The sequence below is a fragment of the Rhodococcus shunpengi genome (genome assembly GCF_048381395.1).
In the GTDB taxonomy this organism is placed as follows: domain Bacteria; phylum Actinomycetota; class Actinomycetes; order Mycobacteriales; family Mycobacteriaceae; genus Rhodococcus.
The window spans coordinates 695,293-752,963 of sequence record NZ_JBLWIU010000034.1 but is presented as its reverse complement, the minus strand read 5'-3'; the positions used below and the strand labels follow the sequence as shown (position 1 = coordinate 752,963).

The 57,671-nt window shown below is 67.8% G+C and carries 47 protein-coding genes (2 of these 47 only partly in view); 29 read left to right on the top strand and 18 right to left on the bottom strand.

Annotated elements, in window-relative coordinates:
* The 3 genes from ACNJ7K_RS23695 to ACNJ7K_RS23685 form a co-directional block, all read left to right on the top strand.
* Positions 1-1,256, top strand: the 3' portion of a protein-coding gene (locus ACNJ7K_RS23695; protein WP_120282575.1) for an aldehyde dehydrogenase family protein. The gene continues 223 nt to the left of window position 1, outside the view; only the last 1,256 of its 1,479 coding nucleotides appear in the window; the start codon falls outside the window, past its left edge; its stop codon occupies positions 1,254-1,256.
* Between the two features lie 386 nt (positions 1,257-1,642).
* Entirely contained in the window at positions 1,643-4,648 is a 3,006-nt protein-coding gene (locus tag ACNJ7K_RS23690) for an FAD-binding and (Fe-S)-binding domain-containing protein (RefSeq protein ID WP_487042269.1), read from the top strand.
* Entirely contained in the window at positions 4,645-6,132 is a 1,488-nt protein-coding gene (locus ACNJ7K_RS23685) for an NAD-dependent succinate-semialdehyde dehydrogenase (RefSeq protein ID WP_487042268.1), read from the top strand. The genes ACNJ7K_RS23690 and ACNJ7K_RS23685 overlap by 4 nt, the downstream gene beginning before the upstream one ends.
* A 128-nt stretch (positions 6,133-6,260) precedes the next feature.
* On the opposite strand, the gene ACNJ7K_RS23680 is transcribed toward ACNJ7K_RS23685, so the two are convergent.
* From ACNJ7K_RS23680 to ACNJ7K_RS23655, 6 genes are all read right to left on the bottom strand, one after another.
* The gene (locus ACNJ7K_RS23680) at positions 6,261-7,730 is read right to left on the bottom strand and encodes an FAD-dependent monooxygenase (RefSeq protein WP_487042267.1); all 1,470 of its coding nucleotides are present in this window, start codon (positions 7,728-7,730) and stop codon (positions 6,261-6,263) included.
* Positions 7,731-7,870: 140 nt separating this feature from the next.
* Positions 7,871-8,347, bottom strand: coding sequence for an SRPBCC family protein (locus ACNJ7K_RS23675; protein WP_159419227.1), 477 nt, complete (start codon positions 8,345-8,347; stop codon positions 7,871-7,873).
* Positions 8,348-8,398: 51 nt separating this feature from the next.
* Complete coding sequence (locus tag ACNJ7K_RS23670) at positions 8,399-9,055, bottom strand: GntR family transcriptional regulator (protein ID WP_487042266.1); 657 nt, start codon at positions 9,053-9,055, stop codon at positions 8,399-8,401.
* A 101-nt stretch (positions 9,056-9,156) separates the two neighbouring features.
* Complete coding sequence (locus ACNJ7K_RS23665; protein ID WP_487042265.1) at positions 9,157-10,146, bottom strand: transketolase family protein; 990 nt, start codon at positions 10,144-10,146, stop codon at positions 9,157-9,159.
* Positions 10,143-11,036: a transketolase gene (locus ACNJ7K_RS23660; RefSeq protein WP_159418344.1), complete on the bottom strand. Its 894-nt coding sequence runs from the start codon at positions 11,034-11,036 to the stop codon at positions 10,143-10,145. The genes ACNJ7K_RS23665 and ACNJ7K_RS23660 overlap by 4 nt, the downstream gene beginning before the upstream one ends.
* Positions 11,033-12,433, bottom strand: a complete 1,401-nt coding sequence (locus ACNJ7K_RS23655; RefSeq protein ID WP_487042264.1) for an MFS transporter — start codon at positions 12,431-12,433, stop codon at positions 11,033-11,035. The genes ACNJ7K_RS23660 and ACNJ7K_RS23655 overlap by 4 nt, the downstream gene beginning before the upstream one ends.
* Before the next feature lie 152 nt (positions 12,434-12,585).
* On the opposite strand from ACNJ7K_RS23655, the gene ACNJ7K_RS23650 reads away from it, so the two are divergent.
* The 4 genes from ACNJ7K_RS23650 (at position 12,586) to ACNJ7K_RS23635 (ending at position 15,020) form a co-directional block, all read left to right on the top strand.
* Entirely contained in the window at positions 12,586-13,440 is an 855-nt protein-coding gene (locus ACNJ7K_RS23650) for a sugar phosphate isomerase/epimerase family protein (protein WP_487042263.1), read from the top strand.
* Between the two features lie 23 nt (positions 13,441-13,463).
* Complete coding sequence (locus tag ACNJ7K_RS23645; protein WP_230791676.1) at positions 13,464-14,237, top strand: SDR family NAD(P)-dependent oxidoreductase; 774 nt, start codon at positions 13,464-13,466, stop codon at positions 14,235-14,237.
* 84 nt (positions 14,238-14,321) lie between these two features.
* Positions 14,322-14,648 carry a WhiB family transcriptional regulator gene (locus ACNJ7K_RS23640; RefSeq protein ID WP_159418347.1) on the top strand — a complete coding sequence of 109 codons (327 nt, stop codon included), beginning with the start codon at positions 14,322-14,324 and terminating at the stop codon, positions 14,646-14,648.
* 108 nt (positions 14,649-14,756) lie between these two features.
* A complete protein-coding gene (locus ACNJ7K_RS23635; RefSeq protein ID WP_120282569.1) occupies positions 14,757-15,020 on the top strand; it encodes a GlsB/YeaQ/YmgE family stress response membrane protein in 264 nt (87 codons plus the stop codon).
* 44 nt (positions 15,021-15,064) lie between these two features.
* On the opposite strand, the gene ACNJ7K_RS23630 is transcribed toward ACNJ7K_RS23635, so the two are convergent.
* The gene (locus ACNJ7K_RS23630; RefSeq protein WP_487042262.1) at positions 15,065-15,436 is read right to left on the bottom strand and encodes a winged helix-turn-helix transcriptional regulator; all 372 of its coding nucleotides are present in this window, start codon (positions 15,434-15,436) and stop codon (positions 15,065-15,067) included.
* An 80-nt stretch (positions 15,437-15,516) separates the two neighbouring features.
* Here ACNJ7K_RS23630 and ACNJ7K_RS23625 point away from each other — a divergent pair, with 80 nt between their 5' ends.
* On the top strand, positions 15,517-15,927 hold the full coding sequence (locus ACNJ7K_RS23625; RefSeq protein ID WP_487042261.1) for a RidA family protein: 411 nt from the start codon (positions 15,517-15,519) through the stop codon (positions 15,925-15,927).
* 10 nt (positions 15,928-15,937) lie between these two features.
* Here the strand turns inward: ACNJ7K_RS23625 and ACNJ7K_RS23620 are convergent, their stop codons facing one another.
* Complete coding sequence (locus ACNJ7K_RS23620) at positions 15,938-16,291, bottom strand: Zn-ribbon domain-containing OB-fold protein (RefSeq protein ID WP_487042260.1); 354 nt, start codon at positions 16,289-16,291, stop codon at positions 15,938-15,940.
* A 510-nt stretch (positions 16,292-16,801) separates the two neighbouring features.
* On the opposite strand from ACNJ7K_RS23620, the gene ACNJ7K_RS23615 reads away from it, so the two are divergent.
* Positions 16,802-17,824 (top strand): alpha/beta hydrolase, encoded by a 1,023-nt coding sequence (locus ACNJ7K_RS23615; RefSeq protein ID WP_487042259.1) that lies wholly within the window; start codon positions 16,802-16,804, stop codon positions 17,822-17,824.
* Between the two features lie 7 nt (positions 17,825-17,831).
* Here the strand turns inward: ACNJ7K_RS23615 and ACNJ7K_RS23610 are convergent, their stop codons facing one another.
* On the bottom strand, positions 17,832-19,160 hold the full coding sequence (locus tag ACNJ7K_RS23610; RefSeq protein ID WP_487042258.1) for a PucR family transcriptional regulator: 1,329 nt from the start codon (positions 19,158-19,160) through the stop codon (positions 17,832-17,834).
* Positions 19,161-19,379: 219 nt separating this feature from the next.
* On the opposite strand from ACNJ7K_RS23610, the gene ACNJ7K_RS23605 reads away from it, so the two are divergent.
* From ACNJ7K_RS23605 to ACNJ7K_RS23590, 4 genes are all read left to right on the top strand, one after another.
* On the top strand, positions 19,380-20,870 hold the full coding sequence (locus ACNJ7K_RS23605) for a TIGR02677 family protein (protein ID WP_487042297.1): 1,491 nt from the start codon (positions 19,380-19,382) through the stop codon (positions 20,868-20,870).
* Positions 20,867-22,261, top strand: a complete 1,395-nt coding sequence (locus ACNJ7K_RS23600) for a TIGR02678 family protein (RefSeq protein WP_487042257.1) — start codon at positions 20,867-20,869, stop codon at positions 22,259-22,261. The genes ACNJ7K_RS23605 and ACNJ7K_RS23600 overlap by 4 nt, the downstream gene beginning before the upstream one ends.
* On the top strand, positions 22,258-26,418 hold the full coding sequence (locus ACNJ7K_RS23595; RefSeq protein WP_487042256.1) for a TIGR02680 family protein: 4,161 nt from the start codon (positions 22,258-22,260) through the stop codon (positions 26,416-26,418). Before ACNJ7K_RS23600 ends, ACNJ7K_RS23595 begins: the two co-directional genes overlap by 4 nt.
* A 75-nt stretch (positions 26,419-26,493) precedes the next feature.
* Positions 26,494-27,642 carry a glycoside hydrolase 5 family protein gene (locus tag ACNJ7K_RS23590; RefSeq protein WP_487042255.1) on the top strand — a complete coding sequence of 383 codons (1,149 nt, stop codon included), beginning with the start codon at positions 26,494-26,496 and terminating at the stop codon, positions 27,640-27,642.
* A gap of 9 nt (positions 27,643-27,651) precedes the next feature.
* On the opposite strand, the gene ACNJ7K_RS23585 is transcribed toward ACNJ7K_RS23590, so the two are convergent.
* Together ACNJ7K_RS23585 and ACNJ7K_RS23580 are read right to left on the bottom strand one after the other, a co-directional pair.
* Positions 27,652-27,990 carry a tautomerase family protein gene (locus ACNJ7K_RS23585; RefSeq protein ID WP_268655692.1) on the bottom strand — a complete coding sequence of 113 codons (339 nt, stop codon included), beginning with the start codon at positions 27,988-27,990 and terminating at the stop codon, positions 27,652-27,654.
* 108 nt (positions 27,991-28,098) lie between these two features.
* On the bottom strand, positions 28,099-29,502 hold the full coding sequence (locus ACNJ7K_RS23580) for an FAD-dependent oxidoreductase (RefSeq protein ID WP_487042254.1): 1,404 nt from the start codon (positions 29,500-29,502) through the stop codon (positions 28,099-28,101).
* 146 nt (positions 29,503-29,648) lie between these two features.
* Between ACNJ7K_RS23580 and ACNJ7K_RS23575 the strand changes: the two genes are divergently transcribed.
* Complete coding sequence (locus tag ACNJ7K_RS23575; protein WP_487042253.1) at positions 29,649-30,053, top strand: pyridoxamine 5'-phosphate oxidase family protein; 405 nt, start codon at positions 29,649-29,651, stop codon at positions 30,051-30,053.
* Positions 30,054-30,185: 132 nt separating this feature from the next.
* Positions 30,186-30,491, top strand: coding sequence for a type II toxin-antitoxin system Phd/YefM family antitoxin (locus ACNJ7K_RS23570; RefSeq protein WP_159418357.1), 306 nt, complete (start codon positions 30,186-30,188; stop codon positions 30,489-30,491).
* A 22-nt stretch (positions 30,492-30,513) separates the two neighbouring features.
* Here ACNJ7K_RS23570 and ACNJ7K_RS23565 read toward each other — a convergent pair whose 3' ends face one another.
* The gene (locus ACNJ7K_RS23565; RefSeq protein ID WP_487042252.1) at positions 30,514-31,989 is read right to left on the bottom strand and encodes an ABC transporter substrate-binding protein; all 1,476 of its coding nucleotides are present in this window, start codon (positions 31,987-31,989) and stop codon (positions 30,514-30,516) included.
* A gap of 253 nt (positions 31,990-32,242) precedes the next feature.
* On the opposite strand from ACNJ7K_RS23565, the gene ACNJ7K_RS23560 reads away from it, so the two are divergent.
* The 13 genes from ACNJ7K_RS23560 to ACNJ7K_RS23500 all read left to right on the top strand — a co-directional run bounded on the left by ACNJ7K_RS23560 (position 32,243) and on the right by ACNJ7K_RS23500 (position 48,315).
* Positions 32,243-33,832 (top strand): acyl-CoA synthetase, encoded by a 1,590-nt coding sequence (locus tag ACNJ7K_RS23560; protein ID WP_487042251.1) that lies wholly within the window; start codon positions 32,243-32,245, stop codon positions 33,830-33,832.
* A 205-nt stretch (positions 33,833-34,037) separates the two neighbouring features.
* A complete protein-coding gene (locus tag ACNJ7K_RS23555; protein ID WP_455408769.1) occupies positions 34,038-34,790 on the top strand; it encodes an SDR family NAD(P)-dependent oxidoreductase in 753 nt (250 codons plus the stop codon).
* Between the two features lie 119 nt (positions 34,791-34,909).
* Complete coding sequence (locus ACNJ7K_RS23550) at positions 34,910-35,950, top strand: LLM class flavin-dependent oxidoreductase (protein ID WP_487042250.1); 1,041 nt, start codon at positions 34,910-34,912, stop codon at positions 35,948-35,950.
* Positions 35,947-37,584, top strand: coding sequence for a long-chain-fatty-acid--CoA ligase (locus tag ACNJ7K_RS23545; RefSeq protein ID WP_487042249.1), 1,638 nt, complete (start codon positions 35,947-35,949; stop codon positions 37,582-37,584). Before ACNJ7K_RS23550 ends, ACNJ7K_RS23545 begins: the two co-directional genes overlap by 4 nt.
* A 74-nt stretch (positions 37,585-37,658) precedes the next feature.
* Positions 37,659-39,632: an LLM class flavin-dependent oxidoreductase gene (locus ACNJ7K_RS23540; RefSeq protein WP_159418362.1), complete on the top strand. Its 1,974-nt coding sequence runs from the start codon at positions 37,659-37,661 to the stop codon at positions 39,630-39,632.
* Positions 39,629-40,354 (top strand): SDR family NAD(P)-dependent oxidoreductase, encoded by a 726-nt coding sequence (locus tag ACNJ7K_RS23535; RefSeq protein ID WP_120282556.1) that lies wholly within the window; start codon positions 39,629-39,631, stop codon positions 40,352-40,354. The genes ACNJ7K_RS23540 and ACNJ7K_RS23535 overlap by 4 nt, the downstream gene beginning before the upstream one ends.
* A 145-nt stretch (positions 40,355-40,499) precedes the next feature.
* Positions 40,500-40,925 (top strand): nuclear transport factor 2 family protein, encoded by a 426-nt coding sequence (locus tag ACNJ7K_RS23530; protein WP_120282555.1) that lies wholly within the window; start codon positions 40,500-40,502, stop codon positions 40,923-40,925.
* A 54-nt stretch (positions 40,926-40,979) separates the two neighbouring features.
* Entirely contained in the window at positions 40,980-42,077 is a 1,098-nt protein-coding gene (locus ACNJ7K_RS23525) for an LLM class flavin-dependent oxidoreductase (protein ID WP_487042248.1), read from the top strand.
* A 64-nt stretch (positions 42,078-42,141) separates the two neighbouring features.
* Positions 42,142-42,636 (top strand): flavin reductase family protein, encoded by a 495-nt coding sequence (locus tag ACNJ7K_RS23520; RefSeq protein WP_120282553.1) that lies wholly within the window; start codon positions 42,142-42,144, stop codon positions 42,634-42,636.
* A 5-nt stretch (positions 42,637-42,641) separates the two neighbouring features.
* Complete coding sequence (locus tag ACNJ7K_RS23515) at positions 42,642-43,886, top strand: bifunctional 3,4-dihydroxy-2-butanone-4-phosphate synthase/GTP cyclohydrolase II (protein WP_487042247.1); 1,245 nt, start codon at positions 42,642-42,644, stop codon at positions 43,884-43,886.
* Positions 43,887-43,967: 81 nt separating this feature from the next.
* Positions 43,968-45,839 carry a helix-turn-helix domain-containing protein gene (locus ACNJ7K_RS23510; RefSeq protein ID WP_120282551.1) on the top strand — a complete coding sequence of 624 codons (1,872 nt, stop codon included), beginning with the start codon at positions 43,968-43,970 and terminating at the stop codon, positions 45,837-45,839.
* A gap of 97 nt (positions 45,840-45,936) precedes the next feature.
* A complete protein-coding gene (locus tag ACNJ7K_RS23505; RefSeq protein WP_120282550.1) occupies positions 45,937-46,989 on the top strand; it encodes a phosphotransferase family protein in 1,053 nt (350 codons plus the stop codon).
* Between the two features lie 30 nt (positions 46,990-47,019).
* A complete protein-coding gene (locus ACNJ7K_RS23500; protein ID WP_268655689.1) occupies positions 47,020-48,315 on the top strand; it encodes an acyl-CoA dehydrogenase family protein in 1,296 nt (431 codons plus the stop codon).
* A gap of 78 nt (positions 48,316-48,393) precedes the next feature.
* Here ACNJ7K_RS23500 and ACNJ7K_RS23495 read toward each other — a convergent pair whose 3' ends face one another.
* From ACNJ7K_RS23495 to ACNJ7K_RS23480, 4 genes are all read right to left on the bottom strand, one after another.
* Positions 48,394-49,125 (bottom strand): ABC transporter ATP-binding protein, encoded by a 732-nt coding sequence (locus ACNJ7K_RS23495; protein ID WP_487042246.1) that lies wholly within the window; start codon positions 49,123-49,125, stop codon positions 48,394-48,396.
* Positions 49,122-51,938 carry an ABC transporter permease subunit gene (locus ACNJ7K_RS23490; protein WP_487042245.1) on the bottom strand — a complete coding sequence of 939 codons (2,817 nt, stop codon included), beginning with the start codon at positions 51,936-51,938 and terminating at the stop codon, positions 49,122-49,124. The genes ACNJ7K_RS23495 and ACNJ7K_RS23490 overlap by 4 nt, the downstream gene beginning before the upstream one ends.
* Positions 51,939-51,972: 34 nt before the next feature.
* Entirely contained in the window at positions 51,973-53,211 is a 1,239-nt protein-coding gene (locus ACNJ7K_RS23485) for an ABC transporter substrate-binding protein (protein WP_487042296.1), read from the bottom strand.
* A gap of 253 nt (positions 53,212-53,464) precedes the next feature.
* Complete coding sequence (locus tag ACNJ7K_RS23480; protein WP_159418368.1) at positions 53,465-54,973, bottom strand: protein adenylyltransferase SelO; 1,509 nt, start codon at positions 54,971-54,973, stop codon at positions 53,465-53,467.
* Positions 54,974-55,083: 110 nt separating this feature from the next.
* Here ACNJ7K_RS23480 and ACNJ7K_RS23475 point away from each other — a divergent pair, with 110 nt between their 5' ends.
* Positions 55,084-56,619 (top strand): Mur ligase family protein, encoded by a 1,536-nt coding sequence (locus ACNJ7K_RS23475; RefSeq protein ID WP_487042244.1) that lies wholly within the window; start codon positions 55,084-55,086, stop codon positions 56,617-56,619.
* A gap of 57 nt (positions 56,620-56,676) precedes the next feature.
* Here ACNJ7K_RS23475 and ACNJ7K_RS23470 read toward each other — a convergent pair whose 3' ends face one another.
* The gene (locus tag ACNJ7K_RS23470; RefSeq protein WP_120282546.1) at positions 56,677-57,471 is read right to left on the bottom strand and encodes an inositol monophosphatase family protein; all 795 of its coding nucleotides are present in this window, start codon (positions 57,469-57,471) and stop codon (positions 56,677-56,679) included.
* A 28-nt stretch (positions 57,472-57,499) separates the two neighbouring features.
* Positions 57,500-57,671 carry the end of a phosphonate ABC transporter, permease protein PhnE gene (phnE, locus tag ACNJ7K_RS23465; protein ID WP_159418369.1) on the bottom strand. Its footprint extends 1,559 nt past the window's final position, so 172 of the gene's 1,731 nt are visible here — the last part of the coding sequence; the start codon falls outside the window, past its right edge; the stop codon is at positions 57,500-57,502.

Below are 57,671 nucleotides of genomic sequence, written 5' to 3'. Positions count from 1 at the left end.
GTCCCGCCGACCGCGCCGCGGTCCTGCGTCGCGCCGCGCAGATTCTCGAACAACGACGAGCCGAGATCATCGACTGGCTGGTCGCCGAGTCCGGCTCGACGCGGATCAAGGCCGATACCGAAGTCTCCCTGGCCATCGGCATCACTCAGGAGGCGGCATCGTTCCCGTCCCGGGTCCACGGATCGATCTTCGATTCGAACACCCCGAACCGTGAGATGCGGGTGTACCGCAAGCCCATCGGAGTGGTCGGGGTGATCAGCCCGTGGAATTTCCCGCTGCACCTGTCGCAGCGATCGGTGGCACCGGCGTTGGCGTTGGGCAATGCCGTGGTGATCAAGCCGGCCTCGGACACTCCGGTGACCGGCGGTCTGTTGATCGCTCGGATCTTCGAGGAAGCAGGCCTACCGGCGGGGGTGTTGTCGGTCGTGATCGGCTCCGGTTCGGAGATCGGCGACGCTTTCGTCGAGCATCCCGTCCCGCGGTTGATCTCCTTCACCGGCTCGACACCGGTCGGCAAGCAGGTCGGTGCGGTCGCCACCGGTGGTGAGCACCTCAAGAAGGTGGCACTCGAATTGGGCGGCAACGCACCCCTCGTGGTCCTCGACGACGCCGACCTCGACGCGGCCGTCGAGGCAGCGGTGACCGGGTCGTTCCTGCATTCCGGACAGATCTGCATGGCTGTGAACCGCATCATCGTGCAGGCGCCGGTGTACGACGATTTCGTCGAACGGTTCACCCGAGCCGCGCAAGCCGTGCCCTACGGCGATCCCTCCGCAGATGGCACTTTGGTCGGGCCCGTCGTCAACGATTCGCAGTTGAAGGGCCTCGAGGAGAAGATCGAGCAGGCCCGGAACGCCGGAGCACGCGTTGCGCTCGGTGGGGAGATCGACGGCCGGGTCGTGCCTCCGCACGTGTTCGTCGACGTCACGCCCGACATGGAGATCGCCCGCGAGGAGATCTTCGGCCCGATGGTCGCGGTCCTGCGCGCCGATGACGAAGCACACGCCCTCGAACTGGCCAACGACCACGAATTCGGTCTGTCCAGCGCGGTCTTCACGCAGAACATCGACCGCGGACTGCAATTCGCGCATCGGGTCGAGGCAGGCATGACGTTCATCAACGAGATGACCGTTCAGGACGAGGCGCACGTGGCATTCGGTGGCGAACGCAACTCCGGTCTCGGACGATTCAACGGCGAGTGGGCGATCGAGGAGTTCACCACCGATCACACCATCGGCGTGACTCGGCTGGTGTAGACACGCGTCAGTGCCTCCGCCACGCCGACAGCGTCGACGATCGTCGCGGCCGTACGGCGTAACTCGACCGCACGCAGTCGGCATTCACGGCCGCGTCACAGCTACCGACCGACGTCGATACGGAAGACTGCCGTCTGCACCCTGCGCAGACTCGGGGTGCAGACGGCAGACGTCATAGGGCGATCAGACCGAGTGAGGGGGCGAACATCCTCCGTCGCCGGTGAGAACGCCGGCCCGGCCTGCGTTGCGTTCACCGTCTCCGCTTTGTACGCTCCGTGCGTGGCAGGATTGTCGACAATCCTACAAACTGGGAGGTGGCCGATGGTGTTCCTTGAACCGACGCGCCCATATTCTCTGCGGTCTCCGTTCCCGACGCGGCGCACGCGATGAACGACGACCATCTCACCATAGGACAGCGCCCCAGCGTCTCCTCCACGGACGAGGACGTCCGGATCCGACTCCTTGCCGACCGACTCCAGGCGCTGGGCATCCCGATCGATAGCTCCCCACGTCGACGGGCCGAGTACTCCTACGACGCCTCCAACTACCGGGTGCCACCGGCGGCCGTGGTCTTTCCTCGGTCGGTGGACGACGTCGTGGCGGTGGTGAGTGCCTGCGGCGAGACCGGGATCCCGCTGGTCAGCAGAGGGGGCGGGACGTCGATGGCGGGTAACGCCGTCGGCCCCGGTGTCGTCGTCGACTTCTCCCGGCACATGAACCGCATCCTCGCCATCGACGAGACGTCCGGTGTCGCCGACGTCGAACCGGGCGTCGTGCTCGCGACCCTCACACGGGCGGCCGAGGACGCGTCCTCCGGCCGGGTGACCTTCGCCCCCGATCCCTCGTCGAAGAACCGGGCCACGGTCGGTGGCGCGCTGGGCAACGACGCCTGCGGAAACCACTCGGTGCGCTACGGCCGCATGTCCGATCACGTCCACGAGATCGACCTCGTCACCGCCGACGGGTTCCGGCTCACCGCTGCGCAGCGAGGCCTACGTGCCACCGATCCCGACGACGCGGCCGCTGCGGCTCGCGCGGAACAGCTCGACGCCGAGCTCACCGCGCTGGCGGCGGAGCACCTGTTCGAGTTCCGCACCGAACTCGGGAGGATCCAACGGCAGGTCTCGGGCTACCACCTCGACAATCTGTTGCCGGAGAAGCGGTTCGACGTCGCCCGTGCGCTTGTCGGATCCGAGGGAACGTGCGCGGTGATCGTCGGGGCCCGCGTCAAGCTGGTTCCCCGCCCGTCCAGCGCGTTGCTGGTCTGCCTCGGCTACGACGACGTGGTCGACGCGGCCCGCGACATCGGAACCATCCTGGAATTCTCCCCTGCGGCAGTCGAGGGTGTCGACGCGGCGATCGTCGAGACCATGCGGTTCCGCCGGGGCGAGAACTCCGTCCTCGGCCTGCCCGCGGGAAACGCGTGGCTCTACGTCGACTTGGACGGTAACGACCCGGACTCGGTGACCACCGCCGCTGACGCACTGCTCGACAAACTTCGCCGGAACGGCCGTCTCGTCGACAGCCGCATCGCGGCCGACACCACCGAGCGCGCTTCCCTGTGGCGGGTGCGCGAGGACGGCGCCGGACTCTCGTCCCGCCTGGCATCCGGCGGTGAATCCTGGCCGGGCTGGGAGGATTCCGCCGTCGCGCCGGAGAACCTCGCCGATTACCTGCAGGACTTTCGCGCACTGCTCGACCGGCACGGTCTGCAGGGCGTGATGTACGGGCACTTCGGCGCCGGCTGCATGCACATCCGCATCACCTACGACCTGCGCACCGAGGAGGGCCGGCAGGTCTTCCGCGAGTTCACCTTCGAGGCCGCACATCTGGTGGTCCGTCACGGCGGATCGCTCTCCGGAGAACACGGCGACGGCCGTGCCCGCTCGGAACTGCTGCCGGTGATGTACTCCCCGCGGATGATGAGCGCATTCCGCGCGTTTCGCTCGATCTGGGACCCGAAGGGCATCCTGAATCCGGGATCGCTGACCGACCCGGCGCGGATCGATGCCGATCTGGCGTTGGCGGGCGTTCCCGAACGCACCTGGCGTACCCACTACGACCTGTACCCGATCGAGGCCGTCCGCCCCGACGGCGCGCGGCCGCAACACACCCCCGACCCGTGGATACACGCCGTCCAGGGCTGCATCGGCGTCGGACGATGCCGATCCGACTCCGGTGGCGTGATGTGCCCGAGCTACCGCGCGACCCGCGACGAGAAGGACTCCACTCGCGGCCGGGCCCGGGTCCTGCAGGAGATGGTGCGCGGCGCCCGCACGCTCGAACAAGGGTGGAAATCCGAGGAGGTGCGTGAGGCACTCGATCTGTGCCTGTCGTGCAAGGCCTGCTCGACCGACTGCCCGGCCGGCGTCGACATGGCCACCTACAAATCCGAGTTCTTCTCGCACTACTACGACGGCACACGACGACCGGTATCGCACTATTCGCTGGGTTGGCTGCCACGCTGGCTCCGCGTCACGGGTTTGGCAGCACCGCTGGTCAACGCGGTCCTGCGCACTTCTCTCGCGAAGCGCGCCGCCGCACTCGGCGGCATCTCCCCCGACCGGGTACTTCCGCCCTTCGCCCCCCGGCGAGCCTGGAAGAAGGCCGTGAGCGACGCGCTGAGCGGCCGGTCCGGTTCGACGCCCGTGGTGCTGTTCGTCGACACCTTCACTCGGGGGTTGCGGCCGGAGGTCGCCGGTGCCGCCGCCCGCGTGCTCGCCTCGGCGGATCAGCAGGTGAGCTGCTCCGCGGACGCGTGCTGTGGACTGACGTGGATTTCCACCGGTCAGCTCGACACCGCGAAGAAGAAACTCTCCCACGCCGCCCGCACACTCGACGACGGCACCGACCGGCCGATCGTCGTCATCGAGCCGAGTTGCGCGGCCGCACTGCGCAAGGACCTGCCCGAGCTGGTGCCTACCGAGGCTGCGCGTCGCGTCGCCGCACGGGTCCACAGCTTCGCGTCCTACGTGGACACCTTGGTGCGCAACGGTTGGACACCCGCCCCTGTACCGCCGCTGCCGAACGAGATGGTGCTGCAGACGCACTGCCACGAGTACTCCGTGTTCGGCGCCGGAAGCCATCGCCGGATCCTGACCGCAGCGGGAGTCGACGACGTCCGCGACGCAGTCGGATGCTGCGGCGTGGCAGGCAACTTCGGATTCGAGAAACAACACCACGACATCAGCATGAAGGTCGCCGAGACCTCCCTCGCGCCGGCACTGCGCGCGGCCGGCGACGATTCCGCGGTGGTCACGGACGGCTTTTCGTGCGCGATGCAGGTCGCGCAGATCGGTTTATCCGCCCCGGGGCAACATCTCGCAGAACTGCTCGATCCCGGGCCGCGAATGTCGATGAACAACACCATCTCCGAGGAGGAAAGCGCATGACCGACGCAACGATTGCCGGGACACGGGTGGGCGTCTCCGACGCAGTGTCCCGAGTCAGCACTGGATTGTTCATCGACGGTGAGTGGGTCGAATCGACCACCGGCGAACGATTCGACGTCGTCGCCCCGGCGACCGAGGAGGTCGTCGCGACCGTCGCGAACGGCAACGCCGACGACGCCCGGCGTGCCATCGAGACCTGCGCTCGCGTGCAGAAACAGTGGGCGAAGACCGCTCCGCGCGAACGCAGCGTCATCCTTCGCCGGGCCTACGAGCTCATCCTGGACCGGCAGGACGAGTTCGCGACCATCATGACCACCGAGATGGGAAAGCCCTTCGCCGAGGCGAAGGGCGAGGTCGCCTACGCTGCAGAGTTCTTCCGGTGGTTCTCCGAGGAAGCCGTCCGCATCGGCGGTGATGTGACCAGCACCGGCGACGGCGCTACCCGCATTCTGGTGTCCAAGGAACCGGTGGGACCCTGTGTCCTCGTCACGCCGTGGAACTTCCCGCTCGCCATGGGCACTCGCAAGATCGGACCCGCGATCGCGGCCGGGTGCACCATCGTCTTCAAACCCTCGGAGCTGACGCCGTTGACCTCGCTGGCCCTGGTCGACGTGCTCATCGAGGCCGGTGTGCCGAAGGGTGTGCTGAACGTCGTGCCCACCACCGCACCCGGGGAGGTCGTCTCCACCTGGATGTCCAGCGGCATCGCACGCAAGATCAGTTTCACCGGTTCGACCGCGGTGGGCATCCGATTGCTCGAACAGGCATCCCAGCACGTCATGCGCAGCTCGATGGAACTGGGAGGGAATGCCCCGTTCGTCGTGTTCGAGGACGCGGATCTCGACCGGGCCGTCGATGGCGCGCTCGTCGCGAAGATGCGCAACATGGGTGAGGCGTGCACCGCGGCGAACCGCATCTTCGTGCAGCGCGCGGTCGCCGATCGGTTCGCCGAGAAGCTCGCTGCCCGTATGGATGCCCTCGCCGTCGGGGACGGCCTGGTCGAGGGCACCCAGGTCGGTCCGCTGGTCGAGGAGAAGGCCCTGGCGAAGGTGGAACGTCTCGTCGCCGATGCCGTGGAACGCGGAGCGCGCGTCGTGTGCGGCGGTAGCCGGTCCGAGGGACCCGGCTACTTCTACCCACCCACCGTCCTCGCCGACGTGTCGAAGGACTCCGCATTGATGAGCGAGGAGATCTTCGGGCCGGTCGCACCCATCGTCGTCTTCGATACCGAGGACGAGGTCGTCGAGATCGCCAACAACACGCCCTGGGGATTGGCCGGATACATCTTCACCCAGGACGTCGACCGCAGTTTCCGTGTCAGCGAAGCGCTCGAGGTCGGCATGGTCGGGCTGAACACCGGCATCGTGTCCAACCCCGCGGCACCGTTCGGCGGCATCAAGGCATCGGGTCTCGGACGTGAGGGGAGCACCATCGGTATCGACGAGTTCCTCGAGGTCAAGTACGTCGCTGTCCCTCGTCGCTGACGCATCGATCGCTGTTCCGCCGATCCTCGCGCGCCGAACCGATTTTCGCCGCCGCTGCAACGCGCGCGAAGCCCGGTTCGGCGCGCAGGGTCGGTACGGCCTACCCGTGTAGGTCAGGAATCCCCTGGTCACGCAACGGTTCCTGCTCGGCGGGCCGCAGTGCCGCACCACTTCGCGAGCGCGGCATCGAGACCCTCCGTCGAGCCCTCCCCCACCCAGGCCACGTGCCCGTCCGGGCGCACGAGCACAGCCGACGGCGCCACGACCTCACCGAGCAACGGCAACTCCCAGGCGCCGTCGTAGCGCACCCGCACGAGGTCGACGCGTTCAGCAAGATCACCGGAATCGATTGGTGGACCGTCGAATTGCAGCAGAAGCGGACGAGCCCGGTGCATGAGCCCGAACACGCGCAGCGGCTTCTCCTCGGCGATGATGTCGAGATCCGGCATGCGCCGTCCCAGCAGCGGGTGTCCCTCACCGAGGTCGTAGGCGACGTCGAGACCGGAGATCAACGCCGCGATCGGTGATCCGGCATCGCCGACGCGAAGCACCTCGTCGATCAGATCGCGGAGGGCCTCCTGGCGCGGATCGGCCTTCTGGAAAAGAGATTGGGCCATCGTGAATTTCAGCGCCCGCGCTCCGGCCGGGTGCCGTTCGGCGTGATAGGTGTCGAGCAGGTCCTCCCCCGAGACCCCGCGCACGACCTGCCCGAGTTTCCAGCCGAGATTGACGGCATCCTGGATGCCCAGGCCGATACCCAGTCCGCCGGTGGGTGAATGCACGTGTGCGGCGTCGCCCGCGAGCAGGACCCGGCCCGCGCGATAGGTCGTCGCCTGCCTGGTCGCGTCGGTGAACCGCGAGAGCCAGGTGGGATCGTGCACACCGAAATCGGTGCCGAACACGTGGACCAGTTCTCGTCGCAGGTCGTCGAGCGTCGGCATCGTGGGAGGTCCCAGTTCGGCTTCGGTCACCACGACCCGCGCTCGGCTCTCCCCCATCGAATACAGACCGTGAACACCGCGCTCGTCGATCTTCGCGTCGGTAGGGAGTTCCTCGGTGACCCGTACTTCGGCGATAAGGCTGCTGCGTGTCGCAGCCGACCCTTCGAATCCGACCCCGGCCGCGCGGCGTACGACACTGCGCCCGCCGTCGGCACCCACCACGTATCGAGCCTGCGCCGTCTCCCCTGATGCGAGCCGAAGGTGCACGTTGTCCTCGTCCGCGTGAACCCCGACGACCTCGATGTTCCGCCGGATCGGCACGTCGAGTTCCTCGATCCACCGCAGCAGCAGCCGTTCGATGTGGTTCTGGAACAACGCCAGCGTGTACGGATGGCGGGTGGGCAGACGGCCCACGTCGAGCCTGGTGCCCCCGAAGGTCGCGGTGTTCACCGTTCGCCCCTCGGCAAGGAACCGCTCGGCGATCCCTCGTTGATCGAGCAGTTCGATGGTGCGGGCGTGGATACCACCACCCCGCGACCCTGCGAGATCCTGCGATTCGCGACGTTCGAGTACGACGACGTCTGCGCCCGCAAGGCGCAACTCCCCCGCCAGCATCATTCCCGTCGGCCCGCACCCGACCACTGCGACCTCATGCATGTCCGCCCCTCTCCACGACACCGGACGGGCAGTATGAGCCCCAGGTGGGGGCTTGCGACAAGCCCCCACCTGCGCGATACCGTGGAAACGGGACGGGACGACGAGCGTCGGAAACGCGACGGGACGACGACCGTCCCGGGTCAGCCCTCGAGGATGCGCTTGATCGCGTCCAAGGTCTCCGGAATTCCGCTGCGGGCGGCCTGTTCCCGCGCAGCGATCTGGGCAGGTGCCTCCGCCCCGAACTTCTCGTGGAAGAACTTCTGCCCCGCATCGGTGAACTCCCAGGTCTCCGTCAGTTCCGTGCCGGCGTCCGCGGGCTTGATGACGTAGCTCCAGCGCACGAGGCCGGGACCGACCGACCACGCGAATTCGCGGCCCGGGGAGGCGACGACGACCTCCGACCGGGTCTCCCAGGTGCGTTCGGGGGTGACGTTCCGACCGGTGAAGAAGGAACCGACCTCGGGGCCCTGCCCTTCGTCCCACCAGCATTCCGCGCAGACGGGCGACCATTCACCGGTGCGGGTGACATCGGAGACGAGGGCGTACACCTCGTCGGGGGTGGCGGAAACGACGACGGAGGACTCGAAGGTCAGAGGTGTGGTCTGCATGGCCACCATCCTGCCCGACGAGACCTCCGGAATCGGCAGCAACACCCTGAGAAGTACGGATCAGGACACGAGATTGCTTGCCGCCCACGCCATGTGCGATCGCACTGTGGACGCAGCCGTGTCGGCATCGCCGGTTTCGATGGCGTCGACGATGGCACTGTGACGCCCGACGTCCATGTTTCCGACCGCCTTCTCCAGACCGGCGAACATGATGGACATGCGGATCGATCCCTCGAGCGACTGCCACGAGTGCATGAGCGTTTCGTTGCCGGTCAGACGGCAGAGCAAGCGGTGAAAGTTCAGGTCGGACTCGATGCGCGCCTCGAGGTCGTTCTCGGCATGAGCCATCGCCTCGAGAGCTTCGCGCAGGGCCGGGATCACCGAGGCCCGGTCGTCCCGCTCCGCGAGGTCGCGGACGGCCAACGCTTCCAGGGCCGCGCGCACGGCGAAGATGTCGCCGATCTCCTTGGCGTCGAGGTGGCGAACGTAGAGGCGACCGCGGGCACCGGCAGAGATCAGACCTTCCTGCTGCAGCTGGCGCATCGCCTCGCGCAGGGTCCCCCGGCTGATCTGGAGCATCTCGGACAGCTCGGTTTCGACGAGGGGGCTGCTCGGGGCGAGCGCGCCGCTCGTGATCGCGGTGCGCAGAGCGGTGACGGCCTGCTGGCGCAGGCTGGTCCTCTCGAGCCCCAGCAGCGCAGCGGGTTGAGCAGCCATGAGTTGCCTCCAGGTGTCAGCGGCCGACTGTCGACAACAGTCTGTCGACAATGATACGGGTCCCGCACCGAGCTGGGTACGGGACCCGTACAGCGTGTCGGTCAGCCGAGCTCGTCGAGCACCCGCGCGACCACCCGCTCGGTGCTCAATCCGTACCGGTCGTGGAGAGTCGGAAGCGCGCCGGCATCGAGGAACCGGTCGGGCAGACCGATGGGGACGACCCTTTTTCCCAGACCCGCCCCCACGACCGCCGCAGCGACGGTTTCGAACAGCCCACCCACGACGGTGTGGTTCTCGAGGGTGACCGCCAGCCGGTCGGTGTCGATCTCCGCCAGTACCGTCGCCGCATCGAACGGCTTGATGGTGGGCGTGTGGACCACCCCGACGTCCACATGGTGGGTGGCCAGCACGTCCGCCGCCTGCAACGCCCGCATGGTCATCAGCCCGCTGGTAACGAAGACGACGTCGTTCCCGCCGCGCAGCACCTTCGCCTTGCCGAGTTCGAAGCGGTAGTCGTACTCGTCGAGGACGGTGGCGACCTTGCCCCGCAGCAAGCGGAGATAGGTGGGCCCCTCACTCGCGGCGAGCTGCGGCACGGCCTGTTCGATGTCGATCGAGTCGCACGGATCGACGATCGTCAGGTTGGGCATGCCGCGGAAGATGGCGATGTCCTCGGTGGCCTGGTGGCTGGGTCCGTATCCGGTGGTCAGGCCGGGGAGTCCGCCGACGATGTTGACGTTGAGGTTCGGCTCGGCGATGTCCAGGCACAGGAAGTCGTAGGCCCGGCGGGCGGCGAACACCGAGTAGGTCGATGCGAACGGGATCAGGCCGGTCTCGGCCATGCCCGCCGCGGCGCCGAGAAGCAACTGCTCGGCCATGCCCATCTGGAAGAACCGGTCCGGGAACGCCTCGGCGAAGATGTGCATGTCGGTGTACTTCGCGAGATCGGCGGACAGGCCGACGATCCGGTCGTCCTCCTGGGCGGCCGCGACCAGCGCGTGGCCGAACGGTGCGGCGGTGGTCCGCTGCCCCGGGTCGACGAAGGAGGCGATCATCGCCGAGGTCTTGAGCTTGGGAGCGGTGGTGGTCATCGGACGTCCTCGCGGTTGTGGCCGGCGGTCAGCTGGTCGCGGCAGATCTGCCATTCGTCTTCGTCGATGCGCATGAAGTGCGCCTTCTCGCGGGTTTCGAGCAACGGAACGCCCTTGCCGACGCGGGTGTCGCACAGGACGATCGCCGGGGATCCGGTCGGGGCGGCCTCGGCGAGGGCCGCATCGAACGCGTCGAGCAGCGCAGCGGTGTCGTTGCCGTCGACCCGGTAGGTGCGCCACCCGCAGGCCGTCCATTTGTCGTGGACCGGTTCCGTGCTCAGCACTCCGCGGGTGGCGCCGTCGGCCTGCAGTGCGTTGATGTCGACCATCGCAATGAGGTTGCCGAGCCGGTGGTGGTGCGCGCTCATGGCCGCTTCCCAGGTCGACCCTTCGTCGAGTTCGCCGTCCGACAGGAAGTTGAAGACCCGTGCCGGCGAATCCTGGTGCCGCAGGCCCAGTGCCATGCCGACCGCGATCGGAAGGCCGTGGCCGAGCGAGCCGCCGGAGATCTCCATGCCGGGGGTATAGGTCGACATGCCCGACATCGGCAGGCGCGAATCGTCCGAGCCGTAGGTGAGCAACTCGTCGTGGGAGATGATCCCCGCCTCCGCGAGCGCCGCGTACAGGCCGATGGCGTAGTGGCCTGTCGACAGGAGGAACCGGTCGCGGCCGTCCCAGTGCGGGTCGTCGGCGCGGAAGCGCAGATGGTCTCCGTAGACGGTGGCGAGGATGTCCGCGGCGCCGAGCGCCTGGCCGACGTAGCCCTGGCCCTGTTCCTGGCCCATGTCGATCACGTTGTGCCGGAGTCGGTAGGCGAATTCGTCGATGGCGGCGAGTCGCTCGTTCCGGGTCGGGGCGATGTCGGGACGGGGATGCGCTGTGGTGGTCACAGAAGTTCCTTTTCCTTGGTGCTCGATGCCGCGGCGGCCCCACCGGACAGGGGGCCCCCGGGGCTATCGGAAGGGTGTGAGTTCGACCGGCCGGCCTGATCGGCGAGACGACGCTCGGTCGGTCCCCAGGTCTCACGGGTGACGAGGGCGCAGACGAGACCGACGAGGCCGTAGAAGCTGAAGAGCAGGGCCGGGCCGATCCAGCCGAAAGCGAAGTAGAGCAGCGCGGTGATGAACGGGGTGAACCCGGAGACCATCGCCGAGATCTGGTAGGCCAGCGATGCGCCCGAGGCGCGGCGGGCTGCCTGGAACAGTTCGGGGAACCAGGCACCCTGCGCTCCGGCAAGGGCGTTCTGGCAGACGGCGTACGCGATCACGACGGTGGCCAGGATCAGCACGAACGTGCCGGTGTTGACCAGGAGGAACATCGGGACCCCGAAGAGGGCGGCGAACGCGCAGACTCCGAGATACACCGGGCGGCGGCCGATACGGTCGGTCAAGGTGGCCCAGCCGATCGTGGCGAAGATGCCGATCGCCGAGGCCACACACAGCGCCAGCAGGGTTTCCGATTTCCCGGCGAGGCCGTTCTCGTGCAGGTAGGAGATCATGTAGGTGATCGAGACGGCGTAGCCGGCGGTTTCGGCCACGCGCAGGCCTATGCCGCGGAGGATGTCGCGCCAGTCCTTCTTGACGGAGTCCAGGATCGGGGAGGCAACGATCTCGCCGCTGTCCTTGACGTCCTCGAAGACCGGGGACTCGGGCACCTTGGACCGGATGATCAGTCCGACGACGACGAGGACGATGCTCGCGAGGAACGGCACCCGCCACGCCCAGTCGCCACCGAGGTGGACGCTGAACAGGAATACGAGGTTGGCCAACAGCAGCCCGACGGGGAATCCCGCTTGGACGATGCCGGTATAGCGGCCCTTCGATTTCCACGGCGCGTGTTCGTAACTCATCAGGATCGCTCCGCCCCATTCGGCGCCGAAGGCGAGTCCCTGGATGATGCGGACGGTCACCAGCAGCGCCGGTGCGACGAGACCGACCTGGCCGTAGGTCGGAAGCAGGCCGATGGCGAAGGTGGCCAGGCCCATGACGATCAGTGAGGCGACGAGGACCGGCTTGCGCCCCACCTTGTCTCCGAGGTGGCCACCGAGGATCCCCCCGAGAGGTCGTGCGGCGAATCCGACGCCGAGGGTGGCGAAGGCGGCGAGGGTTCCGATGACGGGATCACCGCTGGGGAAGAAGGCCGTCCCGAAGTACAACGCTGCGGCGGTGCCGAAGCCGATGAAGTCGTAGGTCTCGATGACGGCGCCGACAGAGGAACCGATCGCGACGCGTTTGGCGTCCTTGGTGCCCTCGACGGGACCTCGCATCTTAAGAGCTTCTGTGCTCATGAATTTCTCCTTGCGGACCGAGAATACGGCCGCTGGTGCGACGGGGAAAGAAGATGTCGACTGTCAACAGTGAGCCCAGTGTGAGCGCGGCCACCCCCTCATGTCAACTGTCAGTAGGCAACGGCTGACTGTTGACAGTCAGCACAGTTAGCGTGGTCCCCATCACCTTCCAGGAGGTTCTCGTGTTCCACGATCGGCTCGGCTGCTCGACGATCAGCTTCCGCCACCTAGACCTGCCCACGGCGCTACGAACCATCGCCGGCCTGGGCTTCACCGAGATCGATCTCGGCGCTCTACCCGGAGTCTGCGATCACGTTCCGTTCGTGCTCGACGCGGACGCCGTCGATCGGGTCGCCGACGACGTGGCAGCCTCGGGCCTGCGCGTCCGTAGCGTCAACGGCGACATCGGTGACCTCGACGCGCCGTTGACCCCCGAAGAACAGGACCGGCGGGATCACCATCTCGACCGGTTGCTGACCCTCACCTCTCGCATCGAGGCACGCGCCCTGGTGCTGCCGTGCGGACACCTCGACGACCGGCCGATACGGTCCCTCGACGAAGACCTCGACACCGTCGCGGCACAACTCGAGCGGGCACACGTGCGGGCCCGGGACTTCGGGGTGGGCCTGTGGACCGAATCCCTCCACGTCCACCGACTGTGCTGCGACATCTCTCGCGCCGCCCGGCTGACAGCACGACTGTCCCCCGGCATCGGCGTGGTGATGGACTTCAGCCACATCGTCGCCTCGGGCGGAGATCCCATCGATTTCGTCGACCTGTTCGCCTCGCGCATCACGCACGTCCACCTCCGGGACGCCGTGCCCGGAAACATCAAGCTCAGCATCGGCAACGGGCACGCCGACTTCGCCGGCGGCCTCGCCGCCCTCGACGCCCGCGGGTACACCGGGCATTTCGCCCTCGAACTCGAGGCCCGCGACATCACCGACCCCGAGCGACCCGAAAGTGCCTCTCGGGCAGCTCGATTCGTCACCACCCTTATCCCCTGACCCAACCTTCAAGGAGAAAACCCATGTCCTCGATCCGACGCACCGCAGTCGTCACCGGAGCGACCTCCGAGCGCGGCATCGGCCTCGCCACCGCCCGTCGCTACGCCGAGGACGGCTGGGCCGTCGTCGTCCTCGATCTGGACGGTGAGAAATCCGCCAAGGTCGCCGCCGAGATCGGCAGCGAGTACTCCGTCCCGTCCTTCGGACACGAGGTCGACGTGGCCGACGAGGCGTCGGTACAGGCAGCGCACGATGCCGTCGCCGCGGAAGTCGCCGCGGGAAGCCTCCCGCCCGTCGGAGCGGTCGCGAACATCGCCGGCATCACCTCGCCGGTGCCGTTCCTCGAAACGAGCCTCGAACTGTGGAACAAGGTGATGGCCGTCAACGCCACCGGCACCTATCTCGTCACCCGGGCATTCCTGCCGGGCATGATCGAGAACGGATGGGGACGCATCGTGAACATGTCGTCGGTCTCCGCCCAGCGTGGCGGCGGTGTCTTCGGCAAGGTCCCCTACTCGTCGGCGAAGGCCGCGGTCCTCGGATTCACCAAGTCCCTCGCCCGCGAGCTCGGCGACTGCGGCGTCACCGTCAACGCGGTCACCCCCGGCGCGGTCGACACCAGCATCCGCGTCGGCAGCACCCCGGAGCAGGAGGCCGCCATCTGCCGCGACGTTCCCATCGGACGCACCGCCACCACCCGTGAGGTGGCCTCGGTCATCACGTTCCTGTCGTCGGAGGACGCTGCCTACCTGACCGGTACGACCGTCGACATCAACGGCGGCAGCCACATGCACTGACCACTCCGTCCGGTGTCCGCTCATGCACCCTCGTGGTCGGACACCGGACGGCACCGTTTTCACTTCGGTCGCCGGACGAGCACCATGACAACAACGCCATTCTTCGCCCCATTCGGTAGCAGCCCCGACGTGGAACTGCAGCCGTGGCAGTCGCGCGCCGACTGCCGTCTCATCGATCCCTCGATCTTCTTCCCGCCGGACGACGAATCGCGCGGGATGCGGCAGCGCCGTGAACGGACGGCGAAACGGATCTGCACGTCGTGCCCCGTCCGCATCCCCTGCCGCGACTACGCGCTGGAAACCCGCGAACGTCACGGGATCTGGGGAGGAACATCCGAATCGGACCGCCGCAGGGGAAGACCGACCTCGGACCGCGCTCGGACAACTCACACACTCGGGATGAATCCATAGGGTGAATTCGTGGCCGAGCGCCACTCCCCTGGTGAAATGCAGTGTTCGCCGCTGTGTTCATATCGCGGAAGCACTGTCGCCGTATCGATCCCGGCCTATACTCGCGCAATGTTGATCATCGGAATCATTCTGTTCGGACTGCTCGTCGGCGCGGCGGCACAGCTCATCGTGGGCAGGTCCGGAACCGGGATCGACTGGACGCTCGCGTTCGTCGCGGGCGTAGGGGGTTCGTTCGTCGGTGGTCTGCTCATCAGCCTTCTCGCAGGTGACGGACTCGAACTGCGTCCCAGCGGGATCATCGGCTCCCTCGCCGGCGCGATCATCGTGACCGCCGCCTGGTCGGCCTGGAAGTCGCGGTCGCGTCAGGCCTAGCGGCCTCGGTCCACCGTCGTTCCGGGGCCCGAGCGCTGCCGCGCTCACTCGTCGGCATCACCGTCGAATCCGCGCCGTGCTTCCTCGATGCGAGGGAGGTTAGTCGACGCCCACAGCAACAGAGCGTCGATCGGTTCGCGCACCGTCTTCCCCAGCGGGGTGATGCGGTATTCGACCGCGACGGGACGGGTGGTCACCACTCGACGTTCGACGATCCCGTTGCGTTCGAGTCTGCGCAGCGTGGTCGTCAGGGATTTCTGCGTGACCTCGGGAACCGCGCGCCGCAGTTCGTTGAAGCGACGCGGCGCCTCGCACAATTCGGTGAGCACGCTCAGGGACCACTTGTCGAGGATCTGTCCCAACAGTTCCCGGTGGGCGGCGACGGCAAGCAGATCGTGGTCAGCGGTATCCGACATGAAACCTGGTTTCGTTGAAGTGACTTCCGGCTACCAAGTATAAATCGGCTACCGCTCGGTTCCGACCTCAGGAGAAGCCCGTGTCCGTCACCTTGTTCAGCCCCGAAGGCATGCTGCCGAACGCGCCCTACCACCACGTCGCCGTCTCCACCGGTACGCGACAGGTACATCTCGCCGGACAGGTCGCACATATGCCGGACGGCTCACCGATCCCTACCGATCTGGCCGGTCAGGTGGTCCAGGCGCTGCGCAACGTGGCACGAGGCCTGGACGGAGTGGGCGCAACCTTCCGCGATGTCGTGCGCCTGACCTTCTACGTCACCGACTGGCAACCCGAGAAGATCGAACAGTTCATGGCCGGCGTGCAGACCGTCGCACAGGAGATCGATCTGCCCGATCCGATGCCGCCGGCAGCGCTGATCGGTGTCGCGGCACTCTATGAACCCGCGGTGCTCGTGGAGATCGACGCCACTGCGATCCTCGGGGAGTGAGCGTCGTGTGTCAGGCCGCACAGACCCCGAAGACCGGGAACCCGTCGTCGCACGCAGTGGACCGGAACGCCACCCGAACTCGGGCGTCGGCGCATTCGGGGAACGATCCTTCGATCTTCGAGTAGAGCCACGGCCCGTCGTCGAGTTCGACGATCGCGAGGGTGACCGAGCTGTCGTCCTGCGCGCCGACATCGAGCGGCTCGACGACCTTCCAGGACACGATCGAGCCGGTGCCGGAGCAGCTGGCGGACTCGAGGTTCGCGCCGCCGCAGGAGGAGCAGCGCGCTGCCTCGGGAGCGAGAAGCGTCGTACAACTCCCGCAGCGCAGGATCGTCATGCAGTTCTGCGTCGCGTGGGGCGCCATCGCGGTCCTTCCGTCAACGGAGAATCTCCGAGCCACGAAGTGGTCCGCCGTAGAGGGGCGGGACCCCCGACGGGCCGATGACGTGGCTCCGAGCATCGGCCCCTATACGAAGGTAGGTCGGCCCGGGACCTTTTCCATCGGTACGCGAGCACACAGATCGCGGGGCCCGCTGGTCGCGGCGCACAATATCGAGCCTTTCGGTCGGGCTACTGGTGCTACCGAATGCCACTTGGACGAGCCCCCGAGATACGCCGACGAAGTGCGGATTCACCCTGTTCGGACGTGATCCGGCTCGCATCGGCACTCAGTGCCATGATCGGACACTGTGCGCGCGGCCCGAACCACCACGGAAACAGTGTGCAGCCGTACCGGTGAACCGAGGGACGTTCGTCCTTACCGTGGAAGACGGCGGCACCCGCTTCGCCGGGTCCACTCGCCGCTGCTCGACCGTCTCCCCTTCGTGGATCGACCGGTCGTAGATATCCCACCGGTTGTGAGGAGCTCTTTCCCGTGACGACCGCACGTGACGTGCGCGCACCCTTCGTTCCGCGCGATCTGCCCACGCCTCGGCCGCCGCACTCCCTCATTCGCTCGGCTCCGGTCCGCCGACGCGACTTCCCCGGGTCGAGCCGTCAGTCCAAACTTCTGGCGCAGGCGATCCGCATGTCGGTACGTCCACTGCTCGGGTTGTGGGGCCGTTCGACGACGCTGCCCTGGCCGACGGGTCTGCTGGACGCCGCCGGAGCGTTGCTCCCCGCGATCGACGGGACGGTGTGCGCTCCTGTCCAGTTGCCGAACTGCACGGGTTCCTGGGTGGAAGGCCCGCGGACGGGATTCGATCGTGTGATGCTCTACCTGCACGGCGGCGGCTTCCTGTGCGGCGGGATGCGCAGCCACCTCCGCCTCGTCTCGCGGATCTCCGATGCCGGCCGCACCCCCGTGCTCATGGTCGACTACCGGATGCTGCCGAAGCACTCGATCGACGATGCCGTCGACGACGGTGTCGAGGGTTATCTCTTCCTGCTCGCCGCAGGTTACGGACCCGAGCAGATCGTGATCGCCGGTGATTCCGCCGGCGGCTATCTGGCCTTCATGGTGTCGCTCGCGTTGCGCGACCGGGGCATCCCGGTGCCAGGAGCGATCGTCGCCCTGTCCCCGCTCACCGAACTGGATCCGGCCCGCAAACTCGGCCACTCCAACGCTGCAAACTGCGCGCTGCTTCCCGGCAACGCACTCGAGGCGTTGGCCGGCCTTGCAGGACATCGCCAGGACTCGGGGCGGATCTGTCCCGCCGACGCGGATCTGTCGGGCATGCCGCCCACGCTCATTCAGGTCGGCTCGCACGAATTGTTCCTGGTGGACGCGGAGTCGATGGCCGACCGTCTCGCGGACGCCGGTATCGTGTGCGAACTGCAGGTCTGGGACCGGCAGGTGCACGTCTTCCAGGCCGCCGCGGATCTGCTACCCGAAGGAGTCCGCGCGATCGGCGAGATCGGACGGTTCGTTCGCAGCGCCGTGCCCGGCTCCCGCTAGCGGGCCGTCACTCTGGCGAGGGTGGACCTTCCGAATCGGGCGCCAGCACGGCGGCGCCGAGCCAGTGGCACAGCGCGAGCGCGTTCTCGAGGTCGAGTCGACACTCGCGGACACTGTGCCCGATCTGCTTCTCCGCCTTGCTGATCCGGTAGGCGACCGAATTCCGGTGCAGATGCAGTTTTTCCGCGGTGGCGACGAAACTCCCTCCACTGGAGAGGAATTCTCGCAGCGTGTGCCGCAGTTGCGCGGCGGCGGGACTGTCGGCGGCGAGCCGGCCGAGCACATCCTCCACCCAGGCGCGGGCCCACTCGAGATTGGTGCACATCAACGCGACCGCACCGACCTCGTCGATCGAGACGAGGCGCGGACCCGGCAAAGCCGATGTCAGAGCCACCTCCCGCGCCTGCGCCGCCTGGCGGTGGGTGCGGACGAAACCGTCGATCCCTTCCTGGGGCGCTCCGACGGCGACACCGACGGGTCGCTGCCAGGCCGCGACGACCGCGGACAGTCCGCTCGGGTCGATGCGGTCGACCGCGCCGAGCGGGATCCACGCCCAAGCGGTGTACTCGTCGAACTGTTCGAACAACACCCGGCCGCCCCGCCCGAGATGTTCGGCCAAGGCCGTCACCGCTTGTTCGAGGCCGTTCCATTCGGTGCCGGACCGGTCCCCACCGACCACTTCGATGTCGTCCGTCCAGACGATCACCCCGAGGTGGTGCTGGCCGAGCCGGTAACCGAGGGTGCGCTCGGCGTCTCCCACCTCGATCGGGCGTCCGGCCAGGATGTCCTGGATGCGGGCGGTCCGGGAGGCGTTGCGGTTGAGCAGCCAGGTATCGCGCTCGGCCTCATAGACCGCGAGCAGTTTCTGGGACACACCGTCGATCCCGGCAGACAGCTTCATCAGGATCTCCACACCTGCTTGCATCGCCACCGCGGCGTCGTCGCTGAGTCCCGCCAGCACCTCGAGGCACCAGCGCATGATGCTGTCCTGCGCGAGCCGGTTGCTGCGGTCGACCACCGAGACCGGGAAACCCTGCCGGGCCAGCACACGCACCAGCGAGTAGGACGCCGCCGGAATCTCGATTTCGTCGAGGTCGTCCCGGAGGAACCGGGTGATCGCTGCGACCCCCTCCTCGGCGGCCTGCGCGAGGGAACGGCGGGTGTGGCGGTCGGTGGACATCGCCTCGATCTCGGACGAGATCCGCTCGGTCATGTACTGCGTGATCTCGGCCTGCCGCGTCGTCGACAGGTCGGCGACCGCCTCGATCAGTGCGCGCGCAGCAGGTCCGGGATCACCCACCGTGTGGGCGCCCTGTCCGATCTCGTGAGGATTCATCGTGTCCGATTCCGGAGGCTACGGCGTTTGTCCGGGTGCACTGCCGTTGCCGAGCGCACCGCCTCGACCGTAACGGCTCGGGGCGGGCCGCCACCGCGGATCGGGGCGTCCATCGGGCAACGATCGTGCCGACACTCACCCCGGGTGTTGTCCGGACCCGTCGGTTGCGCCGCCTAACCTGTCACGGTGAGTGAATCAGGCCGAGCGCGGTTCGGCGCGATCGAGGACGCGTTGGTGCGGGACGACCGCCTGCGCCTGTTCTCGTTCGCCACGGCCGAGAAGAGGGTGCACTACCTGTGGGTTCTTCGCGCATTCGATCATGCGCGCGGCAACTACTCGGTGCTGCTGCACGCCGGCGACGTCGAGAACGTCCTCACCCGGCTCCCGGGAGCGAGCGGCGACGACGTGCCCGATTCCTCCGAGATCCCGGCGCTGCTCGAACAGCTCCACGCGTGGGGTGTGCTCGAACGCAGCTACGACGGGTCCCGGGCGGCGACGCTCGCCGAGTACCGCAACCGGCACTACGTCTACCAGTTCGGGCAGGCAGGCTACCGGGTGTTCCGCGCCGTGGAGGACGTGCTGTCCTCCCGCGGGGAGGACGTCTCGCTGTCGCGTCTGGCCCTTCCCGATCTGCTTGCCGATCTCAACGATCTCGCCGACGCGAACGCGGCCGGCGACGGCGAGCTGGTCTACCGGAAGTTGAGCCGCCTCGACGCGACGTTGTCGGACATGGCCGAGCGCGCCGCCCGTTTCTATCTCGTCCTCGGCGAGCTGGTGCGCACCACCGAGGTCACTCCGGAGACCTTCCTCGCCCACAAGGACGCGCTGCTCACCCACATGCGCGAGTTCAGCACCGATCTGGCCCGTTATGCCCCGAAGCTCTCTGCGGCGCTCGACCGGGTGCAGGCCACCGGGGTCCAGAAGCTCACGGCGGCCGCGGCCCGGCACGACGAGCGGGTGCTGCTCTCGTTCGAGGAACGCGAAGCGGACTGGGCGCAGCGCTGGTGGGGAATCGAACATTGGTTCGTCGGTGTGGGCTCGGAACCGAGCGAATCCGAACGCCTGCGCGGCGCGACCATCAATGCGATCTCCGCGGTGCTCGGGTTGCTGCGGCGGCTCACCGAGCAGCGGCGCGGGGGTGTCAGCCGCGAGTCGCAGTTGCGGCATCTCGCCGGTTGGTTCGCTGCCGCACCGTCCGAGGCGGCCGCGCACGCGCTGTTCGGCGCGGTGTTCGACCTGGGCCGGCCCCGACACTTCTCCGTCGCCCAGCCCGATGCCGACATCGTGCCGGTCACCCGGTCGTGGTGGGAGGCGCCTCCCGTGGAGATCGCCCGCACCCTCGCCGAGACCGGCCGGCGCCCCGCAGCAGGAGCGCCGGGGCGGATCCAGCGCAACGACGCCGGGGTACGGCGGCTGCGCGAGGCGCAGCTCGAGAAGCAGCGTCGCCGGGCCGAGGCGGCGCGCTCCCTCGCCGCCGGAGGTGTGCGCGAACGGAAGCTGAGCGAACCGGAAGCGGAGGTGCTGTTGAGCCTGCTCGACGCCGCACTGTCGGCCCGCGTGCCCGTGAGCGGGCGGGTGCGCAGCGACGATTCCTCCTCGGGTACGCAGAACGGGGTCAAGCTCACGCTCCGACCGAGCCGCGAGTCGACGGTGGTGCACACCGCGCGCGGACGCCTGTATCTCGACGGTCTGTCGGTGGAGGTGCGATGAGGGCGCGTTCGATCCCGTCCGTCGAGCTGGATTCGTATCAGCGCGCCGCACGACTGGTGCTCACCCACCATCTCGTCACCGCGACCTTCCCCGATCGGTCGGCGCTGGCGACGGTGCGCCGCTGGGCCACCGAACTGCGCGAGGATCTGCTCGCCACCTTCGGATACCGGCTCGAGGTCACCGAGACCACCGCGCGGCTGTTCACCGTCGCCGATCGCCTCGACGCGGGGGCGGGTACGTCGACGCACACCGGCCGGCCGTTCGACCGGCGCCGTTATGCCTATCTCGCCTTGGCGATCGCCGCGCTCGGTCGCGGCGCCGGGCAGATCACGCTGTCCGAACTCGCCGAGCACGTCGCGTCCGAGGCGAGCCGGGTGGACGGCGTCGAGCTCGATACCGAACGTGCCGCCGATCGCGATGCCTTCGTCGATGCCGTGACCTGGCTCGGCGTGCGCGGCGCGATCACCCTCGCCGACGGTGATGCGGGCAGGTGGGCGAGCGATCCCGACAGCGGTGAGGCGCTCTACGACGTCGACCGCGCGGTCGTGCACGCTCTGTTCCGGCCGCCACGGGCGTTGCAGCATCTCGAATCGGTGCGTGGTCTGCTCGGCAATGCCGGTGCCCCGCATTCGGATACGGCGGAGGTACGGCGGCGGGTACGACGCGCGCTGGTGCAGCGTCCCGTGGTGTACGCCGACGATCTCGACGACGACGAAGCGCTGCAGTTGGCGTTGCCGCGCACCACCGACAAGGTGGAGTTGCTCACCGGCCTGGTGTGTGAGCGTCGCGCCGAAGGTGTTGCACTGGTGGACACCTCGGGACGGTTGTCGGACGTGCGGTTCCCGAACACGGGGACGGTCGCGCAGGTCGCGCTGTTGCTGGCCGGGGAGATGTGCGATCGCATCCTCGATCCCGACGGCCCGACCCCTCCACGGATGCCGGTGCCTGCGGAGACGCAGGACGTCCTCGTCGCGGCGGTCGATTCCGCGATCCCGAGGTCGACGGTGTTCACCCCGCTCGCGGCGTCCGACAACCCGATCCCCGACGAGCAGGAGAAGGATGACGACACTCGTGCCCCGCTCCAGCATCCACTGCTCGAAGATTCGTGGTTGGGGGGCACGGTCGGTCGTCTCGTCGACATCTACGGCCGGACCTTCGCCGCGCAGTGGCAGGCCGACCCGGCGGGACTGGCCGAGGCCGCGGTGGACATGCTCGACGGACTGCGCCTGGTGGCCCGGGTTCCCGGCGGGGTGCTCGTCCTGCCCGCGATCGCCCGCTTCCGCGGCGTGACGGTCAGTGTGCGCGAACGAGATCCGGAGATCGACTTGTTCCCCGCCACCACCCCACCGACAGTTCCCGCCCCCAATACGACCCCGACGGAGATCTCATGAGCAGCGCCCGATTCCGCCCCACGCGTGCCGGGATCATCAATCTGTGGGACTACCGCGACCAGGAGTTCTCGTTCGCCGACGGACGATTGGTGCTGCGCGGACCGAACGGGTCGGGCAAGACCAAGGCGCTCGAGGTGCTGTTCCCGTTCGTGCTCGACGGCCGGATCGAACCGCGACGGCTGAACCCGTTCGCCGGCGAGGAGCGCACCATGCGCTCGAACCTGCTGTACCGAGGGCAGGACAGCGCCCACTCGTACGTGTGGATGGAGTTCTGCCGCGGCCGCGCCGACGACCCGGAAGCCGTCACCGTCGGCATCGGGATGCGTGCCACCCGCGGAAACGACAAGGTCACCCGCTGGCATTTCGTCGTCGACGGCCGTGTGGGAGTGGACTTCTCGTTGCTCGACGACGAGGACCGGCCGCTCACCCGCAAGCAACTGGTCGAGCAGATCGGGGCCGACGCGATCGTCGATCGTCCCGTCGACTACCGGGCGGCGATCGACGCGCGCATGTTCGGTCTGGGCGCGCAACGCTACGACCAGCTGATCAACCTGATCCTCACGCTGCGCCGCCCCCAGCTCGCCAAGAACCTCGACCCGAAGGGCCTGTCGCAGGCGCTGACCGACGGCCTTCGCCCCCTCGACGACGATCTCATCGTCGAGGCCGCCCGCTCGTTCTCCGCGATCGAGGAGGTCGAGCGCACCCTCGAATCCCTCGCGGCCGCCGACGATGCGGCGCAACAGTTCGTCAAGGTGTATTCGAAGTACCTCCGTCAGCAGGCCCGCACCGCCGTCGACAAGGTCGCCACCCGTCTCGGGGTGGTGGACACCACGGTCCGGTCGCTGCGTGAGGCGACCGAGGCCCGCACCGAAGCCGCCGCCGCGCGCACCACCTCCGAGGAACAGCTCTTGGTCGCCGAACGCGACCACGAACAGGCACGCACCACCCTCGAGGCATTGCACCGCTCGAGCGCCTACGAGGGCAAACAGCAGCTCGACGACCTCGCGTCGGCGGTGAAGAACCTCGAGCGCACCACCGCCGCGCAGGCCGAGCAGGCGAACCGCGCCCAGACCGTCGTGGCCGACCGGCTCCGCGACCACGACAGTGCCCGCGACGCGCTGGAGACGGCGACGGCGGCACGTCGCCGCGCCGAGGACGGGCTGAGTGCGGCGGCCGAGGACGCCGGCATCACGTGGACAGGCCTCGACGGCACCGCACGGACCGAGCAGCTCAACGCCGCGATCGACGCGCTCGCCGAGGAACGCGACGCCGACGTGCGCGCGGTGCGCAACGCACTGTCCCAGCTCGACGGTGCGACCGCCGCGCGGTCGCGGGCCGAGGCCGCCGCGGTGCGTGCCCGCGCGCAACGCGACACCGCGTCGGCCGCGGTGGAGGCCGCCGAGACCATGGTCGAGCTGTCCCGCAGCGAGGTCGCCGCCGAGTTGGGCCGGTGGTGGTCCGATCGCGCCGAGACCTTCGCCGCCGTGGGTGTGTCCACTCCGGCCTTCGAGGCGCTCGACACCGCATTCGGCACCGTCGGTCAGGACGATGCCCCGTCCCCGGCAGCGGTGTTCGCCGATCACACCGGGCCCGTGCTCGACGACCTGCGGTTCCGGCGTCGCGTGTGCGCCTCGGAGATCGAGTCGCTCGGCACCCGGATCGCCGAACTCGAGACCGAACGCACCGCCGTCGCGGCCGAACGCGACGACGCTCCCCCGGCGTTCCCGGCCCGCACCGGCAGCCGCGACGATCTCGTCGGCGCGCCGCTGTGGCAGCTCGTCCGGTTCCGCGACGACGTGTCGGCGCACGACGCCGCCGGTATCGAAGCGGCATTGCAGGCCGCGAACCTGCTCGACGGGTGGATCACCGACGGTGCCGGCGACCTGCCGGACATCGAGTCGGAGCAGTTGTTGGTGCCGCTCGCGCCCGAGCACCGCCCCAGCGGCCCCACGCTCACGGATGTGCTCGTTCCCGAATCCGACACGGCCGTGCCCGAGGAACGGGTCGCCGCGGTGCTGTCGTCGATCGCGTGGGCCACCGATCCCCGTCCGGACGCGCGGGTGTCGGTCGATGCGCACGGCGGGTTCCGTCAGGGAGTGCAGCTCGGTCGCCACGTCAAGGAGCAGGCCGAGTTCATCGGAGCCACCGCCCGCGCCCGGCGCCGGCAGCGTCGCATCGTCGAACTCGAGACGACCATCGCCGAGTGCCGCGCCGACGTGGAGTCGCTGCGCGAGCAGGACCGCGAGATCGGCGACCGGATCACGGCACTCGACGAGGCCGCGAAGTCGTTGCCGCGCACCGGATCCGTGCTCGCGGCGCTGCGCAAGGTCACCGAATGCGCCGGCGCGTTGCGGACCGCATCCGAATCCGCGGCTGCCGCCGATCGCGACCTGGACCAGGCGATCGCCGCGGTCGCCACCAAGGAGCAGCACCTGCGCTCGACCGCCGGCCGGCACCGGGCGCCGCTCACCGCGACGGAACTCGACAGTCTCGACGCGGCCGTGCGGCACTTCCGTTCGCAGGGCCAGGCCCTGCAGCGCGCCCTGCGCGAGCAGGTCACCTGTGGTGATCGCCTCCGCGACACCGAGGTTCGGCTCGACGAGGCGCGGGTCTCCGCCGAGAATGCGGCCGAGCTCGCGGCGGAGAACGCCGAGACGCTGGCCAACGAGCAGCAGAAGCTCGAGACGCTCCGCGAGTCGATCGGGGCGAGCGCCGACCGGATCGATGCCCAGCTCGACGAGGCCCGGCGCCGGATCGAGGTGGCGAAGACCGCCGAGCGGACCGCACGTAAGGCCCACGAATCGGCGCTCGAACGGATCGGCAAGGCCGAGGCCGCCCATACGGGCGCCGAGCAGACGCTGCGGTCGGCGCTCACCGAGGCCCGCGCCGACGCCGATGCCCTGGCGCCCTTCGCCCGGCGCGACCTGCTGACCCTGCTCGGTGTGGAGAGCGAGCACGTGTGGCCGTCCAGCGCGGCCGCGTGGCTCGACGCCGATCAGCTGGCCTACCGGATCCGGCAGTCCCCCGACGACACGGTCGACGTGCTGCCCACCGCGGTCCTCGCGTTGTTCCGGGCACTCGACGCCGCCACCGAGTCGGTCACGGCCTCCGAGTCGACCCGCAAGTCCATGGCCTCGGCACTGACTTCCGCACTGCAGGAGTTCGACGCCGAACTCGCCCGGGGCCGCGACTACCGGCTGCACTGGGATGCCGCCGACGGCATCACCGTCGTGCAGGTGCAGGACGAACAGGGTTATACGTCCGTCGCGGCGTTCGCGCAGCGCATCGCGCGGGCGCGGCAGGAACAGGAAACTCTGCTCACCGACTCCGAACGGCGCATCCTCGAGGACGCGCTGCTCACCGGTCTCGCGCAGCAGATCCACGAACGCACCGTCGACGCCCGCGACCTCATCGCCCGGATGGGTACCGAGATGCGGCAGCGGCACATGTCCTCGGGCAACACCATCGGGGTGCACTGGGTGCTCGCCGACCATCTCGACGAGCCGGCGCGGGCGGTGTGCAAGCTTCTGGACCGCGACGCGTCGATGCTGGCTCCGGAGGATCTAGCGGGGATCCGCGCGCATTTCGCGTCGCGGATCCGCGCGGAGCGGGCTGCGCATCCGGAACGGTCGTACCCTGAGATCCTCGCCGCGACGCTGGATTACCGGCGGTGGCGGGTGTTCTCGTTCAGTCTCGTCGGTGCGGACGGCAGCGAGGACCGGCTCACCCCGGCCCGACATTCGGCGCTGTCCGGTGGCGAGCAGTCCGTCTCCCTGCACCTGCCGTTGTTCGCCGCAGCGCACGTGATGCTCGATTCCGCCGACCCGCATGCGCCGCGTCTGCTCGCCCTGGACGAGGCCTTCGCCGGCGTCGACGACACCGGCCGCAGCGAATTGCTCGGTCTGTCCGTGCAATTCGACCTCGATCTGTTCATGACCGGTTTCGACCTGTGGATCACCTATGCCGGCGTGCCAGGTTGTGCGCACTACGACCTGTCGCATTCGGTGGCCGAGCACACCGTCGCCACCACGCTGCTGGTGTGGTCGGGTGGCGAACTGCTCGCCGAGCACGACGGGTCGGATCTGGAGAGCGCGCTCGGATCCCCGCGGACCCGGCGGGTTACACGTCCGGTGGAGGGGGCTCTCGAGTTCGCCTGATCGTGACGACGGTCACTGCGGCGTGTTCCGCCTCGATCGGAGCTTTCACCTGCGTCGCGGTCCTACGATCCGAAGATGACGAGGCTTCGGGTATCCAGACTCATCGTCGGCGTTGCGACCGTGGCCGGGCTGCTACTGGGCACGAGCCCCGCGGCAGCGGCACCGGAGCCCGGCGCGCGGGTGACCGCGTCGCCGGACGGTTTCGCGCTCGACGGTCGGGCCTGGTGGCCCACCGGGTTCAACGCCTACCAACTCGCCACCGACTGGTCGGTGAACTGGGGATGCGGAGCGATGGTCGACCTCGATGCCTATTTCGGTGCACTGCCCCCGAATTCGCTCACCCGCTTCAACCTCTTCCAGGCGCTGGCCGTCAACCGGTTCACCGGGCAGCTCGACTTCGGACCGATGGACGCGGTCTTCGCGGCCGCCGAAGCGCACGATCAGATGCTGTTGCCGGTCCTGGCACCGCAGGACGGCGCGTGCGAGGACGAGGTCTTCAAGGGACGGCAGTGGTACGTCGATGGGTGGACCGAATTCACCCCGGGTCACGAGCGGGTGGTGATGAGCTACCGCGACTGGATGCACACCGCCGTCGCCCGCTACCGGAACTCCCCGTCCCTCGCGGCGTGGGAGCTGATCGGCGAACCGGAGACGAGTTCGTGCACCGACGCCGCGTGCCAGTGGTGGACCCGGTCGTGCGAACCCGGCGCCGCGCAGGTGCTGCGCGACTTCTTCGACACGGCCGGCGCCGAACTGCGCGCCGTCGACCCTCGCACCCTGATCACGGCCGGTTACACCGGGGGTGGCCAGTGCGGAACCCAGGGTGACGAATACCAGTTCGTCAGCGCCTCTCCCTATGTCGATGCCGTGCAGTACCACGACTACGGTGCCGACGCCGTGCCGTTGCCCGGTGATCAGTGGAACGGCCTCGCCCGGCGGGTCGCACAGGCCGCAGCCGTCGGAAAGCCGTTGCTCGTGGCGGAGATCGGCGAACTCGCCGGGTCCTGCGGGGCGCTCGGTGACCGCGCCGACCACATCACCACGAAGATCGAGGGCCAACGCGCCGCCGGCACCGCGGGTGCACTGCTGTGGGCGTTCGTGCCCGACCCGAGGGAAGGCGACTGCACCTACGACATCGGATTCGACGACCCACTGTGGGATGTGGTCGAGGATCTCGGGTCCCTCGAACCCTCCACCCTCCCCAACGCGCAGTTCTCTCCATAAGAGCAGTCCTCACACGTCGACGGTGAAGCCGAGGTCCACATCGCAGGCAGCCTGTCCGGCGCGGATCCCCCAGCTCTCGGTCGGGATGTCGCGCACGATCACGGTCACGTGGTCGGCGGGGATCGCGAATGCGCCCAGCCGCTCGGTGATCTCGCGGTAGAGGTGACGCTTGGCGTCCACGCTGCGCCCGGCGAAGCAGTCGACGATCACGAGGGTGTAGAGCTCGGGCGAGGTCAGGGTCGGCGGCACCGCGAAGCGTTCGGGTTCGTGAACCACGAGCCGGATGTGCTTGTCGGCCGCCGGGATTCGGAAGGCGGCGACGAGCGCGTCGTGGACTGCGTCGATCATGCCGGTCTCGACCTAGCGGTCGTGGCGGGTACGAACCTCGATGAGCGTGCTGGGCATCCGACACTTCTACCCGTCGGAGAACCCCTGTGCAATGGGCAGAGGCGGAATTCATCTGCGGACGGCCGAGAAGCTCCTCCGCCTCTCGCTGGGGACGGCCGCGGGCTCGCCGCTGGTTCTCCGGTGTCGCCGGAGGTTGCTTACGCATACCCGGCCCACCAGCGCGGGATGCATCAGATGTCCGGGCGGATCCATCAGGCTGCTGACCCGAAGGAATCGGTCGACGACCACGGGATCGTTCTCGGCGGCGGCCAGGACCCGCGCCACGTACGCGTTGCCGAGCCGGGTCTGCACGCTGCGGGGTCCTTCGACCTCGGGTAGCGCCAGGTCGGAGCCGACGGCGAGCTGCCACGCAGCACCGATCGGTTTCGTTGCGGCCCGGAAGAACCTGCGGGACAGGTCGTCCTCGCCGCGCCGCAGGCACTCCCGCAGCGACATCGCTTCGACGGCGGCGACCGTCATGCCCTGACCGTAGATCGGGTTGAAGCTGCAGATCGCGTCGCCGAAGACGAGCAGCCCGTCCGGGAAACGGTGCATCCGTTCGTAGTGCCGCCACTGGCTGGATGGGAACTTGTGCTGTGCCACCTCGCCGAGGGGTTCGGCGGTACGGAGCGCGGCCACGACGTGGTCGGGTGCGTACGCCTCCACGGCGGAGATCATGCCGTCCAGGCTCGGTGGCGGTTCGCGACCGGCCATCGCAGCGACCGTGAACAGCCATGTGTCGTTCTCGTAGCCGAACAGCGCCATGCCCGAGGGGCGTCCCGGTACGGCACCGATCAGCACCATCTTCTCCATCGGTGTGCCGGGCGCGAGTCGCAGCAGTTGGCTGCGGTACACGACGTGGACGACGACGTGCTCTTCGGCAGGCCGCCCGTAGCCGAGTTTCTCGAGGCCCGCCGGGGTGCGGGCGCCCCGTCCCATCGCGTCGACCACCAGATCCGCCGTCATGGTCCGAACACCCTCGCGGCTGCCCACTTGCACCCCGGTGACCCGGCAGCGGTCGGGTGTCGTCGCCAGGTCGCCGACGTTATGTCCGTCGAGGAGGGTGATGTTCGGGATGGCGCGGACGCGTCGCCGGACATGGTGTTCGAGCAGCGGCCGACTCGGCACGTAGGTGGCTCGGCGGTCGCGGAACCGGCCCGAGGATGCCAGCCGGTGCCCACCGAGGACGAAGTGCATCTCCGACAGGTCGCCGTCGGCGATCACCGGTGCGCCGTCGGCGATCAGTTCGTCGAGGATGCCGGGGAACAACTCGTCCATGGTGCGGGCACCGCGGGCCAGGAGCCCGTGGCCGTGCCGCCCCTGCGGTACCCCGTGACGGTTCTCTGCACCGGACGGGAGGACGTCGCGTTCGACCACTGTCACCGCGTCGTAGGACTCGGCCAGCGCGCGGGCCGCGAGCAGACCACCGACGCTCGCGCCCAGAACGATTGCGTGGTCACCGATCTTGTTCATCTCGTCATCTCCGTCGTCCGATCGACTGTCGCACTTCGTGCCTGTACACGAAGTCTGTGGTGGCGATCGTCGACGGTCGCGAGTAGCGCACTACTCGATTCGGAATCCGGTTGCCCGGCCGCGGCGGCACTGCTTCGATCGGTGCCATGTGCGACCGCACGCGCCTGACCCGCAAACCTGAACGCCGCACCGACGATCCAGCGGTGTTGCACCGCCTCCTCGACGAGGCCCGCATCGCGCATGTGGGTTTCGTCCGCGACGGATCGCCCGTGGTGCTGCCGATGGCCATGGGTCGCGACGAGGACCGGTTGCTGCTGCACGGCTCGACCGGCGCCGGCATGTTCCTCGCTGCGCGGTCCGGAATCGAGGTGTCGGTCGCGGTGACGCATCTCGACGGGGCTCGTCTTCGCCCGGTCGGCCTTCGACCACAGCATGAAGTACCGCAGTGCCGTGTTGTTCGGCGTGGCCACATCCGTCGCGCCGGGCGAGAAGGAACACGCATCACCGGGTCCTCGACCGCGCTGCCCCGCTCCGTGCGCGCGCTTCTGTGACATCGAACGGACTTTCCGTTGTGACCTCGAAGGGATTTTCCGTCGTGTCCGCCCCCGAATCCGACATCGGTGATGAAAGGATGCCCGCGTCGGGGGAACAGATCGGAGTCGCCGCGAGTGCCATCAACGTCCGTGTCCGTGAAAGCCGCACGCAAGCGGCTCGGTGAGCTGGTCCGGGAGGTCAACGACGACACCGTCGCCGTCGAGATCGTCGGCAAACGCGGCACGGGCGTGCTGATCTCTCAGGACCGCTACGCGGCGCTGCAGGAGGCGACCTTCCTGCTGCGTTCCCCCGAGCTCATGGACAGCTTGCGCCGGGAGATGCAGCGGGTACTGCTCGAGGCCGCCGCGCCGACCGACGAACCGCGCCCGGCCCCCGCGCGCCGGCGCACGAAGAACAAGAAGAAGAAACGCAAGAAGCGGCAGCGTTCCCGCTGACCTTCGCGATGCGGGAGGGTCGTCAGCCCGTCGTCCACAGCAGTTCCGGACGGATCGATCCCATCCCGTACATCTGCACGCCGTGCACGCCGTCGCCGAGGACCGCGGCCGGGGCGGTGCGGATGTACCACACGACGGGGTTCAGGTCGACGATGCGCTGTTGCGCGATCTCGTAGGCGGCGATACGCGCGTCGAGATCGGCCGCGCGTCGCCCCTCGTCGATGGCAGTGTTCAGTTCCGCGTCGTCGATGCCGGTGAAGTTGCCGGTCGAGTCGCCGTGAAAGTTCGACCACAGGGCGGTATCAGGATCGAGGATCGTGGCCGAGGTGATCGCGACGTCGAAGTCGTAGGTGTTGAGCCGCGGCAACGCCGAGGCGAATTCGAGGACCTCGACCCGGACGTCGACACCGTCGAACGCGCTCAGTTGGGCCTGCACCGCTTCGGCGACTGCCTTGTTCTCGACGGAGGTGTAGGCCAGGAAGGTGAACGACACCGGTCGGCCCTCCGCGGCGAGTTCGTCGAACAGCTCCTGCGCGGCCTGCGGGTCGTGTGCCGGGACCGCGATGTCGGTGTGGAACGGTGACGACTCGTCGAAGAGGGTGCGCGGGAGTTCCGCGCGTCCGGCGAAGACGACGTCGTTGAGCGCGTCGATGTCGATGGCGAGGGCGAGAGCGCGTCGCGCTCGTTCGTCGTCGAAAGGCGCCCGCCGGGTGTTCAGGGCGAGGAACTGCCCGCCGCCCGTCGGCTGGACGAGAGTGCGGAGCCCGGCGTCCTCGGCGCGGCCGAGTGACGCCCAGCTGCCCTCGATGGCGACGCCGGCCTCCCCGGCGATCACCGCGTTGATCCGCTGGTTGGTGTCGCCGTTGTGGATCAGTTCGATGCCGTCGAGATAGGGCGTCGGTTCGTATCCGGGGTTGCGTTCGAGGATGATCCGGTCCTGCCGCCGCCACTGCGTCATCGTGAACGGACCGGCCCCGACGGGTTGTTCGTCGAACGCTTGCCGGCCGCCGTCGAGTGCGGCCGGGGAGGCGATCCAGTTCAACCCGCTCCACAGCACGGCCTGGCCGTAGTGCGGGTTGGGTGCCCGCAGCGTCACCCGCAGCGTGAGCGGGTCGGTGACCTCGAGTGCCTCGATCTGTGATGCCTGGATCAACGACGGCGAGCCCGCGGCGGGGTCGCGCATCCGGTCCCAGTTGTGGCGGACGGCCTCGGCGTCGTAGGCGGTGCCGTCCGTGAAGGTGATGCCCTCACGCAGTGTCAGTTCGAAGGTGGTGCCACCGTCGGTGGTGTCGAACGATTCCGCGAGGACGGGGCTCGGCTCGCCGGTCTCGGGGTCGTTGACCAGCAACGTGCCGTACAGGGCGTTGCCGATGAGACTGTTGGAGACCCAGGCGTTGACGAGGGTCGCGGGATCGAGCGAACGCGGCTCCCCGCCCTGGACGATGCGCACCGTCCCACCGTGGACCGGGTCACCGACCTCCGCGTCCGCCGTGGCCACGGAACCATTGCTTCCGCAGGCGGTGAGTACCAGAGCCACCGACACGGCCGCGGCGACCGCCGAAATCGTGCGTCGGGTTCGACGACGTAGGTGGTGCAGCATCGGGACTCCTTCACCGGCAGTGCCTGTGGCAGCGGGACTTCGGGGTGGAACATCGGTTGCGGTCGATGCCTGGCCACGACCGGATCGAAACGATACTCTCACACAAGAGAATAATCTTCTTGTAACGCAGAGTGAATGTCCGGAGGTCCCCATGACGGCATCGGCCGCTGATCCGACCCAGCTCGAACTCACCCCCGCCGCGCACGCTCGGCACACCCCCGACGTGCCGGCCATCGTCATGGGACGGGGCGAGGTGGTCACCTACCGGGAACTCGACGACCGATCCGCGCGACTCGCGACCTACCTGCGCGATCGAGGACTGACACCCGGCGACCACATCGCCATCCTCATGGAGAACTCCCGCGCCTTCCTCGAAGTCGCCTGGGCCGCCCAGCGCTCGGGCCTGTACTACACCGCGATCAACCGGCATCTGCGCCAGTCGGAGGTCCAGTACATCCTCGACGACGCCGGGGCGGCCGCACTGATCACCTCGGAGTCGATGACCGATGTCGTCGACGGACTCGAACTGTCGGCCGCCCACATCCGGGTGTGCACCGACGGCACTCTCCCCGGTTTCGACGATTACGCCGCGATCCTCGCCGGTCACGACCCGCTCCCGCTCGGCGAGTCCGTCGAGGGTCGCGAGATGCTGTACTCGTCAGGAACCACCGGTCGCCCCAAGGGAGTTCGCAAACCCCTGCCCGGCACCTCGTTCGGTGATCCCACCGCGCCGCCGGTGCTGATCGCACAGGGCGTCGCGGCGCGCGGCATCGGACCGGGCAGCGTCTACCTGTCCCCCGCCCCGCTGTATCACGGCTCTCCCCTGGCGTTCTGCATGTCGGCGCAGCGCCTCGGCGCGACCGTCGTGGTGATGGAACGGTTCGATCCGCTGCACTGCCTCGAACTGATCGAACGGCACCACGTCACCTACGCGCAGTTCGTACCGACCATGTTCGTGCGCATGCTCAAACTCTCCGACGACGAGCGGACACGCTACGACCTGTCGTCGCTGCAGGAGGTCACGCACGGCGCGGCGCCGTGCCCGGTCTCGGTGAAACACCGGATGATCGAGTGGTTGGGTCCGATCGTGCACGAATACTATTCGGGCACCGAGGATGTCGGCGCCAGCCAGATATCGGCGACGGAATGGCTCGCGCATCCCGGCTCCGTCGGCCGGCCCATGCAGGAATGCCACATCGTCGGCGAGGACGGCGAGGAACTACCGCCCGGGGAGATCGGCGTCGTGTACTTCGCGGGCGGTCGGCCGTTCGAGTACCACAACGATCCGGAGAAGACCGCCGGTGTCACCCACCCCAACGGTTGGCGCACGCTCGGCGACATGGGTTATCTGGACGACGACGGTTACCTCTACCTCACCGATCGCCAGGCTCTGATGATCATCTCGGGCGGGGTCAACATCTACCCGCAGGAGGCCGAGGACGTGCTCATCGGGCACCCCGCCGTCCTCGACGTCGCCGTCATCGGGGTCCCCGACGAGGACATGGGTGAGGCGGTGAAGGCGGTCGTGCAACTCGTCGATCCCGATGCCGCCTCCGACACGCTCGCCGACGAGCTGCTCACCCACTGCCGACGCGAACTCGCCACCTACAAGTGCCCGACCAGCGTGGACTTCGTGCCAGACCTGCCGCGCGACCCGAACGGCAAACTCTACAAACGCCACATCCGCGAGCAGTACTGGGACGACCACGGCCCGACCCGCACCAGACTCGTCCGGGGCTGATCGAGACCGATGTTGTTCGCGAGATCCGGTGGGAAATCGCAAACAACATCAACCTCGAATCGTTGCACGGAGCACTTTCGTTGTTCCGCTCTCCAATCGTCGTCACAGTTCTCTCACCATCGGGACCCTCGCGTTCGTAGCGTCTGGCGGCACAGGACTCGATCCTGTTCCTCCACCCGACTCCACGGACAGAAACGAGAGAACGATGTCGTTGAACGGAAAGATCGCAATCGTCACGGGCGCCGCACAGGGTATCGGTGAGGCCACCGCCAAGCGTCTCGCCGGCGAAGGCGCCACCGTCGTCGTAGCAGACATCCAGGATTCGACCCGCACCGTCGACACGATCCTGAAACTCGGCGGTAAGGCCGAAGCCCACCATCTCGACGTGCGGCTCAAGGACAACTGGGCGAACGTCGTCCGCGAGGTCGTCGAGCGCCACGGCCGCGTCGACCTGCTCGCCAACGTCGCGGGCGTGGTCAACATGCTCAGCGAGGACAGCGTCGTCGGACTCACCGAAGAGGCGTGGGACCACGTCGTCGGCACCGATCTCAAGGGCGTGTGGCTCGGCATGCAGGCCGTAATTCCCCACATGATCGAACGCGGCGGCGGACGGATCGTGAACATCGCGTCCATGGCCGCGCTCCGCGGACTGCCGAACCTGGCGTCCTATTCCGCCGCGAAGGGCGGGGTGGTCTCGCTGACCAAGCAGGCGGCCTTCGAGTACGGCGAGAAGAACATCCTCATCAACGCGATCTGCCCGGGCACGATCGACACCCCGATTCTTGCCGACATCACCGACGAGATGCGGCAGGCCAACGCAAACGCCCATATCGTGCGACGTCTCGGCGAACCCACGGAGATCGCATCGATGGTCGCGTATCTCATGCGTGAGGGCAGTTTCCTCACCGGCGAGATCTACCCCGTCGACGGCGGATGGGCGGCGAAGGGCAACTTCTGATCCTTTGGATCCGCCCACAAAGGCGGCGGCACGGAGCGCTTCACCGTGCAGCCTCGGCAAGGCATCGTGTGATCCACGACATACCCGAAGCCCGCCGACGAAGCTCGAGGAGATGCGCCGTGAACGATGAGAACTGCACGTTCGGCCTGTGGTACGACTTCCGCAACCCGGAACGGTGGCCGCGGACGTTCACCGACTTCTATGCCCAGACCCTCGAACAAATCACCTGGGCCGAGGCCCGGGGCATCGAATCGGTCTGGTTGACGGAGCACCACTTCATGGCCGACGGCTACACCCCGTCGCCGTTCGTGCTCGCCGCAGCAATCGGAGCACGCACCCGTTCGCTGCGCATCGGCACGAATCTCATCGTCTCGCCGCTACACAATCCCATCCGCCTCGCGGAGGACGCCGCGACCCTCTCGCTGCTCACCGCGGGTCGCTTCGATCTGGGGGTCGGGCAGGGCTACTGGAAGCCGGAATTCGCCGCCTTCGGGCAGAACTTGCGCAACCGCCCGAGTCTGCTCGAGGAGGGTCTCGATCTCATCCGTCGCGCCTGGTCGGGTGAGTGCGGCGAATTCCATGGCAAGCGCTACGACTTCCCCGCCCTGCCCGTCACCCCGCGACCCGAATCCACCCCGCAACTGCTCGTCGGAGCAATGGCCGAACCGGCGATCGAACGGGCCGCTCGGATTGCCGACGGTTATCTCAGCACCCAGAACGCCCACCATGAGATGTATCTGGACGCCCTCGATCGTGTCGGTCGTTCACGCGAAGACGGCCGGATCTATGCCGGCCAATGGGCGGTGATCGCCGACGATCCCGAACGCGAATGGGCACGCATCGGCGAGCACGCGCTGTACCAGATCAACGGGTACATCGAGATGGGCGCGTTCGGTCCGCCGGACGCCGTCCCGACCTTCGCGACTCCCCAGGACCTGCTCGACGCGGGCTCGTTCGCCCTGTGGGACGCCGACATCGCGGTCTCCGAACTGACCGCGATGCTCGTGGCACGCCCGCAGATCAAGGACGTTCACTTCTGGGCGCAACTGCCAGGCGAATCCGTCGACAGCGGCTCGGCACGTATCGAACTGCTCACCTCCAAGGTGATCCCACAGGTACGCGCAGCGGTCGCCGCCGCCCGACAGGAGGTATCCGCATGACCCCGGCGCCGACCACCGGCTCCGCCACACCCCTCGTGATCACCGATTTCCTCTACCGGGCGCGAGATCTGTTCTCCACGAAGACCATCACCCAATACCAGGGCGGCGCGAAGGTCTTCGAATACACCTACGGCGAGTACGCCGACCGCGTGCTGCGGCTCGCAGCGGCGCTCGTGGACCTCGGCGTGCGTCCCGGTGATCGGGTCGCCACCCTCGCGTGGAACCACTACCGTCATCTCGAGCTGTACATGGCGGTTCCGTTGGCCGGTGCTGTTCTCCACACCGTCAATCTGCGGCTCGAATCCGACGAGATCGCCTACATCGTCGACCACGCCGACGACCGCGTCGTCTTCGTCGACTCCTCCCTGCTTCCCCTGCTCGACGCGACGCGCGCGCAACGTCCCCACATGCCCGTGTTCACCACCGACGGGGACGGCAATGGCCTGCCGAACCTGGACGCGCTCGCCGCAGCCGTCGACCCACTCTCCGAGCCGGTGCCACGGGACGAGAACGACCTTGCCGCACTGTGTTACACCTCGGGCACCACAGGATCACCGAAGGGCGTCGGGTATTCGCATCGGGGCCTGTACCTGCACACCTTCACGGCCTGCCTTGCCGACGGCCACGCGATCAGCGAACGCGACACAGTCTGCCACGTGGTGCCGATGTTCCACGCCAACGCATGGGGTATCCCCTTCGCCGCCCTGATGACCGGCGCGAACCAGGTGCTTCCCGGCGAGCATCCGGTTGTGCCCGACATCGCCACCATCCTCGCCGAGCAACAGGTCACCTACACCGGCATGGTGCCGACGGTCGCCGTAGACCTCGTGCGACACGCGGTGTCCTCGGGCATCGATCTGACGTGCCTGCGCGCACTCGTCCTCGGTGGGTCGACCCCGACCCCGGAGCTGGTGCGCAGCATCGAGGAAGACCTCGATGTGCGCGCCTATCAGGGCTGGGGCATGACCGAGCTCTCGCCGATGGGTACCTTCGCCCGACCGCCACGAACCGCCGACGACGACCCGCAACTGCGATATTCCTACATCCGCAGGCAGGGACGGCTGCTCCCGGGACTGCGGTGGAAGCTCGTCGACGACGAGGGCACTGTAGTTCCCCACAACGGCATCGACCGCGGCGAACTGCTCATGCGGGGACCGTGGGTGGCCGAAAACTACTTCCGCGACGAGCACCCGGAGGCGTTCGTCGACGGCTGGCTGCGCACCGGCGACATCGCCACGATCGATCCCGAAGGCTATCTGACCATCGTCGATCGGGCGAAGGACCTGATCAAGAGCGGCGGTGAGTGGATCAGCTCGCTCGCCCTCGAACAGGCACTGACCACCATCACAGGTGTGGCCGAAGCCGCGGTGATCGCGGTGCCGCACGAACGCTGGCAGGAACGTCCCCTGGCTTTCGTGTGCCCCACCGAGGGAACCATGCTCGCTCCGGATGCCGTAGCCGACGCGCTCGCCGCGATCGTGCCGCGGTGGTGGCTGCCCGAGCGCATCGTCGTGGTCGACGACCTGCCCCGCACCAGCGTCGGCAAACTCGACAAGAAACGCCTGCGCAGCACCGTCCGAGACCGGTTGTTTGTGGATACCCACAACAGCTCGACCGCAGGTTCGCCCGGGTGAGGCCGCCCTCGCTCTAGCGTCGGGTCCACCGGCCCACCGATCCGGGGGCATCCGTCGTCCCGAGGAGGAACACCGTGAAGTTCGGGATCTTCTACGTCCTCGAATGCCCCGACCACGACTTCGCGCGGGCCTACCGCGAGATGCTCGACCAGATCGCCTACGCCGAGAAGCTCGGTTTCGACGAGGTGTGGCTGGCCGAGCATCACGGAACCGATTACGGCTCGATGCCGTCGCCACAGGTCGCGGCGGCGGCCATCGCAGCTCGCACCGAGCGGATGCGCATCGGTATCGCCGTGAGCAACCTGACCTTCGACTGGCCGGTCCGCATCGCCGAGGACTACGCGATGGTCGACGTCCTGTCCGGCGGCCGCCTCGACTTCGGGGTCGGTCGTGGTTACCAGCCGCAGGAGTTCCACAACATGGGCGTGGGACATCTGCAGAGCGAGAGCCGCGAGCGGTTCGTCGAAGCCCTGGAGATCGTGCGAGGCCTGTGGAGCAAGCCGGTCGGAGCACCGTTCTCCCATCACGGTAAGCACTTCGACCTCGTCGATATCGACTGCCGGCCTGCGCCCGTCCAGCAACCCACTCCGCCGATCTATATCGCGTCCATCAGTCCCGAAACCCTGGATCTGGCTGCCGACCAGGGTTACAACATGCTCGTCACGCCCACGCTCATGACGATGCCCGAGCTCAACACCTTCGTCGTCGACGCCAAACGGCGGCTGCGCGATCTGGGTCGCGACATCCTCGACCTCGACTTCCCCATGAACTGGCAGATTCACCTGGCCGACACCGAGGACGCGGCGGTCGAGAACGCACACGACGCCCTGACCTGGTATTTCGACGCTGCGCTCACCGCGGTGCCGCAGGGACCGGACGTGCCGGCCACCTACGAACGCTACGCCCAGCTCGTCACCGCCAGCGAGGAGGCCGGGGGCATGACCGTCGACGGCCTGCGCGAAGGCGGCGTGGTCTACGTCGGCGAGCCCGACGGATTGATCCGCCAGATCGAGACCCTGCACGACGAGACCGGTCTGCAGCACCTCATCTGCTGGATGCGCTTCGGCGGACTCGAACACGAAAAGGTCATGCGCTCGCTGGAACTGTTCGCCGAACACGTCATCCCGCATTTCCGCGGACGCGAACCCGTCGTCCCCCGCGCGCTGCGCGAATCCGACTCGCACACTGCGACATCCGTACCCGAAATCCATACCTACCCCACTTCCCCACTCGCACAGGAGGACACCATGGGATTTCTGCCCGTCGAGAACGACCGCAGCATCTACTTCGAACATCACCGCGGTGACGGACGGCCGATCGTCCTGATCCACGGCTGGGGTGCCACCACTCGGGCCTGGGACACGACCCTGCCGGCCCTGCGCGCCAACGGCAACGAGGTCGTAACCGTCGACCTGCGTTGCTGCGGACGCTCGGACAAGGACTTCGACGACGTCTCCATCGAGGCGCTGGCGTCGGACATCGTGCGCCTGGTCGATCATCTCGATCTCGACCGGCCGGTGATCAACGGATGGTCGCTCGGCGGGGCGGTTGCCACCGCGGCGGTCGCCCAGCTCGGCGAACGGGCGTCTGCGCTGGTCCTGACCGGTGGCGCCTCTCCCCGCTACACCGCCACCGACGACTGGCCGCACGGCGGCAGCGTCGCCGATGTCGAAGGCGTCCTGGCGTCGGCTGCCGCCAACCGCGCCGAGACCTTCCGCGGCGTTGCTGCGGCGGTGTGCGCCGAGAATCCGGGCGAGGCCGTGCTCGATTCGATCTGGGACATGTTCATGGCCATGGGCCCCCGCGGGGACGACTCGCTGCGGGATCTGGCCACGATCGATCTGCGCAAGGAGATCGCCTCCCTCGAGGTGCCCATCCTGTTGCTGCACGGCCGGGCCGACAACTTCGTTCCGTTCTCCGCGGCCGAAGCCGTACCTGCGCTCAACCCGCGAGCCGAGGTCGTGGAATTCACGTCCAGCGGGCACGCGCCCTTCCTCGAGGAGCGCGACCGCTACCTCGCCGAGTTGACGGGATTCCTGAACCGATGAGCGACTCGAAGAATTGGCTGGTCACCGGTGGTTCGCGCGGCATCGGCCGCGCCGTCGTCGAGGCTGCCACCGCTCGCGGGGACCGCGTCGCGGTGTTCGCTCGCAAACCGGCCACCGAGCAGTGGACCCATCCCGATCGGGTGGTCGAAATCCATACCGATATCGGCGATTCGGCCTCGGTCGGCAGTGGGGTGGCCGAGGTGTTCGACCGGTTCGGTTCGCTCGACGTCGTGGTCAACGCCGCGGGCGTGCACCGCGGCGGACGGATCGGCGATCTGTCCCGGCAGCACTGGGACGAGGTGATCGCGACCAACCTGACAGGGGCGTTCGAACTCGCGCGTACGGTGGTGCCGCGACTCGACGCCGGCGCCGCACTGATCAATGTCGGTGCGGTGGTGGGTTTCCGGGGTTTTCCCGGGGATGTAGCCTACGGTGCGGCCAAGGCCGGGCTGAGCGGGTTGACCCAGGTGCTGGCCGTCGAACTCGCTCCGCGCGACATCCGGGTGAATCTGGTCATCCCGGGTTTCGTGGATACCGACATGACCTCGGCGCTCACAGGGCGTGCCCGCGAGAAGGTCGTCGCTGCCATTCCCATGGGCCGTACCGGCCGGCCCGAGGAGATTGCGCAGGTCGTCGTGGGTGTCGCGGATGCGCCCTACATGACGGGCAGCATTGTGGCCACCGATGGCGGGCTGATGAGCTCGTTCAGCTCGCGTAGTTGAGGTTCCGGTCGTTGTAGCGACCTACAACGACCGGAGAACTCGCGTGACCCACACCACAGAAATCCGATTACTCTCGACCCTGGCAGCACAGAAACTCGTTCCCCCGCTGCAGGATTCGTCCAATTCCCCTCTTCAAGGAGCTCAGATGGACAACGTCGCGAGTGCCGGAAGCCTCGAAGCGGCCAACAAGAAGCTCATCGCCGAATTCATGGAGGTCTTCTCCACCGGCAACGTCGAAGCGATCCTCGGCTATCTCTCCCCCGACGCGACCTGGTGGGTTGCCGGCACCATCGAAGGCATCTCCGGCACCAAGACCAAGGAAGAATTCCGCGCGATGCTCTCGGGGTTGTCGGCGAACACGAAGACCGGCGCGATCGCGCTGACTCCGCTCGCATGGACCGCCGAGGGCGACCGCGTCGCGGTGGAGACCGAGTCGTATTCGGAGATGAACAACGGCCGCGTCTACAACAACCTCTACCACTTCGTCTTCGAAGTCCGAGACGGACTGATCCGGTCGGTGAAGGAGTTCCTCGACACCGAACACACCCGGGCCGTCTTCCTCGCACCCTGACCCACACCTCTCCATTCCCATCCCGTTCTTTCACCTACACAAGGAGATACGTCCATGGACGTCGGAATGCTGCTGGTCTTCCAGAACTACCACGAGAACGTCAGCGACCAGGAAGTCTTCACTCGCGAGCTCGACATGGGCGTCGACGCGGAGAAGTACGGCTTCGACGCCGTCTGGTCCGCCGAGCACCACTTCGACGACTACTCGATGTGCCCGGACAACATGCAGATCATGTCGTACCTCGCCGCGCGCACCTCGACGGTCAAGCTCGGCACCGGCGCCGTGATCCTGCCGTGGAACAACCCGGTGCGCGTCGTCGAGAAGATGACGATGCTCGACATGATGTCCGGTGGTCGCGCCCTCTACGGCATGGGCCGTGGCCTGGCGAAGATGGAGTACGACGCCTTCGGGATCCCCATGGACGAGGCCCGCGGACGGTTCATCGAAGGCGCGAAGATCACCATCGAGGGCCTACGCACCGGTGTCGTCGACAACCCGGAAGGCGAGTTCTACCCCCAGTCACGTGTGGAGATCCGGCCCGCCCCGAACCCGACATACGAGTGGGGTCGCGACCGTCTGTTCGGTGCGGCGATGTCGCCCGATTCTGTGCCCGTCATCGCCGACCTCGGCGTCCGCATGATGACCTTCATGCAGTTCGAGTTCGAAAAGCACGCCGAGACGATCAATCGCTGGCGCGACCTGTACCGGGAGCGCTGGGACACCGAACCGCTGCCGCCCGTCATCCAGGACTTCGTCATCTGCCACGAGGACGCCGAGGAGGCCCGCCGGCTCGCCTACGAGCACGTCGCCCGCTACTTCCTTTCGGTTATCAAGCACTACGACTTCGCCGGTGAGCACTGGCGGAACACGAAGGGCTACGAGACGTACCAGGTGGGGGCGGACATGATCCGCGAAGCCGGCATGGAGGCCGCCGCCGACGCCTACGTGGAGGCCAACGTCTACGGCACGCCGGAGCAGATCGTCGAGAAGTACGCGGCCCGGCACGAGAAGATCGGCGACTTCTTCGCCAACGCCGCGTTCGCATTCGGTGGCCTTCCCATCGAGCAGGCCGAGAAAGCTCTGAAGCTGTACGGCGAAAAGGTCGTTCCCGAGCTGCACAAGATGAAGGCACCGGTTCCGGCCAACGCCTGACCCCTGACCCGGGCGGTGCCCGAAACCTCGGGCACCGCCCGTTCGATTCCCCTCGGAGGACGACATGAACTCCCCTGCCACCCAGGACTTCACCACCGCGTTCCGCGACGTGATGGCCGGCGTCTGCACCCCGGTCACGGTGGTGACCGCACTCGACGGTGATCGACCGCACGGCACCACCGTCAGTGCCTTCGCGTCGTTGTCGATGGCTCCTCCGATGGTGCTCGTCGCACTCGATCGTGCCTCGGATCTGTTGACGGTGGTCCGCAAGCAGCGCCGCTTCGGCATCAACATCCTCGGTCACGGTCAGGACGCCCTGGCCCTGGCCTTCGCCCGCAAGGGCACCGACAAGTTCGCCGGCATCGACTGGTCGCTGTCGTCCGACGTGCCTCGAATCCAAGGCGTCCCCGGCTGGGTGGCCTGCACCGTGGCGGATCTCGTCGACGGCGGTGACCACGTAGTGGTCCTCGGACACGTCGAGGACGCCGACTGTACGGACAACCCGCCGCTCACCTACCACCGGCGCGCCTTCGGAACACACAGCGCAGGACAGGAGTAGTCGCCATGCCTCACACACCCGCACAGCAGGTCGAGCTCGCCGTCGAGACCCTCGCCGCCGGCGGCATGGTCGTCGTCGTGGACGACGACGATCGTGAGAACGAAGGCGATCTGGTCGCCGCGGCGGCCACGATGACCGCCGAACAGATGGCATTCGTCGTCCGCCACACCACCGGCATCGTGTGCGCGCCCATGACGGCCCATCGTGCCGATGTGCTCGAGCTGCCTCCGATGGTCGAACGCAACACCGATGCGCACGGCACGGCGTTCACCATCACCGTCGATCACGTCTCGACCGGTACCGGGGTCAGCGCCGAGGACCGAGCGGCGACCGTGCGGGCGCTCGCCGCCGACACCACCGAGTCCCCGGACCTGCGCCGACCGGGTCACATCTTCCCGCTGCGCGCCCGCGAGGGTGGGGTCCTCGCCCGGGCCGGACACACCGAGGCGACCGTCGATCTGCTGCGTCTCGCCGGCGCCGGTGATGTCGGCGTGATCGGCGAGATCGTCGCCGAGGACGGTTCGATGCGCCGGGGAGACGACCTCGTCGAGTTCGCGCGCGTCCACGATCTACCGATGCTGCACATCGCGGATCTGGTGCGGTATCGCGCCGCGACCGAACCTTTCGTCGAACTGGTCGCCGAAGCGACGATGCCCACCGAGTTCGGGCAGTTCCGGGCGGTGGCGTTCCGGTCGGTTCTCGACGGCACCGAACACCTGGCGTTGGTGATGGGTGATGTCACCGCTGCCGGACGCAGCCACGAAGGCGTGCTGGTCCGCGTGCACAGCGAGTGTCTCACCGGCGACATCCTCGGTTCGTTGCGCTGCGACTGCGGCGCTCAACTCGAACAGGCCCTCGCCGAGATCGCTCGCGAAGGATGCGGGGTGCTCGTGTACCTTCGCGGCCACGAGGGTCGCGGTATCGGTCTCGCCCACAAGATCCGTGCGTACTCACTGCAGGAACAAGGTCTCGACACCGTGGACGCCAACCGCGCGCTCGGCCTGCCCGACGATTCACGAAGCTACGGCGTCGGCGCCCGCATCCTCGCCGACCTAGGGGTTCGCCGGATGCGTCTGATTACGAACAACCCAACGAAACTCGGTGGACTCGAAGGTTATTCGATTGACATCGTCGGTCGGGTCGCACTTCCCACCGTCGCGACCGCCCACAATGTGCGGTATCTGCGGACGAAGCGGGACCGCATGGGCCACGTACTCGATCACGGCCTGCCCGACGCGATGGCCACGTGACGGGATCCGGTAGATTGTGATATTCCACAATTCAACGATGTGGAGTAACGGCCGCCACATCCTGGGAGGAGAGGGAACGATATGACACTGCTGCCGAGCGCGGGCACCGAGAGCACCACGCGGCCCGACGCCGTCGGCACTGTGCCACCCGCCTCCGCCGACCCGCCGCGAGAACGCGACGTCATCACCGCCTTCGCCGAGATAACCGGGGAGGCCATCGGGGACGCCGACCTCGAACACCTCCTGCGCTCGGTGTGTGTGAAGCTGTGCAACGTCATCGGAGTCTCCCGGTCGTCGCTCTACCTCAAACGCCCGGACGGCCGGTTCCGAGGCGCCGCCGGCCACTGTTCCGACCAGGGTGACATCACCGAGGCCGTCAAACGCCAGGAGTCCGGTATCGCGGGCGACCGGTTCAGCCGGGAAGTCATCGAGACCGCGCGCCCTGTCCTCATCGACGACGTCGCCAACGATCCGCGCCCGCACCGCCGCACCATGGAGCACTGGCGGGTGCGGGCGATGCTGGGTGTGCCGCTGGTGTTCGACGGCGAGGTCATCGGCCTGCTCTTCGTCGACGACAAGGACCGCGATCACGTCTACACCCAAGAGGACGTCGAGATCGCGGAGATGTTCGCGCAGCTCAGTGCGCTGTTCATCAGTCAGGCGATGCTCAACGTCCGGCTGCGCAGCCAGGCCTCGGAGATCGCCCGCAGCCGCAACACGCTTGCCTATCTCGCGGACGTGCACCGCAAACTCACCAACGCCGTCCTCGAAGGCGCCGACATCCACAGCGTGGTGACGCTGCTGTCGAGCTTGTCCGCCAAACCCGTAGTGCTCTACGACGAGGACTTCCGGGTCCTGGCCTGGGCGTCTCCTGCAACGCTCGGTCTCGACCGCCCGCCCGTTATCTCCCAGCAGGTGCGGAGGATGCCGTCGGTCGAGGCGGAACTGGCGGGTCTCAGCCCGGAACGTCCCTCCGCGATCGTCCCACCGACTCTGTCGGTGGGACTCGGACGACGGCACCTGATGTGCCGGCTGATCATCGAAGGGCGGCCGAACGGCTATCTCGGCATCGTCGAGGTCGGGCGTTCCCTCGAGACGGTGGACAGCCATCTGGCCGAGCACGGCGCGACGGTGCTGTCACTGCAGATCCTGTCCGAACGACGCCAGATCGAAACCCAGGGTCAAGCGCGAGACGACTATCTGTCCGACCTGCTGCGCAACACCCGCGACAAGGAGCATCTGCTGCGCCGGGGCCCCCAGTTCGGCATCGACCTCACCCACCCGCACGTGCTGGTACGTTTCGAGCTGTCCGCTGACCCGCGTACCACCGCCTCCGCGGCGCAACGGCTCGTCACCCGCCGGTTCCGGGAGGTCTTCGGCATCGACGAACCCGCCGCGGTGAAACTGCCCGGCCACGTGATCGTGCTCGTCCCGCTCCCCGACGGCGGGTCGGCGGAGGAGATGCAGACCCTCCGCGACCGGGTCGGGCGGGTGCGGGAGTCACTGCAACCCGAGCTCGCCACCGGCGCCACGGTCATCTCCGGCGTGTGCCGCGAGGTCACCGGCTTCCCGCAGGCGGCCCGCGAGATGAAAGAGGTTGCCGACATCGCGCGATCGTTCGACTGGTCCGACGGTGTCCTCGACGTCACCGAACTCGGGCTCTTCCGCGTCGTCGTCAGTTCCGGACGCGTCAAGGACGCAGTGCGCTTCGCCCACGAGTACGTCCACGCCGTGCGCGGTGCCGACGACGGTGTGCTGCTCGAGACGTGGCGGGCGTTCGTCGCCGCGGAGGGAAGGGTGCAGGGCGCCGCGCTGGCGCTCGAGGTCCACGAGAACACGGTCCGGTACCGCATGGGCAAGATCAAGGAACTCACCGGCCTGGACCCGACGAGTCTGGACGTACTGCTCGCTGCGCGCCTGGCCTTCCAGATCCTCGACTTCGCGGCCCGCTGACCAGCGCAGATCCCTGACCGGATGCCATTGTAGGAATCCACAACGAGGGTCGACGAGGTACGGTGCCACCGACGGATCCGGTCGATACGTTCTATTCATGCCGACCGACACCACACACAGCGACCTCCTCGGGGTCGACCTCACCGCCGTGCGGGACTGGATGGACGCGCAGGGCCTCGGGTCCGGTGATCTGACCGCCGCCTCGCCTATCGGGGGTGGAACGCAGAACGTCATGCTCGGCTTCGAACGTTCCGGCGTCCACTACGTCCTCCGAAGGGGACCGAAACACCTTCGGCCACATTCGAATCGGATGATGGCGAGAGAGATGACGCTGCTCCGCGCACTCGCCGGCACCACCGTGCCGCATCCCACCTTCGTCGCCGGCAGCGAGAACACCGACATTCTCGGCGCAGCCTTCTACCTGATGCACGCTGTGGACGGCTACAACGCCGCCGAGTCACTTGCCCCCGGCCACGCCGCCGATCGCGGCGCCCGCCACCGGATGGGACTGGCCATGGTGGACGCGCTCACAGAACTCGGTCGTGTCGACCCCGTGCAGATCGGGCTCAGCGACTTCGGTCGTCCCGACGGTTTCCTCGACCGCCAAGTCGCTCGCTGGAGCAGCGAACTCGAGTCCTACACGCTGCTGCCGGGCTACCCGACAGTGCTGTTGCCCGGTGTCGACCGGATCGCGTCCTGGCTCGACGACCACAAACCCCGGACCTGGACACCGGGAATCCTGCACGGCGACTATCACGTCTCCAACGTGATGTTCGATCGCATCGATCCGGTGCTCACCGCCATCGTCGACTGGGAGATGGCGACCATCGGGGATCCCCTCCTCGACCTCGGCTGGATGCTCGCCATGTGGCCGGACACGGACGGCGGATCCGACCTGCTCGAGAGCCGTCTCGCCGCGGCAGGTGGTCTCCCGTCCCGCACCGAACTGATCGACCGGTACGCGGCGAACACCGAGCGCGATCTGAGCGCAATCGACTGGTACACGGCGCTGGCCGGCTTCAAACTCGGCATCATCCTCGAAGGCACCTACGCGCGCGCCTGTTCCGGGCAGGCATCCACCGAGGTCGGTGATCGCCTGCACCGCTACGCCCTTCGACTGTTCGACCGCACTCTGCGGTTCCTCGACTGACGCTTCACCCACCGACCGGAGGTACGAAAGATGGCATGGGATTTCTCCACCGAGCACGAATTTCAGCAGAAGCTGGACTGGATGACCACCTTCGTGCGCGACGAGATCCGTCCGCTGGAAACGCTCGAACTCACCTGGCCGCAGCTGCTGAAAGCCATCGCGCCCCTCCAGCAGGAGGTCAAGTCCCAGCAGCTGTGGGCCGCTCATCTCGATCCCGAACTCGGTGGCCAGGGCTACGGTCAGGTCAAGCTCGGCCTGATGCACGAAATCCTCGGCTCTTCCCCGCTCGGTCCTCTCGTATTCGGTTGTCAGGCGCCGGATTCCGGCAACGCCGAGATCCTGGCGGCGGTGGGCACCGACGAGCAGAAGCGCCGCTGGCTCGACCCGTTGCTCGCCGGTGAGAAGTACTCCGCCTTCGCCCTGACCGAGCCCGACAACGCCGGCGCCGACCCGACGAACCTGCAGACCACCGCCGTGCGCGACGGCAACGAGTGGGTGCTCGACGGGCACAAGTGGTTCATCAGCAACGCCTCGACCGCCGATTTCGTCATCGTCGTCGCCGTCACCGATCCGGACGCGGAACGACACCGCCGGGCATCGCAGTTCATCGTCCCGATCGACGCTCCCGGCCTCGAGGTGGTGCGTGACATCGCGTCGATGGAGAATCCCTCACCCCGGGACAACACTTACGGTTCGCATTGCGAGGTCGTCCTGCGCGGTGTGCGCGTCGGTGACGACGCCCTGCTCGGCAATCCCGGCGACGGCTTCCTCATCTCCCAGAAACGTCTCGGCCCCGGCCGGATCCACCACTGCATGCGCTGGATCGGGCAGGCCAACCGCGCTTTCGACATGATGTGCGAGCGCGCCACCTACCGTTTCGCCCATGGCAGTGTCCTGGGCGAGAAGCAGACGGTGCGCAACTGGATCGCCGACTCTGCCGCCGAGATGCAGGCCCTGCGCCTGATGACCCTACAGGCCGCCTGGGTGATCGACACGAAGGGCACGAAGGAGGCGCGCAAGGAGATCGCCATGATCAAGTACTACGGTGCGAAAATCCTGCACGACATCATCGATCGGTCGATACAGACACACGGCTCTCTCGGTTACAGCTCCGACCTGCCGCTGGACTTCATGTACCGCGCGGCCCGCGCCGCACGGTTGTACGACGGCCCCGACGAGGTACACCGCGACACCGTCGCCAAGCTGATCCTTCGCGGCTACGAGGCCCCCGCAGACCGCATCCCGTCCGAGCACGTGCCGACCCGTCGGCGCGCGGCGCAGGAGCGCTACGCCGACCTGTTCGACGAGGTCCTCGCCTCCGTCTGACGACCCTGGAGGCGGTGTGGCGTGCGATTCTTCGAGGAGTTCCGCACACCACACCGTTCTCGTCGACGGTCGGTGCCATCAGAAGACGACCGAATCCGCTCCGGCCGATTCCCCCAGATATGCCTGCTCGAGCAGATGCGGGGAGGCCGCGAGTTCGGCGGCGGGGCCGCTCGTCGTCACCTCGCCGTGCCGCAGCACCATCGCGTGGTCGGCAACCGACAGCGCCATGTGCACGTGCTGCTCGACGAGCACGACCGCGGCGTTCCTCTCATCGGCGAAACTGCGGACGACGGGCAGCAACGAGTCGACAACCACGGGCGCGAGACCCATGCTCAGTTCGTCGACGAGCAGCACCTTCGGTGCCTGGACGAAAGCCCGTCCGAGCGCGAGCATCTGCTGTTCGCCGCCGGAGAGCATGCCCGCCGCGATCGAGCGGCGTTCCCCGAGTGCCGGGAAGTACTCGATCACCTCGTCGATCGTCGGGCCGTCCTTGTGGCGGGCGAGGCGCAGGTTCTCGACGACCGTGAGGGACTTGAACAGTGAGCGATCGTCGGGGACGAGCACGATGCCGGCCTTCGACGCCGCGCGTGCGTTGCCCGCCGCGACGGGTTGGCCGTCGAGTTCCATCGAACCACCGAGCGGGGCGAGCAATCCCGCCAGGGTCAGCAGCAGCGTGGTCTTGCCCGCCCCGTTCGGGCCGAGCAATGCCATCACCTGCCCGGAACCCAGTTCGATGTCCACATCCCGCACACACGGCCGTCCGCGGCCGTAGCCGGCGAACAGTCCGGTGGCACTGAACTTCGTCGTCACGAGCCCGCCTCCGCTTTCGCTGTCGTCATGAGCTCGCCGTCGCTCGCTGTCATGAGCTCGCCTGCGCCCTCCCGGGTCGCACCGAGGTAGGCCGCGACGACTGCCGGGTTGCCACGGATTTCGTCGGGTGTGCCGTCGGCGATGATGCGTCCGAGGTCGAGCACCACGATGCGGTCGCACAGTTCGAGCACCAGATCCATGTCGTGGTCGACGATGAGCACGGTGACCCCGGCATCGCGCACCGCGCGCAGTTTCTCCCCGAGCCAACGGCTTTCGGAGCTCGCCAACCCTGCTGCCGGTTCGTCGAGCAACAGCATCCGGGGACGACCCGCCAGTGCGCGCGCGACCGACACCAATTGCTTTCGGCCCTGCGACAGTTCGGCGACCGGATCGTCGGCGCACGATTCCAGGTCGAGGATCCGGAAGAGCGTGTCGATCCACGGGCCACCCGCCTTACCGGCTCGCGGACCGGCCGTGAACGTGCCGACCGCCACGTTCTCGCGCACCGACAGGTCCTCGTAGAGCGACATGTCCTGGAAGGTGCGGCCGAGCCCGAGACGGCTCCGCCGGTGCGGGACGAGACCGTCGATCCGCCGGCCCTCGAGGGTCACCGATCCCGCGGCGTCCGCGAAACCGCTCAGTGCGTCGATGCAGGTCGTCTTGCCGGCACCGTTGGGTCCGATGAGCCCGACGATCTCGCCCGAACGGACCTCGATCGAGAAGTCCGCCAGCGCCGTGACGGCACCGTGGGTGACGGTCAGGCCGTCCGCGGTGAGCACCACCGCGCCTTCCGGTCCGCCGGACAGCATCGTCGACAGCTCGGCCTGCGTGTCGATCGGGACGGCGACGTCGGTCTTCACCGGGCGTCCCGACCGCGCGCGAAGGGCTGCCTGCAGCCGCGCGATCCGCTCGGCGAAGTGCCCGGCGATGCCTTCGGGGTAGCTGATCACGGTGACGGTGAGCAGGACCCCGCCGATGATCGCGTAGTAGTCGGCGAAACCGAGCAGCCGGTCGAGCAGGATGAACATCAGTCCGCCGGCACCGAGGACACCGGAGAGGATGCCGCCGCTGACCAGAGTGACCCCGGCGATGTAGATCATCGCGAACAACGCGATACCGCCGATCGTCGTGTACGACTCCGCGGTCACGACGGTCTGTTGATAGGCCATCAGCGATCCGCCCAGACCAGCGATGAACGCCCCGATGGCAAAGGCCAGCAGCTTGGTGCGCGACACGTCGATGCCCGAGGCCGCCGCGGCACGCTCGTCGGCGCGCACCGCCAGCATCGCCGCCCCCAGCCTCCCGGTCCGCAGCTTCACCACGGCCACCGCGACGATCACGAGCACCACCAGGCAGAGGAATCCGAAGGCCACCCGCGGATAACCCGCACCGGACCCGATGGACAAATCCATACCGAAGAGCGTCGGTGGTTCGACCTGGGCGCCCTGCATCCCGCCGTTGAGATCGGTGTTACGGAACCACACGAACTCGAGGAAGACCGCCAGCGCGAGAGTGACCACGGTGACGGGCAATCCGCGGATCCGCAGCGCGGGCAGTCCCACAACCACGCCGATGACCGTCGCGGCCAGCGCCCCGATGATCGGTGCGATCGGGAACGGGATACCCCAGTCCGTGGTCAGGCGGCTGAGGGTGAACGCGCCGACACCGGCCAGGGGCAGCTGCGCCAGTGAGATCTGGCCTGCGAAACCGGTCACGACGACCTGCGACAGGCCGATGATCGCGAGGACGAGGCTGACGATCACTGCGGCCCGGTAACTTCCGGAGGTCAGGGTCAGGGCCAGGACCGCGACGACCACCCCGACCAGTGTCGGTAGCAGGATCCGTCGCGGCCGCGGTGCCCGACCGAGCGACGACTTGACGATCGCCCCGCGGGTGGGCAACGGCTTACCGCGCACCACCAGGAACGCCAGGATCAGCACGAGCGGAACGAGTTCCGCCATCCCCGATCGAGGGAACCAGTCGACGGTCGCCTGCAGGTGGGTCATCTCGGACTGCAGCATGCCGATCGCGAACCCGGCTGCGACGGTCACGCCCATCGCGGTGAAGTTCCCGACCAACGCCGCCGCGAGTGCCGGAATCACGAATAGCGAGTAGGACACCGGGACGAGCGGGACGATGGGTGCGATGAGGATGCCGCCGATGCCGGCGACCACGGTGCTCAGCGCCCAGTTGCCGAGCGCGATCCGATCGGGAGACAGACCCGTGACGAGTGCGCCCTTCTCGGATTCGGCGGCCGCGCGGGTCGCGAGTCCGAACCGGGTGTACCGGAACAGGCACACGAGTACGACCGTCATCGCGATCATGAGGACCGCGAACCACAACCGGTCCTGTGGGATCCGCATGCCGGCGACGGTGAGCGCACCGTTGGGCAGGATCGGCTTGACCGAGACGGGGGTGGTGCCGACCCGCAGCGCGAGCAGCGCCTGCACGACCAGCATCACGCCGATGGACACGACCGCCTTGGCGACCGGCGGGGCGTTCCGCACCAACCGGAACACCAGGCCGTAGAGCACCACGCCGAGGACCGCGGCGATCAGCAGGGACAGTGCCAGTGCCGGCACGAATCCCCACGGACCGCCGAGGTCGACGGTGGTCGGCATCCCCGGAATCGGATTGAGCAACTCGCCCTTGCGCAGGAACCCGTAGGTGTACGCCACGTACAGGGCGATCGCGCCGGTCGCGAAGTTCACGACCCCGGAGCTCCGGAAGGTCATGACCAGCGCGAGCCCGAGTGCCGCGTAGACGGCGCCGTTGCCCAATCCGAGTGCGAGGAAGACGAAGTGACCGGACATCAGTCACTCGTTTCCGGTGAGCCGGCCCGGCTCGTCACTGTCCGACCTTCGGGTCGGTGGCCTTCCCGCCTTCGACCGTCGCGATGATGCCCTGGTTTGCGCACACGGCAGGCATGCCGGGCATCGCGGTGCCGTCGCAGGTGAAGGTGATGCCATCTGCGGCGGGCATGGGCACGTCCACGGCGGTCTTGATCGCACCATCGATCGCGGCGGCGGTCGGCTCGCCCTCGAGGTTCTCGGCCGCGCGGATCAGGCCGAGCATGGCCTGGTAGCCGGTGAACGTGAAGCCGTTGATGTCGGCGTCGGGTGCGTAGCGTTCCATGACCGAGCGGTAGAGCACGGCTTCGGGTTCGTCGGAGTCGATGTCGGCCCCGAGGAAGGCCGTGGCGCCGTCGAGGGAGTCGCCGACGGCGTCGATCACAGAGGGGTCGAGGCACGGCTGGATGATCATCTTCGCCTGGTCGGCGCCGAGCGTCATCATCGAGCGGAGCACGGAGGTGCACATCGTCGCGTCGCCGATCACCGCGACCGCGTCGACGCCGTCCGCCAGGCCGGCGCTGACCTGCGGCGTCGCGTCGGGGGTGCCGGGTGTCACCGGGGCGATCTTCAGCTCCACACCGGCGGCGCCGAAGGTGCTGTCGCCGAGGGCCTGGGTGGAGGCGATGACCGCGCCGGTGTCGATGACGAAGGCCGCGACCTTCTGATAGCCCTGCTCCGCAGCGTAGTTCGCCATCGCGGCGAGCGAGCCCGGGAAACCACTGTTGAGGGCGTAGGCCGACGGGGAGGTCAGCTCCGCGGGGGTGGTGCCGGACGGCGTCATGTACGGGATGCCGGCGCCGGTGATGATCGGGACCATGGCGGCGCCGTGGCCGGAAGAGGGCACGACGACCGCCGCGACCCCCTTCTCGACCATCTGGTTCGCGCAGTCCTGGTTGGAGGCGGGATCCTCCTTGGCGGCGCAGATCTCGAGTTCGATCGGGTGTCCCCCGATACCGCCGAGATGGGCGTTGGCGTATTCGGCGGCGGCCTCGGCGGCGCGGCGGTTGTCGGGCATCGAGATCGCCGGTCCGCCTTCGGGATTGATCACCCCGATTCTCACGGGTGTACCGGTCGCCGGGTTGTCCGGGAACGCGCTGCTCGGCGCTTCGGCGGAACCGGCGTCCGCACTGTCGTCCGTGCTGCCGCACGCCGTTCCCACCACCAGCGCGGAGGTCACCAGGAGCAACCCCAGACGCATTCTCTTGACGGATTCCCTGCGGGTCGAACCGAACATCTGAGACACGGGGCCACTCCCTCGTTTCCTGACACGGGCGTTGGACGTTCCGGCTGAGTGATGCACCTCACACTGGAGTGGGCTGAGCGTAAGTTGGCTTCTCAGTTGTGTCAATAGGATTACGTAGTTATCTATGTAAGAATGGTGCAGCAATCGCACCCGACGGCGCGGACGCCGGTCGGGCACGCCGAATGCGCACATCTTGTCGCGCCGGTTCGGCGTGTCGCGACGAGATGTGCGCAGGATCGGACGGTCAGGTGCCGCAGAAGGTCCGGAAGGACTCGGCGAACGAACGCGGTGCGGGCGAGGCGTATTCGGTCCACTCGGCACGCGCCTCGAAGGGATGCGTGACGACGTCGAGCAGTTTCGCGAACGGCTCGAGGTCGCCGCCGGTCGCCGCCTTCAGCGCGGCGTCGACCTGATGGTTGCGCGCGATGTACAGCGGGTTGACGCGGTCCATCGCCCCCGCCCTCTCCCCCGCTGCCCGGTCGTCCCGCTCGGCTGCGGCGTGCCAACGTTCGAGCCACGATGCCGAGCGCTCACGCGGCACGAGTCCGTCGAGGGGTGCCGGATTGCCGCGCAGTTCGTCGGCGAGGGCACGGAAGGTCGCCGTCCAGTCGGCGCGGTGCTCTTCCAGCAGCGTGAGCAGATCGTCGACCAGCGTCTGGTCGAGAGAGTCTTCCGGGAGACCGAGTTTGGCGGCCAGACCGGACCGGTAGTGCCGCTCGTAACGGGTGTCGAAGCTGTCCAGAACGGCGGTGACCGCGGCGATCGCCGCGTCCGGGGTCGAATCGACGAGTCTGAGCAAGGTTTCGGCGAAGCGCGCCAGATTCCATTTCAGGACGGCGGGCTGGTTGCCGAACGCATAGCGTCCGCTGTGGTCGATGGAACTGAACACCGCCGCCGGATCGAAGGCGTCGACGAAGGCGCACGGACCGTAGTCGATGGTCTGCCCCGAGATGGTGGTGTTGTCGGTGTTCATCACCCCGTGCACGAAACCGACGAGCATCCACTGCGCCACCAGCGACGCCTGCGCCTCGACCACGGCGGTGAACAGGCCCAGGTAGCGGTTGTTCTCACCGGTCTCCGGTAGATCGAGCAGATCCGGATAGTGCCGGGCGATCGCGTGGTCGGCCAGCGCGCGCACGACCTCACCCTGCCGCGCAGCGAACTCGAAGGTCCCCACCCGCAGATGACTGGCCGCGACACGGGCCAGCACCGCACCGGGCTCGGCGCCCTCGCGGTAGACCGGCCGACCGGTCGCCACCACCGACAACGAACGGGTGGTCGGAATGCCGAGCGCGTGCATGGCCTCGCTCACCAGATACTCGCGCAGCATCGGCCCGACGACCGCGAAGCCGTCCCCACCCCGGGAGAACGGAGTGGGCCCCGAACCCTTGAGATGCAGATCGACGCGGCCACCGTCCGCGTCGACGAGTTCACCGAGCAACAACGCCCGACCGTCGCCGAGCAGCGGAGCGTATCCGCCGAACTGATGTCCGGCATAGGCCATCGCGACCGGCTTCGCGCCCGCCGGTACCTCCGCGCCGGCCAGGGCGGCGACGCCGTCGGCGCTGCGCAACGCCGCCACGTCCAGTCCCAGCGACACCGCGAGGTCCTCGTTGAGCGCGAGCAGTTCCGGGTCGGGGGCCTCGGCGCCCTGCCACGGCACCGACAATCCGCTCAATTCGTCGGCGAAGGAGCTGCCGAGACCGGATATCGTGGTGTTCGTGCCGACGGGGAAATCCGGAATCGCAGTCATCCTTCGAGGGTAACCGTGTGACACCGACGCACGCTGCGGGCGAGGGAAACGCCGGTGGACCCCGGTCACCGGCGGCGCATCATTCCGCCCCGGACCGGGTATCCGCCCCCGTGCACACCGACCCGGACGATCCTTGCCGTCCCACCCGGCGGATCCAGGTCCGCGACGTCGCCGAGCACCTCCACGATGTCATGCGATCCGGACCGCAGGGCGGACACGACCGCGTGATCACCGGCATCAGCGATGATTCCCGCGCGGTGCGGCCCGGCGATCTGTACGTAGCGCTACCGGGACACCACGCCCACGGCCTGGAGTTCGAAGCCGAAGCCGCCACCCACGGCGCGGTCGCGGTGCTCAGCGACCGACCGTCGCGCCTGCTGCCCACCTTCGTGGTCGATCGACCACGCGAGGTGGTCGGCCCGTTGGCGTCGTGGATTCTCGGGCATCCCTCCCACGACCTGCAGGTCCACGGCATCACCGGCACCAACGGCAAGACGAGCGCGACCTATCTCCTCGACACCGCACTCGCGGCCACCGGCGTGGTGACCGGCATGATAGGCGGGGTCGTGGTGCGCGGTCCCGCCGGCACACGGCCCGCAACCCGCACCACCCCGGAGGCCTCGGTGGTGCACCGCACCCTTGCCGAGTTCCGTGACCAGGGCGTGCAGGCGGTGACGCTCGAGGTGTCCTCGCACGGCATCAGTCAGGGCCGCGTCGACGGTGTGCGTTTCCGTACCGTCGCCTTCACCAATCTCGGGCGCGACCACCTCGACTTCCACCACACGATGGAGCAGTACTTCGCCGCCAAGGCGGCACTGTTCACCGCCGACCGCACGCAGACGGCCGTGGTGAACATCGACGACGAGTACGGCCGACGTCTGGCTGCCTCCGTCGACGTGCCGCTGTGGACGCATTCGACCCGCGATCCCCGCGCCGACGTGTACGCGGACACGATCCGGTGCGATCTCCACGGCACCACCTTCACCGTGCACACACCGGCCGGGAGTGCGCCGGTGCGACTGTCGCTGCTCGGGCCGCACCAGGTGGCCAATGCGCTGACGGCGCTCACCTCGGTGGCCGCCGTCGACGGCGACGTCCTGCAGGCCGCGGCGGGTCTGGAAACCCTCGCGGGTGTGCCCGGCCGACTCGAACGCGTCGACACCGGCGAAGGCGTTCTCGCGCTCGTGGACTACATGCACAACACGTCCGGGCAACGCGAACTGCTGCCCTTCCTCCGGTCGCTCGCCCCCGAGCGGCGACTGGTCCTCGTGATCAGCGCGACCGGAGAACGCGATCCCGGCAAGCGATTTCCGCTCGGGCACACCGCCGCGACCTACGCCGACGTGGTGGTCGTGACCGACGACAGTCCCCTCTCGGAGGACCCGCGGGTGCTCAGGGATGCGGTCGCCGAAGGTGCCTTCGCAGCGCGCAGTGCCCGCGTCGTCGTCGAAGCCGACCGACGTCGCGCGTTCGACATCGCCGTCGCCCACACCGGCCCCGGAGACGTCGTCGTCGTGGCCGGGCGCGGATGCGAGCCACGGCTGGTCTCCGGGGACATGGTGCAGGTATTCGACGACCGGGACGAACTGCGCCGCGCACTACGCCGCGCGCAACACAGGCCCGTCTCGCGCGTCCCCCGCCCCTGAGCGATTCTCGGTGACCACGGTTGCAGCCACATGTAGCCGCCGGTATCCCGACCGGGATCACCCGGCAATGGCGGCCCGCAACTCTTCCGCCAGGTCGGGAGTGGACGCGACGATCCCGCTCCACCGTTTCGTCAGGTCCGTATCGAACTCGACGGGCCGATCGTAGGCGTCGATCACCGCACCACCGGACGCCTCGACGAGAACCACGGCCGCGGCGATGTCCATGAGGCGATGCGTGTCGCTGCCGGCGTCGACGAAGGCATCCGACGCACCCGTCGCCACGAACACCGATTCCAGGGTGCTGCAGCTGAGGATGCGGATGCGGGTCGCGGCCGATGCGACCCGCCACCAGGCGTCGCGGTTGCGTTCGTGCGGACGCAGCATCGACACCGCCGCCCTGTCGAGCGACGTGCAGCCGCTCGTCCGGTACTCCGATGCCGTGCGCGACGCCCACCATCGTTCGTCGGTGTGCAGCCACGACGTCATCGCCTCGGTGAACTCCCCGTCGACGACGACCGCTGCACTGAAGCAGGCCAGCGGGATGCCCGCTGCGGCATTCGCGGATCCGTCCACGGGGTCGACGACCAGCGTGATCGCCGAACCCACGTCGACGAAGCCGCGCTCCTCCGACAGGATGTTCGCGCCCGCAGCGGTGGCGGCACCGATGATCGCGTCCTCCACCAGCACGTCGACGAACATGGTGTCGGTGCCGTCGGCACCCACCATGGCCACCGAACGAAGCTTCTCCCGCGAGTAGGTACGCACCGCGTCGCGGTAGGCAGCGGTTGCGGCGTCGGCGGTGGCGGTGAGGATGCCGGTGGCAGCGGTCCGGGCCGCTTCGATAATGGTCACGTGAAACTCCGGGTCGTAGTTGTGGTGGTTACGAAATGGCGCGGCGCACCCATATCGCGAGCCCTTCGACCGCCATGACAACCACGAAGATCATCACGACGACCATGGTCACGACGTCGAACTGCATCACCCGCGCGGCATTCATGAGATAGAAGCCGATACCGCCCGCGCCGACGACGCCGAGAAGCGTTGCGGCGCGG

What these genes read in the sequence shown, in the direction of transcription:
- ACNJ7K_RS23600 (WP_487042257.1), top strand. Translation starts at nt 20,867, where the DNA reads ATGAGGGCGCGTTCGATCCCGTCCGTCGAGCTGGATTCGTATCAGCGC.
- ACNJ7K_RS23535 (WP_120282556.1), top strand. Translation starts at nt 39,629, where the DNA reads ATGAGCGACTCGAAGAATTGGCTGGTCACCGGTGGTTCGCGCGGCATC.
- ACNJ7K_RS23510 (WP_120282551.1), top strand. Translation starts at nt 43,968, where the DNA reads ATGACACTGCTGCCGAGCGCGGGCACCGAGAGCACCACGCGGCCCGAC.
- ACNJ7K_RS23490 (WP_487042245.1), bottom strand. Translation starts at nt 51,938, where the DNA reads ATGTCCGGTCACTTCGTCTTCCTCGCACTCGGATTGGGCAACGGCGCC.
- ACNJ7K_RS23485 (WP_487042296.1), bottom strand. Translation starts at nt 53,211, where the DNA reads ATGTTCGGTTCGACCCGCAGGGAATCCGTCAAGAGAATGCGTCTGGGG.
- ACNJ7K_RS23675 (WP_159419227.1), bottom strand. Translation starts at nt 8,347, where the DNA reads ATGGTGGCCATGCAGACCACACCTCTGACCTTCGAGTCCTCCGTCGTC.
- ACNJ7K_RS23620 (WP_487042260.1), bottom strand. Translation starts at nt 16,291, where the DNA reads ATGGCGCCCCACGCGACGCAGAACTGCATGACGATCCTGCGCTGCGGG.
- ACNJ7K_RS23515 (WP_487042247.1), top strand. Translation starts at nt 42,642, where the DNA reads ATGCCTCACACACCCGCACAGCAGGTCGAGCTCGCCGTCGAGACCCTC.
- ACNJ7K_RS23630 (WP_487042262.1), bottom strand. Translation starts at nt 15,436, where the DNA reads ATGTCGGATACCGCTGACCACGATCTGCTTGCCGTCGCCGCCCACCGG.
- ACNJ7K_RS23610 (WP_487042258.1), bottom strand. Translation starts at nt 19,160, where the DNA reads ATGAATCCTCACGAGATCGGACAGGGCGCCCACACGGTGGGTGATCCC.
- ACNJ7K_RS23680 (WP_487042267.1), bottom strand. Translation starts at nt 7,730, where the DNA reads ATGCATGAGGTCGCAGTGGTCGGGTGCGGGCCGACGGGAATGATGCTG.
- ACNJ7K_RS23665 (WP_487042265.1), bottom strand. Translation starts at nt 10,146, where the DNA reads ATGACCACCACCGCTCCCAAGCTCAAGACCTCGGCGATGATCGCCTCC.
- ACNJ7K_RS23645 (WP_230791676.1), top strand. Translation starts at nt 13,464, where the DNA reads ATGTCCTCGATCCGACGCACCGCAGTCGTCACCGGAGCGACCTCCGAG.
- ACNJ7K_RS23585 (WP_268655692.1), bottom strand. Translation starts at nt 27,990, where the DNA reads ATGATCGACGCAGTCCACGACGCGCTCGTCGCCGCCTTCCGAATCCCG.
- ACNJ7K_RS23685 (WP_487042268.1), top strand. Translation starts at nt 4,645, where the DNA reads ATGACCGACGCAACGATTGCCGGGACACGGGTGGGCGTCTCCGACGCA.
- ACNJ7K_RS23595 (WP_487042256.1), top strand. Translation starts at nt 22,258, where the DNA reads ATGAGCAGCGCCCGATTCCGCCCCACGCGTGCCGGGATCATCAATCTG.
- ACNJ7K_RS23580 (WP_487042254.1), bottom strand. Translation starts at nt 29,502, where the DNA reads ATGAACAAGATCGGTGACCACGCAATCGTTCTGGGCGCGAGCGTCGGT.
- ACNJ7K_RS23640 (WP_159418347.1), top strand. Translation starts at nt 14,322, where the DNA reads ATGACAACAACGCCATTCTTCGCCCCATTCGGTAGCAGCCCCGACGTG.
- ACNJ7K_RS23530 (WP_120282555.1), top strand. Translation starts at nt 40,500, where the DNA reads ATGGACAACGTCGCGAGTGCCGGAAGCCTCGAAGCGGCCAACAAGAAG.
- ACNJ7K_RS23525 (WP_487042248.1), top strand. Translation starts at nt 40,980, where the DNA reads ATGGACGTCGGAATGCTGCTGGTCTTCCAGAACTACCACGAGAACGTC.
- ACNJ7K_RS23500 (WP_268655689.1), top strand. Translation starts at nt 47,020, where the DNA reads ATGGCATGGGATTTCTCCACCGAGCACGAATTTCAGCAGAAGCTGGAC.
- ACNJ7K_RS23545 (WP_487042249.1), top strand. Translation starts at nt 35,947, where the DNA reads ATGACCCCGGCGCCGACCACCGGCTCCGCCACACCCCTCGTGATCACC.
- ACNJ7K_RS23670 (WP_487042266.1), bottom strand. Translation starts at nt 9,055, where the DNA reads ATGGCTGCTCAACCCGCTGCGCTGCTGGGGCTCGAGAGGACCAGCCTG.
- ACNJ7K_RS23555 (WP_455408769.1), top strand. Translation starts at nt 34,038, where the DNA reads ATGTCGTTGAACGGAAAGATCGCAATCGTCACGGGCGCCGCACAGGGT.
- ACNJ7K_RS23690 (WP_487042269.1), top strand. Translation starts at nt 1,643, where the DNA reads ATGAACGACGACCATCTCACCATAGGACAGCGCCCCAGCGTCTCCTCC.
- ACNJ7K_RS23575 (WP_487042253.1), top strand. Translation starts at nt 29,649, where the DNA reads ATGTGCGACCGCACGCGCCTGACCCGCAAACCTGAACGCCGCACCGAC.
- ACNJ7K_RS23520 (WP_120282553.1), top strand. Translation starts at nt 42,142, where the DNA reads ATGAACTCCCCTGCCACCCAGGACTTCACCACCGCGTTCCGCGACGTG.
- ACNJ7K_RS23635 (WP_120282569.1), top strand. Translation starts at nt 14,757, where the DNA reads ATGTTGATCATCGGAATCATTCTGTTCGGACTGCTCGTCGGCGCGGCG.
- ACNJ7K_RS23590 (WP_487042255.1), top strand. Translation starts at nt 26,494, where the DNA reads ATGACGAGGCTTCGGGTATCCAGACTCATCGTCGGCGTTGCGACCGTG.
- ACNJ7K_RS23655 (WP_487042264.1), bottom strand. Translation starts at nt 12,433, where the DNA reads ATGAGCACAGAAGCTCTTAAGATGCGAGGTCCCGTCGAGGGCACCAAG.
- ACNJ7K_RS23560 (WP_487042251.1), top strand. Translation starts at nt 32,243, where the DNA reads ATGACGGCATCGGCCGCTGATCCGACCCAGCTCGAACTCACCCCCGCC.
- ACNJ7K_RS23480 (WP_159418368.1), bottom strand. Translation starts at nt 54,973, where the DNA reads ATGACTGCGATTCCGGATTTCCCCGTCGGCACGAACACCACGATATCC.
- ACNJ7K_RS23505 (WP_120282550.1), top strand. Translation starts at nt 45,937, where the DNA reads ATGCCGACCGACACCACACACAGCGACCTCCTCGGGGTCGACCTCACC.